This window comes from Mycolicibacterium septicum DSM 44393, assembly GCF_000455325.1.
GTDB lineage: Bacteria > Actinomycetota > Actinomycetes > Mycobacteriales > Mycobacteriaceae > Mycobacterium > Mycobacterium septicum.
In genome coordinates this window covers 614,049-669,729 of sequence record NZ_HG322952.1, presented here as the reverse complement: position 1 = coordinate 669,729, position 55,681 = coordinate 614,049, and the positions used below count along the sequence as shown (strand labels likewise).

The following is a 55,681-nucleotide window of genomic DNA, read 5'->3' as shown; positions in this document are numbered from 1 at the left end:
AGCACGTAAACCCATTCCTCGCCGCTGTGGTGGGCGTCCGGCGCCTCCGCTGTGGTGGGCACGGTCAGGTGAACGGCCTGCAGTCCCGGGAAGTCGCCGCTGAGCAGGGTGAGTCCCTTCGCTCCCGGGCGTGCGGCCCGATCGGCTGCCCGGCTGAGGTGGTAGGGCGCGGTGTACTGCTCGTCGACGAGTCGGCTGAGGGAGACGCCGAAAGCGTGAGCGATCTGGATGAGGGTGCCGACCGAGGGTTGACGGGTGCCTGACTCGATGCGGGAGAGCTGAGTGGTCGACAGTCCGACCTTCTCGGCGAGGGCGGCGAGGGTCCAATTGCGGTCTCTGCGGTACTCACCGACGCGCCTGCCGATCCAGCTGTCGTCATGGGGTTCGGGCACTGCCACGTCGCAACCCTACCGCCCTGTTCATTGCCACATGGGCAATTTTCTTGCCTGTGTGGTTGCAATGTCGTACCTGGCATGCAATCGTCGACTGACTGCACCGAGCGAGTCTCGCTCGTAGCCGTTGTGAAATCGTCAGGGGGGCTTGATGACCGATGCCGACGGCGTCGTCCGACCGAGCTTGCTGACCTGTTGCCGGGCATTCACCGGCTTGCCGCTCGGTGTCGTCCGTCCGCGCCGCCCGGACAAGCCATTGCTGGCGTCCCTGACCGATCACGGGCTACCCACCGCCGGCGCGACTGTCGAGGTCATCACGCTGCCGCAGCGCGAACGGCTGGTTCCGACCCCGGCGATCGCCGAAGGAGTGTGGCGACCGGGCCGGGCCCCCAACCTGATCAACGCATTCGTCGTCCGCCACCCCAAGGCGACCTTCCTTGTCGATCCAGGCGTCTGCGTCGACGTCGTCGATCGCGCGGTGGCCGAATTGCCGTGGATCCTCCGGGTGGCGGTGAAGCCGCGCCGTGACGTCATCGACATTCGCCAAGCCCTCGCGCTCGCCGGCATTGACGACACCAGCATCGACTTCGCCCTGCCCACGCATTTGCACTGGGACCACGTCGCCGGACTGCTCGACCTTCCCGGGCTACTCGTTCATCTTCATCGCCCCGAACATATTTGGATGATGAGCGGGCGACTCGCTCCGCAAGGCGGCGTGCGTCCCGCGCTGCGCGACAGGCCGGTGACGTTCTACGACCTGGACGGCCCGCCCATCCTGACCTTCACGCGCAGCCTCGACCTGTTCGGCGACCGATCCGTGATCCTGGTCGACCTACCCGGACACACCCCCGCCAGTATCGGGATCCTTGCCCAAACAACCTCTGGCCCAACACTGCTCGCGGGCGACGCAGTGTGGAGCCGCATCCAGATCGATCATCTGCGGCAGAAGGCGTCCTACCCCGGCATGCTCGCCGACGCCGAACGGGACACGGCCTGGGAGACGCTGCACCGCCTGCACGTGGTTCGACACCGCGTCGCCATCGTGCCCAGCCACGACCACGGTCCCGGCGGCGACCACAGATCAATCAGCCCGAGATAGCCTTTACCACAGGGCGATTGGCACCAGGTCCGCCCGCGTCGCTACTCAGAGGTGGTGAAGTGGTACACCCGGAACTGATCCCAGGATCCGGTGTGCTGATCTGATGAACCCGCCACTCCGATTTCCGAGGTTCCCCGCTGAAGTCGTGTTGCCACCTCCGTGTGACCACGGAGAACGATCTGTCGCAGGAATCGCGGTGCGGTGCGCTCGGCGGCGTAGCGTGCCCAGTCCATGTTCATCTCGATGCCACGGGCGACCTCGGCGCTGATCACCCGCTGGGAAACCAGCTGCAGCGGCGCATTCGCCAAATCTTCATCCCAGGTGCCGATCCGGTGAGAAGGCCGATGGTCGGCATAGAGGAAATGCCCACCCGGACGCAGAACCCGATTCACCTCGGTGAGAAAGCGGGGGAATCGGGGGTAAAGACAACCGGATTCAACGTTGATCAGTACGTCGAATGACCGGTCGGCGAAGGGGAGATCCTCGGCGTCGCCCGCGGTGAAGTCCAGGCCCTGCACATCATGCCTTTTCCGGCAGTAGTCGATGCCGACAGAATTCAGGTCCAGCCCGGTGTATGAGGCAGGGTTGAAGGTGCGCGTGAGGTACGAGGCTCCGCCGCCGTGGCCGCAACCGACTTCCAACACCCGCTGACCGCTGATATCGGTCTGACCAGCCGTGATGTGGTAGAGATTGATGAAATACCGGTTGGCTTCATCTGCCTCCGAGAGGTGCAGATTCAGGGGCGGATCTTCTTCGTAGCCATAGTTGATGAACACCAGATCATCGTCTTTGAGCTTTTTGGTCATGTACGGGAACGTGAACCGCTGAACGCGAACGGGGATTTGCTCGATCCGCTTCCGGATTCCCCAGTCCCGAGACACTCCCAAATTCAATTTGTTCTTGAGGGTCACCATACCGAGGGGAGTGTAGCGACGGAATGGCTCACGAAGTGATGTACGTCAGTGCCCAGCGGACCGTAAAGTATTGCGACAAAGGGGGAATCCGCCGCCGGTTCCGGCTGTGTTTTCGACTCTCGGTAACGCCTGTGACCTGCCGGGAAGCGGCGGTTTGAACACGTAGCTCCCTGGATCTCCACGAGGAGGATCCCCAATCTTGTTGCTCCTGACCTAAATTGCGATGTGTGGTACCGAGCGCTGCCCGCGGAGGAGGCAGCGAAGACGACACATAGGGGATGGTCGGATGGCCAGGGAAATTCTGTTCAACGCATTCAGCAGCTTCGGCGTCGCGAACTACGCACCGGGGCTGTGGCGACACCCAGAAGACCAGTCCGCCAACTGTACTGACATCTCCTACTGGGTCGAGCTCGCCAAAGTCCTTGAGCGGGGCGGCATCGACAGCCTCTTCCTCGCTGATGTGCTGGCCGCACCAAATCTGGACGGGAGGGAAGCGGGACTGCGCAGCGGTGTGGGCGTACCGGCCGGTGACCCGTTTGCGGCGATCTCGGCGATGGCGGCGGTGACCGACAATCTCGGCTTCGTGGTGACCGGCAACGTCGGTTATGAGCACCCATTCCTGTTCGCGCGGCGCATGTCCACCCTTGACCACCTCACAAAGGGCCGGATCGGCTGGAACATCGTCACCAGCTCGGCCTTCTTCACCGAGGACAAGGGGGTCGCCGGCGAGGCGGGCAGCGCCGACCGGTATCAGCACGCCGACGAGTACGCCGAGGTGTGTTACCGGCTGTGGGAAGGATCCTGGGCCGACGACGCCGTGGTCCGCGACCACGACTCGGGCGTCCATACCCGCACGGAACGGATTGTCGACATCAATCACGAAGGCCCGCACTACCAGCTCCAATGTCTGCACCAATGCGCGCCGTCACCGCAACGTACGCCCGTGCTGTTCCAGGCGGGCGTCTCCGAACACGGACGCGACTTCGCCTCCAAGCACGCCGAAGCGATCCTCATCGGCAGCCTCCCGCGAGAAGTTGTGGCCATGCACGTGGCCAATGTCCGGCAGAAAGCCGCCGGGTTCGGGCGCGACCCCCGGAGTGTGAAGTGCTTCGCCGCCGTACTCGTCGTCGCCGCTGCCACTGATGAACTCGCCCAGGAGAAGTACCGGGAATACTCCCGTTACGCCGATGCGGAGGGCGGCCGGTTCTTCGTATCCACCGTGATGGCGCTGGACCTCACCCAGTTCGACTGGGACATGCCCGTGGAGGAGCTGCGCGGCAAGATCGAGCTCCCGATCGAGTTCTTCATCCGGGAGAAGCCAGACGGCTCGGAGTGGACCATCCGTGACCTGTCGGTCACGGCATCGATCGGACTGGGCGCCGAAGTCATCGTCGGCTCACCGGCCACGGTCGCCGACGAACTCCAGTCCTGGGTTGATGCAACCGATTTGGACGGTTTCAATCTCATCGCGGCAACCACACCCGGAACGTACGCGGATTTCACCGAACACGTCATCCCGGAGCTGCGTAGCCGTGGCGTTTGCAAGCAGGGCTATCCCCTGGGGACCTACCGCAACAGGCTCACCGGTCGAGGAGATCGCCTGCCCGCTGAACACCCTGCGGCGCAATACCGTTTCGGCTGAAGCGGTTGTTGCGGGCCACGAGTCCGGCGGCGACCGCTGCGACCGCGGTCAGCCAGGACACGCCCTCCCAGTGCCCGAGAACATCGATCACGCCGTGCTGTGCCCGGATCGTGGAGACCAAGCTGGCCGCCGACAGCGGGACCAGAGTCAACGTGACGTAGGCGAGAGCGGAGTAGTTCTCGTGGAAGCGCAGCGAGATCGCCGCGACGATGGCGGTCAGGAGCACGAACGCCACGATGACGGCGAGTCGACCACCTGGAAATCCGACGAGGTTCACCGACTTCTCCAGCACGTGAAACGGGCCGTCGCTCAACATCAGATCGGGTTGCCACCACTGAAAGACGCCGTACATGCCGAGACTCACCCCACACGCGATCGCCGCGAGCGGGCGCGAGTATCGACCCCGCCGGCCGGCGCGCTGACCGTCGAGCGGTATCGCCGCAGGCAGGAGAACGAAGGGCAGGCGGAACTGGGCCAGAACGACAGCGCCGGCCGCAGCCACCCAGCGTTGCACCGGCCGATTCGTCGTGGCGAGCGCTGATACCGCGACGACCATCACGCCGAACGTGACGAAGTCGTTCCCGTTGGCGAACGACAACCAGAATCCGGGCGTGATCGCCAGCAGGACAATGAATTTGGCGACAGTGTCGAAGCCGTGCACGAGATGTACCGCCACGACGGCGCAGGTGAACAGGGCGGCCATGGTCGCCGGATACCCGAAGACGAGCGAAGGCGCGTGCGCCACCAGCCATCCCGGACCGCAGCTCATCGGGTTGTGACTCCACATCAGATCGCGGTCGTACGGCCACGATCCGTGAAACAGCTGTCCGGCACCCACCGTGATGCAGTCACCTTGGTCGGTACCGCGCCCCTGGCTGTGCAGATGGCTCAGCAGACGGGATTGCACCACGAGTGCGACCAGCCACACCCCCAGGACGATCGGCACTGCCAGGAACCGCGACACCCTGAGGAACTGCCGGTACAGCAGGGGCATCAGACAACTGGCAGCGCACAACAGGTAGATGACGCCGGCCGGTGCCGGAACGATCTCCCCGATCAGAGGTGCTTTGCCCAGTACCGCCAGCCCGGTGAGCATCGCTGCGACCACATACAGTCCGCCGGTTGCCGCGCTCAGCGACTCCGGTGACCGCAGAGATCTGTCGCAGCGGGAAATGAATCCTTCGCTCGCAGCGACTTTCGCAGTGTTCACCCGTATATCCCGTCTCGCCAGGTCGACCGAGGTCAGTAGGCACCCTCGCCGCGCACCACCGCGCGAACTGTCTTGGCGACGATGCTGACGTCGAGGCGTATCGAGCAGTTGTTGACGTAGGACACGTCGTGCTTGATCGACTCGGCGGGCGACAAGTTCGATCGGCCACTCACCTGCCACTGACCGGTTACGCCGGGCTTCACCAGCAGCCGGCGCCGCATGGTCGCGTCGTACGCATCGACCTCGCGCTGAACCTGTGGTCTGGGGCCGACAACGCTCATGGTGCCCCCCAGCACGTTGAAGAACTGCGGCAGTTCATCGAGGCTGTACTTGCGGATGAACGCCCCGACCGGAGTGACCCGCGGGTCCGACTTCACCTTGAAAAAGACCGGAGTGCTGTCTGTCGACGCGATCATCCCGGCGGTGTCGCGGTCAGCTCCGCTGCGCATGCTTCGGAACTTGACCATCCGGAAAGGCACGCCGTTCAAACCGATCCGCTCGGAGATGTAGAAGACCGGACCCGGACTGGTCAGCTTGATGGCCGCGGCGATCACGGCCATCGCCGGTGCGGTGGCGGCGATGGCCACCGCGGCGAAGACGATGTCGAAGACCCTTTTCGACATCGAGCGGGCGCGGCGATAGCCCGGAGCCAGGATCTCGAGGATCAGCATGCGCGCGGAAGGATCGGTTGCGTCGGGAGTCTCGATGGCGACGGCCAGGTCGACATCGGCACGTTCGAGATCTGTTGCCAGGTCACCCAACTCTTCGGGTCCGAGACGGTCGGTTGACGACGCGGCGACGAGTTGCGCCCCGGTCTTCCGTGCCGCCTCAAGGATGTAGCGCTCATCGCCGACCACCGGAACCTTCTGATCACCGATTCCGATTTCCTGCCCGACGCGCCCGGGAGCCCCTGCGGTGCAGGCGCCGACGATCTCGAACCTGTCGCGTCGGTAGTACCGGATCGCGGTGGCCATGGCCTGCACGGCTTCGTGACCGCCGGCCAACAACACCGGGGTTCTCCCGCCGGAGGCCCCCTTGACCCGTTGCAGCAGGAGGTATCGAGCGCCGACGGTGCCGACGACTCCCAGCGGGATCGCGACGGCGAGATGCCGCAGGTCCATGCCGTCGAAGTACAAGACGCCGTGCATGTGCGGGATGAAGTGCTGGACGATGTAGGCGGCGACCACGACGCCGAACAACGGCACCGTCACGCCGACGACCATCTGCAGTTCATGCACGTGGGTGCGCAGCACGTTCTCGGGCGCCACGTTCCGGATCGACAATGCAGCAAACCAGGCCAACGCGACCAAGGCCAAGGTCAGCACGTGCCGGTCGCTCAGAGTCAGTACCTCTGGCAACCACTGCCGGACCACCAGTAGGGCGGCGATCGAGCTCAAAGAGATGATGACCAGGTCGGCCATCACCGTCCATCGGCGGTACAGCGATACCAACCTGCTCACGCGTGGACCGGCGTCCTGCTCAATTCTTTTGCTGGTGTCTTCGCTGGTGACAGTTCTCACTACCATCGGTGTATTCGACCCCGTTCGATACGTCCGTAGCCATAGCGGATGATTTACCTCGATGACCTGCAAAAATCCCGGTTCAATTCGCTTTCTGGTCGTGTTCTGCGTGCAGTCATAAACCGACCGAAGTGATATGGGTCACTGCATTCAATGGCGTTCGTCCCTGACGCAATATGCAATGACCCCGGACAAGGTGCTTCTTCAAGTTATGCCATCTGCTGTGCGCGGACGCAAACCCTGCATCCGCGCCTCGAGTGCCGACCCGCCGCAGGTGTCGGCATCAAATCTGCAGCTAGAGCGCTTTCATCGAAGCCTCGAACGCTCGCTTCTCCGGGGTCGGCGATGTCAGGCGTGACCTGGCGGTATATCGGGTATGTATCGAGTTGCGGGGCGGGAATGCCGATCGGGGATCCGTTTCGGGCGAGAACTCTCTGGCAGACGTTTCAGGTAACGTGACTTTCTGATCAGGCCGACGTCAGAGGGTTGGGCAGCATAAACCCCTGAACCTGGGAGGTTCCGTACCGAACGCACCCCGGTACCGCATATAACGTTTGTATCTCGGTGATGAAATCAATTTCTCAGGAGAAACTTATTCGTTTGGCAAGACGCCCTGCGCAGGGCGGTAGCAATCGGGGCGCCGTCGTTCGCGGCGCCGTCGCGCGCTGCGGCACGCCGACACCGTTGCCCATGCCTGCCGAACGCGGGGCCTCAGCCCCGCCGCCCGCTCGCCGCATCGGCGTCACCGGCTGGGTCCGACTTCGAGTGTCAGTTTCGACGTGTCGTCCAGCCGCCACACAGCAAAGGCTCAGATAGTGGTTTCCACCAGAGTGCACATGACCGGATCGGAGTGGTTCACCGCGCTGCCGGGAGGACTGAATCGGTATTTCACCGATCTGTTCGCCGCGCTGCGCGCCGAAGACGACATCGATCTCTCGGCCGCCGCCTTCGGCGACCCTCCGATCGGTGGTCGGTCCTGGGGAGCCGTGGGTGGTTCGACGTGGTCACGCGTGGCCGCCGCGTTCAGCGACCGGTCGGGGCTGCAAGAGCCCGGCATCATCGATCGTCACTTCTGCTTGTACGGCCCGGCCGCTGTCGGTGCCGGCCATCATCGCCTGGTCGTGCATTTCCACGGCCCGTGGGCCGCGGAGAGCAGGTTCGCCGGCGCCACCGAACTGCGCGCCCGCGCCAAATTTCTGGTCGAGCGGATCCGCTACGCCGGAGCGCAACGATTCGTCGTGCTGTCGAGCCACTTTCGCGACGTGCTCGTCGATGACTACCGGATCCCCGCAGACCGCATCGAGGTCATCCCGCCCGGCGTCGATCTCGACCGGTTCAACCCGTCGGTCGAGACGGACCCGCCCGGCGACCGGCGAATCGTGCTGTGTGTGCGGCGGCTCGAGCACCGCATGGGAATTCACCGCCTCATCGAGGCCTGGCCCACCGTCGTGGCCGCCCACCCCGACGCTCGCCTCGTCATCGTGGGAACCGGCACCGCGGAGAACGAGCTTCGCCGGCAGGCGGTGTCGGCCGGGCTCGACCACAACGTCGAATTCCTCGGTTGCATCGACGATTCGGCCTTGACCCGGTGGTACTCGCTCGCCGAGCTGACGGTGGTGCCGACGATCACATTGGAGGGCTTCGGCCTGATCGCCCTCGAGTCCTTGGCGGCGGGCCGACCGGCCGTGGTGACCGACTGCGGCGGCCTACCCGACGCGGTCCGGGGACTGGACCCGTCCCTGATCGTGCCCGCGGACAACACCGAAGCGCTTGCGGCACGTCTGGTCTCGGCACTCGACGGTGCCCTGCCCAGCCCGCTGAGCTGTCGCGCGCACGCCGAATCCTTCTCCTGGGCCGCCGCGGCGCAGCGTCATCTCTCGTTGTATTCCGAGTTGGTCGCATGACCGAACAGCAGCCGATCCGGGCGGTCTTCGTCGCACACACCGCAGCCCCGTCCGGGGCGGAGCTGGCGACGTTGCGACTGCTGACGGCATTGCGGGCATCGCAGGTGCCGGCTGCGGGCGGCGATCCCGTGGTCCAGCCGTCGGCCATCTTCACCGAAGACGGGCCGATGGCCGACAGGATGCGTGCGCACGGCATCCCGACCTCAGTGCTGGCCAATGACTTTGACAGCCGCGGCATGACCATCCACGGCTCCGGGTGGTTCCGGCGTCTCACCGGCGCCGCGGCGCTGGTGCGCGTCGGGTGGTCGCTCGGGGCAACCGCGCGCGACCTTGGCGCGGACATCCTGGTGGCCGGCAGCACGAAGGCCCTGATCATGTCGGCCGTGGCCGCCACCAGGGTTCGGATTCCGCTGATCTGGCAGGTGCACGACCGCGTCTCGGCCGAGTATTTCGGCCGTGCACTGGCTTTCGTGATCAGAATGCTCGGGTGGATGGTGACGACGGGCTACATCGCCAACAGCCGGTCGACGGCAGGCACCCTGCTCAAGTGGCGTCGCCGGGCAGTGGTCGCCTATCCGGGTCTCGATTTCAGCCGGCCAACGGACGGGCAGCGGCAGCCTCAGCGACCCGGCCCGGACACCGTCATCGCCCTCGTCGGGCGGGTGACGCCGTGGAAGGGGCAGGATGTCTTCCTCCGGGCATTGTCGGGGACGACGATTCGGCCGCGCGAGGTGTACCTGGTGGGCGGCACATTCTTCGGTGAGGAGCCCTTCCAGGAGGAAGTGGCGGGCCTGGCAAGGGAACTGGACCTTCCCGTGATCTTCACGGGGCACGTCGACGACCCCACCGAAATACTGTTCGACGCAGACATTCTGGTGCACTGCTCGGTGATCGCCGAACCCTTCGGGCAGGTGGTCGTGGAGGGGCTGCATGCGGGGTGCGCGGTGATCGCCACCCGGCCCGGCGGCCCGGCGGAGACGGTCGAACCCGGCGTCAACGGCCTCCTCGTCGACGCCGGCGACACCGCCGGCCTGACCGCCGCGCTGGACCGGCTCATCGCCGATCCGCAGTTGCGAACCCGTCTGGCCGACGCCGGCCAATTGCGGGCCCAGCAGTTCGACGTCGCCGATTCCGCACGAACCGTGGCGAGCTTCCTCTCGGATGTCCTGGCCGCGAGGAACCCGGCGAGGAACCGGCGCTGTGCGTAGAGCCATTCGAGAGCGTGTCGAGCAGTACCCCCTGGCCCCGCGGCTGATGCGGCTGGCCAGGGATTTCGGCGCCGTCGTGTTCGGTAAGTACGGGCAGTACCTGACGACCTTGATCACGGTGCCGCTGCTGGCCCGAGTCCTGGGTCCGGCGGGAATGGGCCTGCTGGCTGTCGGAATGGCGGCCTACTTCTTCGGCTCGATCCTTGTCGATCTCGGCATGACACCGTTTCTGGCCGCCCGGGTGCCGGAGTTGCGCGATGCCCCAGAGAAACTCCAGCAGCTCCGTGCGGATTACCTGGCGCTGCGCCTGATCACCCTCACGGTGCTCGGGTTGGCGTACACCGCGGGCTGGGTGGCCGGGGTGCCGCCACATGTCCACATGATCCTGCTCGGGTTGTTCGCCGGCGGCCTCTGGTCCACCTCCGACGACTGGCTGCTCATCGGGCAGGGCCGCTTCGTCGCATCGGCGCTGTATCAGGGCAGCGGCCGGATCGTCTATCTGGTGCTCCTGATCGCGCTGCTGCCGCATTCCCGCCACGCGACGACGGCGATGTGGTGTCTGCTGGTCTCCTCCATCCTGACCGTCGCCGGCACGTGGTGGGACAGCCACCGGCATTTCGGTCCCGTGATCCGGCCGCAGGCACCGGGCCAGATCCTGCGCACGAGCTGGCCGATCGTGACTTCGCGGGTTTTGACCACCGGTTACGGGCAGGGCGCACCCGCGGTCTACTCGGGCCTGCTGGACGCCGTCTCTCTGGGCCTCTACTCGGCGGGCGATCGGCTGGTGCGGGCGATGCAGTCGCTGCTCGACATGATCGGCCTGGTTCTGTTGCCCCGCATGGCACGTCGCAGCGGCCACGAACAGTTCTGGCGGCACGGCGTGCGGGGGCTGTGGGCCAGTGTCGCAGTGGCAGCGTTTGCCGCGACAGTCCTGTGGGTGTGTGCGGCGCCGATCGTTCACGTCATCTTCGGCAGCGAATTCGCGCCGGCCGTGAGCCTGCTGCGGGCCGAGCTGATCATCCTGCCGGCCAGCACCATCAGCTCGTACATCAGCACCGCGCTGCTGCCCGTCCGGCAGGACACCCACGGCATTCTCATCGCCTCGATCGTGGGCACCGCCGCGTCGGCCGCAGGTCTGCTCACCGCCTCCTGGACCCACTCGGTGTGGGCCCTCATCGGCGGCACGATCGGCGCCGAATTCGGCGTCGCCTGCTGGTATCTGGCCCGGATGCGACACCTGGTCCGCCGGGAGCGACGGCCCGTCCTGACAACAGAAGGGAGTGCCTGCGATGAAGATCCTGTACATCGGCGATGACTGGGTGGGCAGCAACGCGCGCTCACTGGCCGACGGATTCCGGCAGGCCGGGCACGACGTGGTCGTCATCGACACCACGCCGGTCACCCTGCCCCCGCGGCTCTCGCCGTCATGGGTCTACTCGAAGGCGGCGGGCAACCGCGCCCCGTGGCCGCTTGCCGATGCGCATCGGCAGATCGAATCTGCGGCACAGGAATTCAAGCCCGACATGTTGTTCACCTTCAAGGGCATTCATCTGGACCAGGAGCGGCTGCTCAGTGTCCCGGCGCCGGTGCGCGTGCACTACAGCCCCGACGACGTGGGCAACCCGTACAACACCACGCCCGACTATCTGGCTCACGAGGCCGCTTGGGACCTCGTCGTCACCACCAAACGGCACAACGTGCCCGAGTTGCAGGCCAGGGGCGCGCGCCGGGTGAAGTTCGTCCGCAGTGCCTATGACCCGGCGTGGCACCGTCCGTGCGCCAAACGTGGTGCGAGGCAATACCTCGTCGGGTTCGTCGGAGCCCAACGCCCCGACCGCGCCGGGCTCATCACCCGACTCGGAAAGGAACATGGCGAGAAGCTGCTGGTTCGCGGACCGGGCTGGCGGCGTAAACCCGAACTGCGGGCCACCGGTGCCACCGTCGGCGGTGCGGTCTACGGCGATCACTTCGCCGCAGCCGTGTCGTCGATCACCGCGAACCTGGTTCTGCTCAACTCGGACAACCGCGATACCCACACCTGCCGAACCTTCGAGATACCCGCGACCGGTGGCCTTTTCGTCGGCGAACGTACTGACGAGCACGCCGAGCTCCTCACCGAGGGCGCCGAATGCCTGCTGTTCTCCGGTGAAGAGGAACTTCGCGACATAGTGCAGCGCTGTGCCAGGGACCCCGAGCAGGCCAAACGGATCGCCGTGGCCGGACACCGGCGGGTGACCGGGGAAGCGCATCGGTACGTGGACCGGGCAAGGGAGATCGTCGATGATCTCTGAACCTGAAGTGACAGCTGACAAGCCGCGCGGGCGAACACGGGCCTGGATGGCGATGGTGGTGGTCTGCGCGATGCTCGCCGGCCTGATCGGCCTCGGCTGGAAGGTGTACCAGCATCCGCAAACCGACCCGTTGCGCCACGCCGATGCCATCGTGGTTCTGGGCGGCACCCCTTATGAGCGTTTCGACCTCGGGTTGGACCTGGCCCAGCAGGGATACGCCCCGTACCTGTTGATCTCGCGGTCGACCGGTGCCGACGACCGCAAGATGGACAAGTACTGCCAGGGACACTTCGACTTCACCGTGAAGTGCTTCATCCCCGACCCGTGGACCACCGAGGGCGAGGCGTACGAGATCCGCGCCGAAGCAGAAAAACACGGCTGGCGGCACATCATCGTCATCACCTACACCCCCCATGTTTCGCGCGCTCGCTACATCGTCGGTAAGTGCTTCGACGGGGACATCACCATGGTCGCCAGCCCGACGGCTTCCGGGCCCGCCTTCTGGTCGTGGATGTACATCCGCCAGTCGGCCGGCTACGCGAAGGCCCTCCTGACCCCTGGATGCTAGGAGAAATACCCATGTCGTCACCGCGCGTGGCCATCGTCCACGAGCGCTTCACCGAGTTCGGCGGCTCCGAGCTCGTGGTCGCCGAGTTCATGAAGACCTGGTCCGATGCAAGGTTTTCGTGCCGATCACCGAACCCGCATGCCGGCAGAAGGTGATGCACGCGGCAGGCCGGAGCGAGGCCGACACCGACACACCCATTTCCGGGACGTGGCTCGACCGGATCTACTCCGCGACCGGACGAGCATCGCACGCTCCGCTGCTTCCTTTGATGCCGCAGGCTTTTCGCGGCTTGCCGCTGCGCGATGACGTCGATGTCGTCCTGGTCAGTCATCACGCCTTTGCGACCCAGGCGGCGCTGGCCACCGACGCGCCCGTCGTCGCCTACGTGCACAGCCCGGCCAGGTGGGCCTGGGACCGGACGTTCCGTGACCATGAAATGGCCAGCCGGGCCGGGCGGTTGGCCCTGTCGGCCCTCGGTGGTCTGGCGCGACGAGGTGAACTTCGGGCCGCCCCGCGTTTGTCGCACGTGATCGCCAACTCGCAGGCCGTCGCGGCGCGGATCCGGGACTGGTGGGGCCTGCCGGCGAGCGTCGTCCATCCGCCGGTGCGCACCGACCGCTTCACCCCTGAGCCTTCGGCCCCCCGCGAGGACTTCTACCTGTTCGCCGGCCGGCTCGTGCCCTACAAGCGGCCGGACCTCGCCATCCGCGCTGCCCAACGCTCCGGAGATCGGCTGGTCATCTTGGGAGAAGGGCGATTTCGGGAGGAACTCGAGGCCATCGCCGGGCCGGAGACCACCTTTCTGGGCGCCGCCTCCGATGAAGTCCTGAAAGATATGTACCGCCGATGCCGGGCACTGTTGATGCCGGGCGTGGAAGACTTCGGGATCGTCCCGGTCGAGGCGATGGCCTGCGGCACACCGGTGCTGGCCCTCGGTACGGGAGGGGCGCTCGACACCGTGCTGCCCGGCGTGACCGGTGAACACATACCGCCGGGCCCCGATGCCGACGTCATCGACCGCTTTGCTTCGGTGATGCGCGATTTCGATCCTGCCGACTACCCACCACGCGTCATCGCCGACCACGCCGCGGCGTTCTCGCCGGAGGCCTTCCGGGCCAGGATCGCCGACGCGGTGCTGGGTGTCACAGCCCGTTCCTGATCGGCGTGCGACAGTCCCTCACGTGCGGTGGCTACTGCTCTTCGGTCTCCACCACGGCCTTGATCCGTTCCAGCGTCTTGCGCATGTCGCGGACATTGCGGCGCCGACGGAGCTGGCCGCCGATCAGCGAGAACACGGCGGTGAAAGCTCCCGGGGGCATCCGGAAGGATTCGGTGACGTCGGTCTCGGTTCCCACCGGTGTCAATCGGTAGTGCCAGGTGTTGACGGCTCGGTCGCCGGCCAGGACGGCGAAGCCGAACTCACGCCCGGGCTCGCAGGCCGTCACCTTGCAGGTGGTCCAGTAGACGGGACCGATCTCGTTGCGCTTCACGTGCCCGCGGAACCGGGCGCCCAGTGCGGGACCGGTCGCACCGCGGAGCCACTCGGCTTCCATCACCTCCGGCGAGAACTTTCCGGTGTTGCGTACATCGGAGATGAGATCCCAGATGCGGTCCGCCGGCGCGGACATCCGCACCGTGACCGACCCTTCCATGCCCATTACGTCTGCCTCCTCGATTGGATGACCGAATCCGCCACCACGTCGTCGCCTGAACTCTTTGGCTCAAGTGCAACGCATGCGCCGCCGTCACCGCAATACCGTCATCGCGGGTGCGGTGATGTGGGGTTCAGGCTCGAAGCGGGCCGCCGGTGTTCAGCACATCGGAATTGAAGAACACTTTGGTCCCTTTGACCGGGGCTGCTCGGGCGCCTGACGTGGGCCCTGATCAGATCGCGGGGCCTGGCGTTCGGGCGGTGCCTGCCGTTCGGGCGGCGCTTGTCGCTCGGGCTTCTGCCGAGCAGGCGCCTCCTGTGCCGGAGGTGCCTCTCGGACAGGCGCTTGCTGGACGGGCGCCTGTCGCACCGGGGCCTCGGGAGCTGGAGCCTGTGCCGGTGGTTCCGGTGCGGAACGCTGTCGCGGCGGATCTTCCCGTGTCGGGGCCTCCTGGACCGGCGCATCCGGTGCAGGCGCTGCTGGTGTCGGCGCCTCACGAACGGGATTGTCCCGGTGGGGTTCCGAGCCTTCGCGGGGCGGCGCCACCGCGGGGTCGGATGGGCGCTCCGTTTTCGGTTCGGGTTTCGGTTCGGCCGATGGCGCGACCTCAGGGTCGGACGGGGCCTCCGGTCTCCGCTCGGCCGGCGGGGCCCCATCACGGTCTGGCGCGTCCGCTTTCGGGGGAGTCGGCATCTGCCCGGCAGAACGATCCGGGTCCGTTTTCGGCGCCGTGTTGTCCGGTACGGACTCTGGCTTCTCCCGCGGTTTGTCGGTCACCGGCGGTGTGTAGGCGGGCGCCGGTGGAACTTTGGGAGCGGAAAACTCGGGTGACACCTTCGACGGCACCGTCGCCGGCGCGGGCGCCGTCAATGCCGGTGGTGCAAACGATTTTTCGTGGTTTGCCGTGGGTGGTTCGGGGCGGTCCTTCAGGGCCGATGCCGACGGTGGCCCGGTGAGGATCGTGGGCCGAGGGTCGAGCTCCTTGGTGAAGTCGCGGGTGGATTTGTCCGCGAGATTCTTCATCAGCTCCCTGGAGCTGCGCGTCGCCTTGTCGTTGGAGATGAACTGCGCCAGTGAGGCATTCAGGTTCACCACCGGAGACGAGATGTGGATGTTCACCTTCACGACCGGATCGGGGGTGGCAGGCCGTGCCCAGTCGCGGTTGCGCGGATTGTGCCAATCCCGGTTCATGTTCCAGTTCTGGTACCTGTCCGGGTTGAACCCGTGGGCCCGGTTCCATTGAGCGCGGCGGTACACCGGATCGTGGTTCTGGAACTTCCACTGGTAGTACTGCTTGTACGGGTGGTGGTGGTCGTACCAGTCCTGCCTGCGCGGGTCACCGGGGTAGCCGCGGCGCTGGCCCCATTCGTTGCAGCCGTTGCGGTCCCAGCCGTCGCGGTCGTAACCGGCCCAGTTGTAGCCGCCCCAGTTGTAGCCCCAGTGGTCGTACCCCCACCGGTCGTACCCCCACCGGTCGTAGCCCCACCGGTCGTAGCCGACGAAATCGTAGCCGTACTGGTTGTAACCGCCGAGGTCGTAGTTGTACCAGCCAGTGGGGTTGTAGCCGTACAACTGTCCCCAGGACGGGTCGTAGTAACCCAGGTACCCGAGGTTCGGAGTCAACGGCGGATCCGCGGGCTGGGGCCAGCCTGCGGCGGGCTCGACCGGAACATCGGGCGGCGGTGGGATGAAGTCGTCACCCGTGCCCGCGTACCCCCAGGTCGGTGCGGACGCGCTCATCAGCGTCGCGTCGGGCACCTGCGGTGGCGCAGCCGGTGCGGGCAGTGCCGCCAGTTGTTGCACCGAATCGGGTGTGTACTGCAGAAGTTGTTGTGTCAGTTGCAGATAGAGGTTCTGCAGGCTGGTGCGCTGCTGCGATGGTGATACGTAGTCCAGGCCCTGCTTGGCCTGATTCAGTGCTGTGCGGGCGTCCGTCAGCTGATCGGCTGTGGGCTGCTGTCCGCCGCCCAGGATGTCCTGCGCCCGTTTCAGGTCGTCGACGACGGCGGTCAGCGCGACGTCTTGCGCGTGCTCGGGGAAGATCGCCTTCTGCACGCCCCACAAGGTGCCTCCCGGCGAGGTCGTGTAAGACGCGCCGAGCAATCCGGCGACGAGTAGCACGGCCAATCCGCCGGCGACGGCCGTTTTGCCTCGGCGCGACCGGGGGATGAACCTGCGTCGCCGGGGCGCAGGCTCGGCGGGCCGCAAGGACCTCAAGTCGACGGGCGGGGGGCTGAGGGCAGTCATGCCGATCTCCTCGATGATGACCGGGTCTGGTCACATCACTCCCGACCGCGTGATGCCAGATGTTCAGGTGCTGGTGCGCGTGGACTCGATTGTATGCCTACGCAATATTAAGCATAACTAAATGTCGTGCGGTGCCGCCACACGGATCGGCTTCCTCGCGGAATTCTCATCAACACACAGCTTGCGCAAAGGTCAGCACAGGAAGCGTTCGTCAGGCCGCCCCGAGCCCTCCACCGCGGTCGGTCCGTCCCGGTGTCTTGCGCGATGGCAGCATCACAGACCATGACGTCGATGCAGCGGCCGATACCGCCGATGAATGCCGATGAGCGCACGACGCTGGAGAGCTGGCTGGACTTCTATCGCGCCACGTTGGCGATCAAATGTGAAGGACTGGACGGCGAACAGCTGCGCTCGGCATCGGTGCCGCCGTCCGGGCTGAGCCTGCAGGGTCTGGTGCAGCACGCGGCGGAGGTGGAGCGGAACTGGTTCCGCAGAGTGCTCACCGGTGAGGCCGCACCGGCGATCTTCGGGCAGCGGGATCCCGACGGACACGATGGTGGTTTCGAGGTGTCCGCCGAGTGGTCATTCGCCGTCGCCACGCAAATCTGGCAGGGCGAGGTCGAGCAGGCGCGTATCAACGCCGCGGCGCGCGGCCTCGATGACACCGCGCCCTTCATGGGCGGCGAGGTCAGCTTGCGCTGGATCTATACGCACATGATCGCCGAGTACGCCCGCCACTGCGGGCATGCGGATCTGATCCGGGAACGCATCGACGGGCAGGCAGGGGTCTGAGGCCGCCGCGGATCAGGGCTGTCGCTCCAACCCGAGCGCATCGAGCAGGCAGTTGACGGCCAGCTTGCCCAGCGCGTCGGACGCCAGCGGGCTGTCGCCCGTGAGCAGCCTGCGGTCTTGATGCACGGTGCCGGCCATCTTGTCGTTGACGATGGTGAGTCCCTGCTTGGCCAGCAGGTCGGCGACGAGCCACTGCATGCGGCCGGGCAGATAGCCGATGTCGATGTTCGGCCCCTCGTCGAGCGAGTCGGGGAACACGCACACCGAATATCCGGCCAAAGGTGACTGCGCCCTGCCGAGGCCGGCGGCCAGCAGCGCCGCCGGACCGTGACAGAGGGTGACGATGAACCGGCCGTGGTCCAGGGCCCAGTTCAGTGTCTGGCCCACCGCTTCACTGCCGGGCAGCCCGACGACGGCGCCGTGGCCGCCGGGAATGAAGACCGCGAGGTAATCGGAGCCCGGCTTGAGTTCCGCGACCACGTCGGACAGCTTGTGCGGTTGCTTGAGCTTGGGTTTGAGGGCCTCATAGGTCGAGGCCACGGCCTGGTCCTCGTGGGGCATGGCCCACAACTCCAGCTTGGCCGGGTACCCGGAGATGGTCGCGACGTCGACGTCGAACCCGGTCTCCATCAGATGATGCAGCGGCAGCAGCATCTCCACCGGATGGTTGCCGGTGGAGAACATCTTTCCGTTCTGGCAGAGCAGGTATCGCTCTTCGGCGGCGATCATCAGCACCTTCCACCGGCCCTCGGTGTAGGCGCCCTTACGTTCGACGCCGGCGAAAGTCGGTCTTGGGGGAGGTGTACTGACTCAACGAGTAGGGCGACGGGAAGAAGGCGTTGTCCTCGGCCTGATCGGGGGTGGGCGCCTTGCTGAGCTTGTCCGCGTTCTGTGACATCTCGTGTCACCTACTTCCGTATGGCCAATTCTCGCGGTCGTCTCAGCAGTACCCCGGTTTCGCCCACCCCATGCACGTCACGTCACTGCAGCGGCAGCTCGGCGAAGATCGGCGTGGTAGGTGCCGTCGAACCACCGCCCGGCTCCACGGTGAAAGCCAATGCCGAAGCGTCACCCAGGTTCGGTAGCACTGCCGTGGTCGACGGAGCGACGGCCGCCGAGTCCATGGTGCCCGCCGATTCCGGCCCGCCCTCGCGCAGCAGCCACATCTGATAGACCGTGCCGGCTTCCGGCGGCGTGACCCCGTTCATCACCAGCACGCCGGCGCCGCGTTCGCGGGAGAACACCACGGTCGCGGTGCCGCCGGTGGGAATCGCGCCGGACACGGTCCGCACGTCAGGGGCGGCGAAGATCTGTTCGGCGGCCGACGGTGTCGGGGCCGGCCGCATCGCGATGCCGATACCGATGCCCGCGACGGCGACCACGATGGCAGCCGCGGCCGCCAGTGCAGCGGTGCGCCACCGGTGCCGGGTGGGGCGCAGTACACCCGCCGACACCGCTGCGAGCAACCGGTCCCGCAGTTCTGCGGGCGGCTCCAGTGCGGTGCCCGCCGCCACGGTGGCCATGGTCTCGCGCACGTCCCGTACCTCGTTCGCGAACTGCGCGGCGACCTCCGGCGGTGCCGCCACGAGGCGCTGTTCGATTTCGGTGCGCTCGGCGTCCGATACCGCGTGCAGTGCGTACGGGGTGGCCAGCGTCGTCAGCTCGGGGTCCGTCGGCTCGGTCATGCCGCCCCCAGGCAGTTGCGGAGGCCGCGGATCGCGTCACGCATCCGGGATTTGATGGTGGCGAGATTGGCTGTCAGCCGTTGGGACACCTGGCTGTAGGTCAGCCCGTCGTAGTAGGCGAGGTGGATGCACTCGCGCTGGTCCTCGGTCAGCGAGGACAGGCAGTCGGCCACCCTGCGCTGCTCGTCTCGGGTGATCACCGAGTCGGCGACGTGGTCGACGGGCGGCTCCACGTTGCTCGCGCCGTAGCGGGACTCACGCCGGCTGGCGGCCTGTTCGGCGCGCACCCGGTCCACCGCGCGCCGGTGTGCCAGCGTCATCAGCCACGCCATCGGGGAACCGGCGGCAGGGTTGTAGGTGCCCGCGGCATGCCACACCTGAAGGTAGATGTCCTGGGTCGTTTCCTCGCTGTATCCCGGATCCCGAAGAACCCGCGTGACCAGGCCGAACACCCTGGACCTCGTCTGGTCGTACAGCGCGGCGAAGGCGTCGACGTCCTGTCGGGCCACGCGGTGTAGCAACGCGTCGAGTTCGGCGGTCACCCGCATCAGCCTAGCCACCGGGGCCGGCATCGTCCTGCTTATCCGGATCTCGGCGGGGCGGGAATGAAAAATGAAGTGCGCGAACAGTACTCAGCGAATCCAGGTCGTCCGGCCATGTGTTTCTCGGCGAGGCGCGCACCGGTCGCATACACGAGGAAGTACGTCATCAGCACCGGGGACAGCACTGTCACCAGCGATATCCAGCCGCAGATGCTCACCAGCCACAGCCCCCACCACACGCAGCTGTCCCCGAAATAGTTGGGATGGCGCGTCCAGGCCCACAGGCCGCGGTCCATGATCGCGCCCTTGTTGGCCGGATCGGATTTGAACCGGCGCAGCTGGTGGTCGCCGATGGCCTCGAAGGCCAGCCCGACGGCCCAGATCGTCACGCCGGCAATCAGAACCGGCCACAGGGCCGTGGGCGTCGGTCCGAGGGTGGCCGACAGCTGCACCGGCAGCGACACGAACCACGTTGCGGCCGCCTGGATCACGAAGATCTTGCGCAGCACGTGGCCGGCCGAGAAGTCGCCGCCGAGCAGCTGCCGGTAGCGCGGATCCTCACCTTTTCCTGCTGATTTGAGCACCATGTGCCAGGACAACCGGCCCGCCCAGAGCCCGACCAGGCCCAGGATCAGGATGCGTCGGAAGGGATCGCCGGTGCCCAGGACAGCGCTGATCGCGGCGACCACGATGAAACCGACACCCCAGGCCACGTCGACCACGTTGTACCGAGCGAGTTTTCGGCCGATCAGAAAGGCGGATCCGTGCACGACGGCCAGCGCGGCCAGCGAAACCGTGGCGATCACGAGCAGGTTCACCGGTGTCCTCCCGTCGGTGCGAAGGTCCACTGGTAGACGTCGAGATAGCCGGCGGCGAATCCCGCCTCGGAGTAGGCCAGGTACAGCTCCCACATCCGCTGGAACACATCGTCGAATCCTTGTGATGTAAGCGCGTCGCGGCGCGCGAGGAAGCTCTCCCGCCACAGCCGGAGGGTCTCGGCGTAGTGCGGACGCAGCGACATCATGTCGACCGTCCGCAGCCGGGTGCCGCGTTCGGTCAGGCCGATGATCGCCTCGGTCGAGGGCAGCAGCCCGCCCGGGAAGATGTACTTCTGTATCCAGGTGTAGGTGTCGCGGGTGGCCAGCATGCGGTCGTGCGGCATCGTGATCGCCTGGATCGCGATCCGGCCGCCCGGGAGAACCAGGCGGTCGAGGGCTTGAAAGTATTTGGGCCAGAATCGATATCCGACCGCCTCGATCATCTCGACGGACAGCACGGCGTCGTAGCAGCCGTCGACATCGCGGTAGTCGCGCAGGTCGATGTCGACGCGGTCGGTCAGGCCCGCGGCCGCCACCCGGTGCCGGGCCAGCCGCTGCTGCTCGGACGACAGGGTGATCGACCGGACCTGCGCGCCGCGTGCGGCGGCACGGATACAGAGCTCGCCCCAGCCGGTCCCGATCTCCAATATCCGGCTGCCCGGCCCGACACCCGCCGCGTCCAGCAGTCGGTCGATCTTGCGGCGCTGGGCATCTGCCAGTACGGCCGGAGTGGCAGGCAGGTGCTCGAACAGTGCACTGGAGTATGTCATCGTCTCGTCGAGGAACTCCGCGAAGAGCTCGTTCGACAGGTCGTAGTGGGCCGAGACGTTCCGCCGGGCCTGTGCGGGCTCGTTGTGCTGGGAACGTGGTGACCGCGGCAGGGTGACGCTCCGGAATCGTTGTAGTGCAGCCGGAATCAGATCACCCATCGATCTTCCGAACTCGGTGAGCAATCCGACTAGATCGGTCGAATGCCACTCACCGGCCATGTACGACTCACCGAACCCGATCAGGCCGTACCGCCCGATCCTGCGGGTGAGAGCGTCCGGCCGGTCGATGACCATGGTGGGCAACGTCGGGTCGGCCGCCCCGATGACGGTTCCGCCGGGCAGTGCCAGCCGCACCGGCAACGTGGAAGCGGCCCGCTTCAGCAGCCGTCCGGCCGCGGCGCCGGCGATGACGGCGGCCGGTCCGCCCGGCGGCCGCGCCACGTCGGGCCAGCGGGTCGGGTCGATGCCGGAGCGCGTCTCGGTCTCGATGCTCACAGGGTCCTTCCTCGGTCGGTGGTGGTGGATTCGTCGGCGGGCCGGGGTATCACGGGAACCCGGCGCAGCCACAACTTGATCCCCTCGAAGCGGATGGCGAGGGCCCCTGCCAGCGGGGCCAGCGGCGCGGCCAGTTGAAGGCGCATGATCTCCGCTGTGCTCGCCACCCTGCGGTCACCCCGCAACGTGGCGACAAAGGCCGGGTGGCCTTGGCGGTGAAGGGAAATCGTCACGTCCACGTGCTCGGCGGGTTCGGGAGCACGGACCCGGTAGTGCCCTTCGACGGCATTGAACGGTGAGACGTACATCCGCTTGGTCACCCGGGGGCAACCGTCGGCGGGCAGCAGATAGGCGTGACGCCGGCCGTAGGTGTTGTGCACCTCGGCCACCACGAAGCGCAACGTGCCGCCGGCATCGTGGCACCAGTACAGGCTCAACGGGTTGAACACATATCCCAGCACCCTTGCCTGCAGGAGTGCGGTCACGCTGCCGCCCTCGAGGTCCACATCGTGCGACCGCAGAAACGCGTCAACGCGTTGACGCAGTGAGTCTTTCGGTGTTCCGTCGAAGTGGTCGCCGACCTCGAACCGGGCGAACGGACCCAGCCAGCGGGGTAGGCGCGGCATCCGGTCCAGATCGATGTACCAGCTGTACCCGCGGTAGGTGAAACGATGACGTACCGGGGCCTGGCGGACATGGGTTATCCGGGTCCGGTAGATGGCGGGAGTCAGCATGCCAGCGGCTCCGGTGCCGAGAGGCCGGCCCATCGGGCTCCCAGCCGCTGGGCGGCCCGCCACCCTGACAAGGCGCCGTCCTCGTGAAATCCCCAGCCGTGATAGGCGCCGGCGAACACCACCCGGTCATCGTTGAGAGAGGGCAGGAGCTGTTGAGCGGCAACAGATTCAGCTGTGTAGGCCGGATGGCTGTAGAGCATCTCGGACAGCACGGCCGAGGGGTCGACCCGGTCGGCCCCGCCGAGCGTGACCAGGTAGCGGCGGGGGCCGCTCAACCGCATCAGCCGGGTGATGTCGTAGGTGACGGTGACTGCGCGATTGAAGGGGTCGATCAAATAGTTCCAAGATGCTCGCGCCCGCGGTAGGCGTGGCAGCAGGGACTCGTCGGTGTGCAGCTGCGCCTGGTTGAGGTGGTAGGGGATGGCGCCGAGGACGGACCGTTCGGCAACGGTGGGTTCGGCCAGCATCAGCAGCGCCTCGCCGGGGTGCGCGGCGATGACGACGGCGTCGAACTGCCGGGGCTCGCGGCCGTCCACGGTGACCGAAACGCCATCGGGGCATCGCCGCACGGATCGCACGTGGGCGCCGGTGACCGCCTCGTGCAATCGGGACACGATTGCGTCGACGTAGGTGGCCGACCCGCCCTGCACCGTGCGCCATGTCGGGGAGCCGAAGACCGACAGCATGCCGTGGTGCTGAAGGAAGGTGAACAGGTAGCGGGCCGGATAGTCGAGCGCCTCACCCGGCGGGCACGACCAGACCGCCCCTACCAGTGGGCTCATGAACCGGTCGACGAAGTACGGGGAGAACCCGTGGCGCCGGACGAACGCGCCCAGGCTCTCCTCGTCGCTGCCGGCCGGCCGGTTCAGCAGCCGGGTTGCCAGGCGGTGGAATCGGGTGATCTCGCCCAGCATCAGCAGATAACGCGGCCGCGTGAGGTTTGACCAGGCCGGGAACAAGCCGCCGAGGCCGCGCGCACCGGCGTACTCCAGCCCGATGGCGTCGTCGCGCACCGACATCGACATGTCGGTGTTCTGCGTGCGGATTCCCAACTCGTCGAACAATCGACATAGCGTCGGGTAGGTGCGGTCGTTGTGCACCAGGAAGGCGGTGTCGAGGGCGACGGTACGGCCGTCCTCGACGACATGCTGGGTATGAGCATGTCCGCCGAAGCGGTCGTCACACTCCAGGAGAGTGACCCGGTCGCGCGCCGACAGGACGTGCGCAGCGGTCAGGCCGGCGACGCCGCTGCCGATGACGGCGACTGATCGTCCGCCAGGATGAATCTGCTCCACACCTGGGATTCGGTGCCGGCACCGCCCCGGATGGGACGAATTTCTAAGAGAGTTCGGCGATCACCTTTCCGAATGCCTCGGCGTGGGCGATCTGCACGATGATGTAGGTGATCCCGTACTTCTCGCGCAGGCCCCGAATGCGGTCGGCGATGGCGCTGACCGACCCCGACAGCACTCCGGGATGCCGCAGCAGCTCTTCGTCACTGAGCCCCGGCAGGAAATGGCGGGGCACGTTGAGAATCGGCATCTCGCTGCCGGGCGCAGGCATCGCGGTCACGGCGATGTTGAGTTCCAGCTCGTCGAACCGGTCACCGGCAGCGTTGCGCAGGAAAGAGATTCGGTCGGCCAATGGGTCACTGGTGCCGTCATGGACCCCGTCGCCACCGGTGAGGCCGATGATGTCGGCGGTCTGGGCGGCCAGGGTCAGCAGCCGGTCCCCGTTGCCCGCGATGAGGATCGGGATGTCGGGTGCATGCTCGCGCAGGTACTCGGTGGTGTGGCGCAGATAGTCGATGCGTTCGCGTGCGCTGGGGAAGGGCAGTTCCGCGGCGTCGAACTCTTCGCGCACATAGCCCGCACCGAGCCCGAGGTCGAACCGGCCGCCGGACAGATCCCGCAGGGCGGTGGCATCGCGCGCCAGCAGCGCCGGTTTGTAGAAGCCGGCATTGAGCACGAACGTCCCGACGCGCAGCGTGCTGGTCGCCGCGGCGACGGCGGTCAGGGTCGGGAACGGGGCGGGCGCGCCGAGATGGTCGGGCACGTTGAGTACGTGGAAGCCGAGGTCTTCGGCACGCCGGGCGGCGTCGGCAATCTGCGACTGGGATTCGGCGGTTCGCAGGCTGACGCCAAAGCGGAAATCGTTGGGCATCACCCGATCTTAGGCACGGCCGGCGCAGGTTTGGAGGCGTCTGCGGTGGGCAATTCAGAGCCGTGACGAGTCATCCGACGATGGGCGTGGAGGAGGAGTTCCTGCTCATCGACCCACAGCACGGCGAACCGATCGCCCGCAACAGGCAGGTCGCCGCGAGTGCCGCCGCGCACGGGGTGGACCTGCAACTGGAGCTGACCAGCTGCCAGGTCGAGACCACCACGGCCGTGATGGACAGCAGCAGCGCGCTGCGCTCCGAGCTGACGAGGTTGCGCGGGATTGCCACCGAGGCCGCCGCCGCCAGCGGGGCGCAGCTGCTGGCCGCCGCGCTGCCGCCGACCGTGCCGCACAAGTTCCCGGTGACGCCCACCGCGCGATACCGCAGGATCGCCCACCGCTTCGGCATGATCGCCCACGAACAGGGCATCTGCGGTTGCCACGTCCATGTCGCGGTGCCCGACCGCGAGGCTGCGATCCACGTCAGCAACTGGCTGCGGCCGTGGCTGCACGTGTTGTTGGCGCTGACCGCCAATTCGGCGATCTATCGCAACACCGACAGCGGCTATGCCAGCTTCCGCAGCGTGCTGTGGTCGCGGTGGCCGAGCTCAGGGCCTCCGCCGTATTTCGATTCGGCCGCGCAGTATGACGCCGCCGTCGCCATGCTCGAGCGGGCCGGCGCCGCGCTGGACGACGGCATGATCTATTGGGATGTCCGGCCGTCGGCGAACTTTCCGACGGTGGAGGTGCGGGTGTCCGATGTGCCCGCGACGGTGGCCGAGACGGTGCTGCTGGCCACGTTGATCCGGGCCGGGGTGATGACGGCGATGACCGCCCATGACGATGGCGAATCGGCTCCGCGTCTGGCGGATTGCCAGATCCGCGCGGCCCATTGGAAGGCCGCTCGCGATGGCCTCGACGGGGACGGCATCGATCTGTTGGGGGACCAGTCGACGGTCCCGGTGCGGGAACTGCTCGACCGATTCGTCGATACGGTGCGGCCGGCGCTGGTGGCATTGGGCGACTACGAGATGGCGCGTGGCGAGCTCGGCCGCGTCGTCGCCGAGGGTAACGGCGCGATACGCCAGCGCCGAGCCTGGCGTCGCAGGGGCGAGATCGCTGATGTGATAAGCGAATTGGCGGCCACCGTGGTCGGTGACTAGCCCGCCCAGCGCCGCAGGAACTCGACCCAGGTGTGTGGCAGTTCGTGGTGCGCTGCGCCGGCCAGGATCCGTTCCAGATAGCCAGGCCGCGGCGGCCCGGGTTGCACGCGATGGTCGATGTAGACCCAGGCCGGCTCGGGCCCGCCGGAGGTGTGCACGGTCAGCCGGTCCCGGCGGTAGCGCACCGGCACTCCCTCGGCGCGGTCCAGCGCGGCCAGGTCGTGGTCGGTGACCCGCCATAAGACGCCGTGCACATGTGCGGCGCCGAGCGGTTCGATGGTGGCCACACCGCGCTGGTTGATCAGCCAGCTGTGGCCGTCGAGGCGGGCGGGCCTGGGGTCGATCGCGCCCGGACAGCGCCGGCCCATCTGCGTCACGCACAGATTCGAGCCGTAGGCGAAGTACGGGTGAAGCATTCAGCCCGTGACGGTCAGATAGATGAGCACCACGTTGAGCACACTAATCAATCCGGCCACGGCCCAGCCGAGTGCCGTGGTGACGCGGTGGTTGACGTCGTCGCCCATCAGGGTGGTGTTGCTGGTCAGCCGCACCAGCGGGATCAGTGCCAGCGGTATGCCGAACGACAGCACGACCTGGGAGAGCACGAGGGCGCGGCTGGGGTCGACGCCGATGGCCAGGATGACCAGGGCCGGGATCAGCGTGACCATCCGGCGCAGCAGCAACGGGTAGGAGCGACGCAGCAATCCCTGCATGATCATCGCGCCCGCGTACGCGCCGACCGAGGTCGACGCCAGGCCGGAGGCAAGCAGTCCGATGGCGAACAGCAGGGCCACCGTCGGACCCAGGGTGTCGCTGACCGCGGCGTGCGCGCCCTCGATGGAATCGGTGTTGTCGCGTCCCTGCAGGTTGGTCGCCGCGACCAGCAGCATTGCCAGGTTCACCGCACCCGCCAGCAGCATCGCGAGGCCGACGTCGTAGCGCGTCACCCGCAGCAGACGTCGCCGCGGGGCGCCCGGTTCGGGGTGGCCGTGACGATCGCGGGCCAGGCCTGAGTGCAGGTAGACGGCGTGCGGCATCACGGTGGCGCCGAGCATCGCGGTGGCCAGCAGCAGGCTTTCGGTGCCCTGGAACCGGGGGATCAGCCCGGCCGCGACGTCGGCCGCCGGGGGAGTCTCGACGAACAGACTGGTCAGGAAGCCGATGGCGATGATCATCAGCAGTCCGGTGATCACCCGCTCGAACACCCGCTGGCCCCGGCGGTTCTGCACGCTCAGCAGCAGTAGCGATACCACCCCGGTGATGATTCCGCCGAGTAGCAGCGGCAGGTCGAACAGCAGGTACAGGGCGATCGCTCCACCCACCACCTCGGCGAGATCGGTTGCGACGGCGACCAATTCGGCCTGTATCCAGTACGCGATCCGGGTCGGGGTGCGGGTGTGGTCGGCGACCACCTCGGGCAGGGACCGGCCGGTGACCAGGCCCAGCTTGGCCGAGAGGTACTGCACCAGTCCGGCCATGGCGTTGGCCACCACGATCACCCAGACCAGCAGGTAGCCGAACTGTGCTCCCGCGCTGACATTCGCCGCGACGTTCCCGGGGTCGACGTAGGCGATCGCGGCAACGAATGCCGGCCCGAGCAGCATCCAGCTCGGCGTCGTGCGCGCCTTGGTGTCCTCTAACAACAGCCCTACCTTCTATCCGGGTATGCGAATAGAAAAGTTAGGGTAGCCGAAACTTTCTGGTCAAGCCAGGTCGGGGAGGGTCACAAGGGCTGTCACCAACCGATGCCAATGCCTCCGAAGCCGAACACCGGGCCGTACCAGGGGCCGTAATTCCTCATGGCGGGCGGTGACGTGATGATCTGCGTGCTGCCGTTGGTCTGGCATTGCGTGGTGTTCGGTGAGACGTTGGTGCACTTCGGTGCGGCCGAGCCGGCCGGGGCCGTGAGAATCGCCAAACACGGCACCGCCAGCAATGCAGCCAGATACCGAACGATGTTCGTCATGACCTACTCCGATCCTGGAGCAAGTCTACGTCTGAATAGCGCTGTCAGCGCTGGTCAGAGTACGAAAAAATCGTCATCCCAGGGGAACATCCCGTAGCCGGGCTGCGGCGGTGTCGAGTCGATCTGCACATTGCCCTCGGATGCGCATTCGGTGGTCTGTCCACCCTCGACCGAGCTGCCGCCGGTCACCTCGCACTGCGGCAGCAGGCGAGGCTCGCTCGGGGCGCTGGGTTCGGCCGACGCCAGCGGGGCCAGGGCGATCGCCGCGGAAGCACCGCCAACCATCAGACAACCGGTAAGCGTGGTGAGGCGAATTCTCATCGCGGCGCTCCTTCCAGCGGGGTTCTATCCGGCAGCGTACAGACCACGGCCGGTGATCAACGGCAGATCGAGAGTGGTCCGGATGCCCGGCTTGGCGTCCACCACCGCCGGGATCGCGTTCACCACCCGCGCTGCCGTGGCGACCAGACCCGCGTGGTTGTGATCGCCGTTGGGGCTGCTCAGGCGCAGGTCCAGGTGGTAGGACGGCTCACCGGTCACAACGACGCGGTATGAGCCGCCCTCCTGCGCGGGCTGCGGCCACTCGGGGCACAGGTCGTCGCGCAGGCGCGTCACGTGCTCCAGCACCACGGCCGCCTTGCCGTCGCGCATACCGCGCACCTCGAAACGCAATGCGGCGGTGGTGCCCGCGGGGATGTGGCCGGCCGAGATCTCGAAGTCCTCCGGCGCAGGCACCCGGGTGTGCTCCTCGGTGACCTCGTCGAGTTCGATGCCGAGGCCGGCGGCCAGCTGGCGGACCACCGAACCCCAGGCCAGGGTCAGGACGCCGGGTTGCAGCAGCATCGGAGTTTCGTCGATCGGCTTGCCGAAGCCCATCACGTCGAACATCACCGCGGCGCTGTCGTAGGTCGCATAGTCGACGATCTCCATGCACCGGATCTGCTCGATCTGCTGGCAGGTGCCGGCAAGGGCAAGGGGCAGAAGGTCATTCGCGAAACCGGGGTCGATGCCATTTACGAAGATGCTGGCCCCGCCTGCCTCGGCCGCAGTCTCGATGGGCTCGATCAGCTCGGCCGGCAGCACCTGCCACGGGTACTGCAGGAACACCGCGGAGCTGGCCACCACGTTGACGCCGGCCGCCAGGATGCGCCGGTAGTCCTCGAGGGCCTCGGGCAGCCGGTTGTCGGCAAGGGCGGTGTAGACCACGCAGTCCGGCTTGGCGGCCAGGATTGCGTCGAGGTCGTCGGTGGCCAGGACGCCCGTCGAAACATCAAGGCCGGCAAGCTCTCCGGCGTCCTTGCCGGCCTTGGCCGACGAGGACACCCACACGCCGGTGAGTTCGTAGTCCGGATTGATGACGAGCTGCTTGAGCGCATGCTTGCCGACGTTTCCGGTACCGACCGCCGCTACGCGAATGGTCATTCTTCTCCTCAGAGGTCAGGGATGGGCAGGTCGAGATTGGGCATGTTCAGGCCGCCGTCGACCTCGAGCACCTTGCCGGTCAGGTAGCTGCCCGCGGGGGAGGACAGGTACACGGCGGCGGCGGCGATGTCGGCCGGATCGCCGAGGCGGCGCAGCGGGGTGGCCTTCTCCATCGGGTCCCGCAGGGCGTCGTTGGAGGCGACGATGTCGAGGGCCGAGGTGAGGATCGAGCCGGGCGCGATGGCGTTGACGCGGATGCGGGGGCTCAAGTCCAGTGCGGACAGTCGGGTGTAGTGCGCGAGGGCGGCTTTCGCCGTGCCGTAGGCGGCGAATCCGCGACCGGCCAGGCGTCCCACCGTGGAGGTGATGTTGATGATGCTGCCGCCGCCGGAGTGTTCGAGCATCAGCGGCACGGCCGCACACGTGAGCGCGTGCGCGGTCGATACGTTGAACGTGAACGCGTTGCGCAGATCCTGGGTGGACGTGTTCAACAGCGGCGCGGGCATGGTGCCGCCGACGTTGTTGACGACGATGTCTAGTTTCCCGAACGCCTCGACCGCGGCGGCTGCGAGTTCCGCGGTGGCCTCGGGGTGGGCGAGGTCGGCGACGACGACGTGCGCCTTGCGTCCCGTCTCGGCGATCTGGTCTGCCACCTCGTCGAGCTGGGCCTTGGTGCGTGCCGCGATGAGCACGTCCGCACCGGCTTCGGCGAACGCGAGCGCCGTTGCCGCGCCCAGTCCACGTCCTGCCCCGGTGACGATGGCGACCTTGTCGTCGAGTCGGAATCTGTCCAGAATCACGTGCGCTCCGTTCCCTTGTCCGGCGCCACGCTAGCAGGGTGAGTGGGCGGTCGTGGCGCGTTTCTGAAACACGTTCTAGTCGCCTTGTCGCGCTTGTCGGCGCGGATCGGAATCGCCCTGGAAGCCGGGGAACGCTAGTACAAGTTGTTCGGGCAGGTGACATCGACATAGACGGTGTCACCGGGCATCGGCTCGGGATTCGACGAGGGGTTGTTGACCCGGACCACGGTGCAATCCGCCAGCTGCTGCGTGTTGAACCCGCTCAGCCAGTTGATGGTGACGGTGTATCCCTCCGCCTCCAGATCCCTGATGACGGCATCCGCTCCGTCGGCGCCGGCGGGCGGAGCGGTGGCGCCGAAATACGCGGTGCCGGTCAAGGCGAGTAGCACCGCGACGGCCTTGGCCCTCGGTGACATGGCCCAATTATGGGGGGGCGGACTGCGAGAGCGGGGCGGATCGGGCGCAGGACGTCGCGGCATCTGACCCAACGCGACAAAGGCCCTCCGCCGCGGCGGCGGTGGGCGCACACTGGAGGGGTCAGTTCAAGGTGGGGAGCCGCGATGACCCAGCAGCGACACGACTTCTTCGGCGATGTTTTCGCGCGGTATTTCAAACCCGCGATCGATCAGTACCCGTCGACTACGGGCACGCTCATCCACCGCCTGCTCGCGTGTACCGACGACCTGCAGGACCGGTTGGCCCAGGCTCGTCTGGCGGCCGAGGTGTGGGGCGAGGAGGAGTTGGGTCACCCCGGCCATCACGTGCACCCGGCGTCGGAGTTGTTCGTCATCACCCAGTGCGGACTGATGTACGGCGCGCGCTTCGCCGACGCCCGTCACGGCCTCTACTACCTGGCGACACCGCACACGATGTTCGACGCGTTCGTCGATCAGGTCGAGCACACGCCGCTGAGCCCGGGCACGGTGGTCGCGGTCGATCGTCGGTGCAGTCACGACCTCGAATCCGCCCATCCCATGGATGCGGCACTGCGCCGGATTCTGGACGAACACGAGGTCTTGCGCGTCGACGTGCCTGCCTGACGGCGGCCCGGGAGCGCTCATGTTAACGCCGTATTTCGGCGGAGTTCGCTGTGTGTTAACCGGTGTGGATTCGGTATGAGATTGTCCGACAACGGAATTCGGCGTTTTAGGTTTAGCCCACTTCACCGAAACCGAGAGGACGGGCTGAACCCAGTGAAACGGAACTTGAGAAGCGTGTGTGTCGCCGGTGCCGGGCTGTGCGGGCTTGGGCTGGCGCTTGCCGCGCCCGCTGCCGCCGCGCCCACCGAGTCGACGGCGAGCCAAACCATCAGTGACCTCGAAGGTCAGGGCTACCGGGTGATCTTGAGCAAGGTGGGCACCAAGGCCATCGACGACTGCACGGTGAGCGCCGTCCGACAGGGGCGCTCGGTCACCGGACCGCAGATACCGACCGGTGCGGCAAGCATCACGTCGTTCAACCCGGGGCAGAATCTGCAGTACACGACGGTGTACGTGGATCTGGACTGCCGCCGCTGAGCTACTTCTTGGCGGGAGCCTTCTTGGCCGCTGCTTTCTTGGCGGGAGCCTTTTTGGCCGGGGCCTTCTTCGCGGGGGCTTTCTTCTCCGGTTCTTTCGCCGCGCCGCCGCGCGCCTTCACGCTGGCCTCGAGTTTGGCCAGCAGGTCGGACACGTCCTCGGTCTCGTCGAGCTCGGTCGGTTGTTCCTCGACCGAGAAAGCTTCTCCGCCTTCAAGTTTGGCCTGGACCAGCTCATGCAGCTGTTCCTGGTAGTCGTCGCGGAACTGGTCCGGTTTGAAGTCGTCGGTCATCGACTCCACAACCTGACCGGCCATCTTCAACTCGGCCGGCTTGATCTCGACTTCCTTGTCCAGTACCGGGAAGTCGGGATCGCGGATCTCGTCGGGCCACAACAGGGTGTGGATCACCATGACGTTGCGCTTGCTGAAGTCCTTGACCCGCAACGCGGCCAGCCGCGTCTTGTTGCGTAGCGAGAAGTGCACGATGGCTACCCGCTCGGTCTCGGCGAGCGTCTTGGCCAGCAGCACATAGGACTTCGACGACTTGGAGTCGGGCTCCAGGAAGTAGCTCTTGTCATACATCAACGGGTCGAGTTGGTCGGCCGGGATGAACTCGACGACTTCGATCTCGCGGCTGCGTTCCTCGGGCAGGGTGGCGATGTCCTCGTCGGTGATCACCACCATCTGCCCGTCGTCGGATTCGAACGCCTTGTTGATGTCGCGGAACTCGACCACCTCGCCACACACTTCGCAGACGCGCTTGTAGCGGATGCGCCCGTTGTCCTTGGCGTGGACCTGATGGAACTTGATGTCATGGTCCTCGGTGGCGCTGTAGACCTTCACCGGCACGTTCACCAGGCCGAAGGCGATCGAACCCTTCCAGATGGATCGCATTTGCCCAGTATGGCTTGATATCGGCGACGGTGCGAAGAACCACCGGATCGGTGCGTCGGGTCAGGTGCCGTTGACCAGGCGATGCACGGACTCGGGCGCGTCGACGTCCGCACCCACCCACGGCGCCGGAATCGGGTCGCCGGCCACGGTCCGTAGGGGCACCACGCCGGCCCATCCGCCGGAGTCGGCGGCGTCGTCCGGCGGCGCCGGCGGTGCGTCGCGCACCTTGACCGTCCAGCCGTCGGGCGTGATCGGCAGCGCGATGGCGAGTGTCGCGGCGAGCTCTCTCTTCGTGCTGGACCGCACCTCAGAACTGCGGCCGGGGATCAGTGAGTCGCTCATCAGATCCAGTGCATACGCCGCGTCAGCCGGATCCATGACGGTCAGGTGCCCGCGTACGACGGCCGACCGGTAGTTGGCTGTGGAGTCGAAAAGCGTGTCCGCCACGACGATTCCGTCGAGAAGCGTGACGCAGAACGCGGCGGGCGACCCGGCCGCAACATGCCGCAGCGCACCCGCGCCCGTCGACCCGTGCAGGATGACCCGGTCGCCGTCGCGGGCATACAGCATGGGCACCACCCACGGTTGTCCGTCCACCACTGTCGCGAGCGTGCCCACGGCGGCGGCGTCGAGCACCGAGTCGAGGTCGGGACGGTCGGTGCGGGCGAGCTCGCGTTCTCTCCTGATCTGCGTCACGGAATGAATTCTGCGGACATTCCGGCATGCTTGAAAGATCCAGAACTGGATAAGAAGACCAGACCACTATTGTGGTGGCATGGCGCGTCATGCACCCGAGTTGCACCTGGCGTTGCAGCTCCCCGCCGACGAGTCGCCGCTGCGGCAGCGCATCGCGGCGGCCGTCATCGAACAGATCCGGCTGGGCCGGCTCGGTCCCGGTGACGCGCTGCCATCGACCCGCAGCATGGCCGCCGAGCTCGGGGTGGCCCGCTCGTCCGTGGTCGACGCCTACGACGAGCTCGCCGCGGCCGGCTACACCACCGCTCGGCTCGGATCGGGTACGCGGATCGCCGCAGGTGCCGACGCCGCGGCCCACGCAGGTGCCGCCTCACACGTCACCGCGGGTGGCGCCACGACGGTGGCCCCGCCCGCTCCCCGTCAACAGCCGCCCGCGTGGGATCTCACCCCCGGGCACCCTGATCCCGGACTGATCTCGACCACCGACTGGCGCCGTGCCTGGCGCGCCGCCGCGGCCGCACCCGTGCCCGCCACCGCGGCGGGGCCCGGTGGGCATGCTGAGCTCCGTCGCGCCCTGGCCGGTCACCTGCGTCGCACCCGTGGCATCGTCGCCGACCCGGGAGAACTGGTCATCGTCCCCGGCGTCGCGTCGGCACTGCGCACCGTCACCGCGGCGGCCGGACTGACCGGGCGGGATATCGCGTTCGAGGAACCGGGCTACGACGAGGCGCGACGGGCGTTCCAGATGTCCGGAGCCCGAACGCGCGCGGTGGCGGTGGACGGCGACGGACTCGATCCGGGCTCGCTGCGCGATTCCGATTCGGCCGTGTATTGCACTCCGGCGCATCAGTATCCGCTCGGGGCCCGGCTTTCCGTGCCTCGTCGTGCCCGCCTGGTGCAGTGGGCGATCCGGACCGGCGGACTGCTCATCGAGGACGACTACGACGGCGAATTCCGGTACGACGTGTCTGCGTTGCCGGCGTTGCGCGGTATCGACGGCGGGCGCGACTGCGTCGTCTACATCGGGACTGCCTCGAAGGTCCTCACCCCCGCGCTGCGGGTGGCCTGGCTGCTGCCGCCGCCCGGGCTGCGGGCGGCCGTCGCCGACGCACTGGAACGCAGTGGTGAATCAGTCTGTGGAGTGACCACTTTCGCGTTGGCCCGGTTCATCGAGTCGGGGGCGCTGACCCGGCACCTCGCGAGGACGGCACGTACGTACTCGGCGCGGCGGTCGGCGCTGGTCGGTGCGCTCGGTCGCCGGTGCGGGGGCATCCGGCTGGAGGGTGTCGAGGCGGGTCTGCACGTGGTGTTGCGGCTCGACGACGGGATCGACGACACCGCGATCGCGGCCACGCTCGGTGACCGGGGTGTCATTGTCGAGCCGCTGTCCGCGTATTTCGCGGGTCCGCCCGGCGCCCGGGGTCTGGTGTGCGGATACGCACGCCTGCCCGAAACTCAGGCCGACCCGGTGGCCGCGCTCATCGCGGGCGTGATCGGGCGGCAGTGACGACGCTCAGGGCTGCGCCGCGGCATCTCGTGCCGCACGATCGGGCAGGTCGGCGCCGGGTCGGGCGACCGTCATCGCCGCGGAAAGCGCGGCTGACTTCAGGATGTCTTCGAGGGCCTCGGTGCCGATCCGGGACAGGTCACGACGGCGGTCGGCGCCGAGCAGTCCCAGCGACCACAAAGCGTCGAGCAGGCCCGTCATGAAGGCGTCGCCGGCCCCGACGGTGTCCACCACCTGCACCGCCCGTGCGGGAACCGACACCGATCCGGCCCGGCACACCGCGAACGCCCCGCGCTCACCCGAGGTGACGGTGACGATCGACGGGCCGACTTCCAGCCAGGCCCGGGCGATCTGCTCGGGGGAGTGCCGGGGGTCCAGCCAGCGCAGATCGTCCTCGGAGGCCTTGACGATGTCGGCGCGTTCGATGAGCCGGTCGACGCGCCCGCGGGCGATGTCGTCGTCCTGGATCACGTCCGGCCGGACATTCGGATCGAAGCTGATCGTCGCCGACATGCGGTAGGCATCGAGCAGCGCCGCGGTGGCACGGCACCCCGGTTCCAGCACGGTGGCGATGGAGCCGGTGTGGACCAGCAGCGGGGTCGCGACCTCGGGGGTTCCGGCCAGCTGCCAGTCGATGTCGAAGCGATAGTGGGCCGATCCGGCGGCGTCCAGGGCGGCGAAGGCAGTCGGGGTCCGGCTGGCGCTGGTGCTGCCCGAAACCAGTTGTACCCCAGAATGTTCCACGTACTCGACGATGCGCTTGCCGCGGTCGTCATTGGCGATGTGGGTGAGAAAATCGACGCCGCGGCCCAATCGGCTCAGCCCCACGGCGACGTTGAGTGGGCTGCCGCCGACGTATTCGCCGCTGATCCTGCCGTCGCTCTCGACGACGTCGATCAACGCCTCGCCGATGACCAGGGCTCGGCTCATGGCTCCATGGTAGGTGGTTGCGCTAGAGCCGTCCGGCGATGAAGCCCGCGGCCTGATCGGGATACGGCGGAAGCTCGTATGCGCTGTGCGCCGCGCGGACACGTCCGCCCTCGACGCAGATCGGATCGCCGGGGCTGCACAGATCGATGGCCCGCCCGGCGAATTGTCCGGTGCTCGACAGCGGTGTGCCGAATCTGTTGCCGGGATTGCCGAACACCGCGACCGCGGCCACCCGGTCGGCGCTGTAGGGCGGCAATGCGGGAGCCGAACCGATCGTGCCGATCCGGTCACCGATAGGCGGTACGCCCGCCAGCATCGACATCGCCGCCGCACCTTGCGAGAACCCGCCCAACACCACCCGGGTGTCCGGGCATTGGTCGGCCAGCCAGGCGATGTGTCCGGCCGCGTCGTTCGCGGCGTCCGCGGTCGTCAGGAAGTTGAGCCCGGCCGGATAGTTGACCGCGTACACGCCGACGCTGCGTGGTGCGAGCTGGGGTACCAGCCGGTCGACCATCGCCTGGCCCACCCGGCCGATCCCGGGCGGTTCGCCGGTGCCGCGGGCGAACACCACTTCGACGTCCGAGCAGGGGTCGGCCGACGCCGCAGGAGCCGGGCCGCTGAAAACGGCCGCCGCGGGCATCAATACGGCCACGGCCAATCGCGGGAGCAAACTGTGCACACGGTTCAGCGCCATCTGCACATGCTCACATGTCGACGGGGCCCGTGTCTTCGATGTGGGTATACGTTTGCCTCATGGAGGGGCGTCATGGAGCGCTATGAGCGGGTTCGGCTGACGAATCCGGACAAGGTGCTCTATCCCGCCACCGGCACCACCAAAGCCGAGGTGTTCGACTATTACCTGAGCATCGCCGAGGTGATGCTTCCGCACATCGCCGGGCGCCCGGTGACCCGAAAGCGTTGGCCCAACGGGGTCGCGGAGGCGTCGTTCTTCGAAAAGCAGCTGGCGTCTTCGGCTCCGGGCTGGCTCGAGCGCGGGACCATCGCGCACAAGTCGGGCACCACCACCTACCCGATCATCAACACCCGCGAGGGTTTGGCCTGGATTGCGCAGCAGGCAGCACTCGAAGTGCATGTGCCGCAATGGCGGTTCGGCTCCGACGGGAGTCAGGGCCCGGCCACCCGCATCGTGTTCGACCTCGATCCGGGTGAGGGGGTCACCATGCCGCAGTTGTGTGAGGTGGCCCAGGCGGTGCGCGACCTGATGGGTGACATCGGGCTGACGACGTACCCGCTGACCAGCGGTAGCAAGGGCCTGCACCTGTATGTGCCGCTGGCCGAGCCGATCAGCTCCCGCGGTGCATCGGTGCTGGCCAAGCGGGTGGCCCAACAACTCGAACAGTCGATGCCCACACTGGTCACCGCCACCATGACCCGCAGCGTCCGTGCCCAGAAGATCTTCCTGGACTGGAGTCAGAACAGCGGGGCCAAGACCACGATCGCTCCGTACTCACTGCGCGGGCGGGAGTACCCGACCGTCGCCGCACCCCGCACATGGGACGAGATCGGCGACCCCGATCTGCGTCATCTGCGATTCGACGAAGTGCTGCAACGGGTTTCCGATGACGGCGACCTGCTGGCCGGTTTGGACGAGGATGCACCCCGGACCGACAAGCTCACCACCTATCGCAGCATGCGCGACGCGGCCAAGACTCCGGAGCCGGTGCCTCAGGACGTTCCGGCGACCGGCAACAACGACCGGTTCGTGATCCAGGAGCATCACGCCCGACGGTTGCACTACGACCTGCGACTGGAACGCGATGGTGTGCTGGTCAGCTGGGCGGTTCCCAAGAACCTGCCCGAGACCACCGCGGTGAATCACCTCGCCGTGCACACCGAGGACCACCCGATCGAATACCTGACCTTTCACGGTGGGATTCCCAAGGGGGAGTACGGCGCCGGGCACATGGAGATCTGGGACACCGGCACCTACGAGGCCGAGAAGTTCCGCGTCACAGACGATCCGGAGGCCCGCAACGGCGAGGTGATCTTCACCCTGAGCGGCAACCGCATCGACGGCCGCTATGCCCTGATCCAGACCGAGGGCAAGAACTGGCTGGCGCACCGGATGAAGGACCAGAAGTCGGCCACGCCGGAACCCAAGGACTTCGCGCCGATGCTCGCCACCGAGGGGTCCGTCGCGAAACTCAAGGCCACGCAATGGGCGTTCGAGGGCAAATGGGACGGATACCGGCTGCTGGTCGAGGCCGATCATGGTCGCCTGCAACTGCGTTCACGCCGCGGACGGGATGTCACCGCCGAGTACCCGCAATTGCAGGCGGTGGCCGCCGATCTCGCCGACCACCACGTGGTGCTCGACGGCGAGGTGGTGGCCCTCGACGACTCCGGGGTGCCCAGCTTCGGCGAGATGCAGAACCGGGCCCGCTCCACCCGGGTCGAGTTCTGGGCCTTCGACATCTTGTGGCTCGACGGCCGGTCCTTGCTGCGCGCCAAGTACACCGACCGGCGAAAGCTGTTGGAGGCGTTGGCCGCCGGCGGCGGACTGATCGTTCCCGAGCCGCTGCCCGGCGACGGCCCGGAGGCCATGGACCACGCCCGTGAGCACCGGTTCGAAGGCGTGGTGGCCAAGAAGCGGGACTCGACGTATCAGCCGGGCCGGCGGTCGGCCTCCTGGGTCAAGGACAAGATCTGGAACACGCAGGAAGCGGTGATCGGCGGGTGGCGTCAGGGCGAGGGCGGGCGCAGCAGCGGCATCGGCGCGCTGCTGCTCGGCGTGCCCGGCCCCGACGGCCTGCAGTTCGCCGGCCGCGTCGGCACCGGGTTCACCGAGAAGGAGCTGACCAAGCTCAAAGGCATGCTGGCCCCGCTGCACACCGACGACTCACCGTTCGACGAACCGTTGCCGAAGCTCGACGCGAAAGGGGTCACGTTCGTGCGGCCCGAGCTGGTGGGAGAGGTCCGCTACAGCGAGCGCACCAGTGACCACCGGCTGCGTCAGCCGAGCTGGCGCGGTCTGCGGCCGGACAAGTCGCCGGACGAGGTGGTGTGGGAGTCCTAGGAGCAGACGCAACGCGGACTCTCGTTGCGTTATCGAGCCAGCGATTCAAACGCATCGGCAGTCGCGCGATCGGCGGGAAAGAGTAACTCGATGGCCAGTTCGGAGATCGTGACTTCGAACGGCATGTCGAAGGTGCCGAACATGCCGAAGAACGACCACTCGCCGCCGCCGGGTGCCCGGACCCTGACCGGACCGAGATTCTGCGTGAAGGCGGATTCGCTTGCCGCACCCTCGTCTTCGTCGGGCAGGTAGTTCTCGAACTCCTCCAGGAGCTGCGCGAGCCGGTGGTCGGCGGTGGCGGCGTGCTGGCGCTGAATCCGATCACGAAAGTAGGACATGACCTCGTGGGCGTTGATGATCTGCGGCATCAATTCCAGGCCGACGCGGAGGACGTTGACAGGCGGGTTCAGCAGAGCAGGGTCGATGGTCGCGATCAGCGGCTGTATGGCGGCGTTCGCGGCGACCAGGTTCCAATTGCGGTCGAAGACCACCGCCGGATACGGCTCGTGACTTTTCAGAATCCGCTCCAGCGCTTCGCGGATCGGAGCGAGTTCCGGTGCGCCGAAAGGATGTTCGGGGAATGCGGGAGCATGCCCGGCGGCGAGCAGTAGCCGGTTGCGTTCGCGGAACGGGATTTCGAGCCGTTCTCCGAGGCGCAGCAGCATGTCTCGCCCGGGCTTGGAGCGGCCGGTCTCGACGAAGCTCAGATGGCGGGCCGACACGCCTGCGTCGAGTGCAAGCTCGAGCTGGGTCAGTCGACGCCGTTGCCGCCACTCCCGCAGCAGCGGCCCGACCTGAGGAGCGGAGCTGGTGGTCGCCATTCGCACCGACTGTAGCTGCGTCGGGTTCGCTGCTCCATTACCTCGGGGTAATCGACAGCACGACCTCTGACCTCAACCATCACTGGTATGACGGTCAGGAGGACGAAATGACTAACTTGCTTCGACGGCTGGTCTGCGGCGCAGCCGGCGCCTTGATGGTGGTCGCATTGTGTCTGCCGTGGGACCAGGTTCAGGACGCCGATCGCACCGCGTGGGGGTTATGGAAGCTCACTTTTCCGCTCTGCCTGGCCTTGGCCGCGTGTGCGTTGACCACCGCGATCACGGGCGGACGCATCGGCCTGAACAGGCCGGATGTTTCGATTGCCGGCGCGACTGATGGTCTGGGGGTCATCACCACGCTGACGCTGGCCTGGCTGCTGTTTGGCGATTTCCCCACTCAGGCCGGCCACCAGCCGGCCCTCATCCTGGCGTTGATGTCGGCGGCCGCAGCAGCCTTTGCAGCCGCTGACTACCGCCCGCTGCGGGGAGCGCCTCTCTTTCCGCGGATGGACGAGGAGCGCGGCGGTGATCACTGTTCCAGGAGTTTTTCTGAATCTCGTGGATGACGGCGTACCTGCATCTCCGCCGGTGGTCTGGGAGTCAGGAAACCAGACCGCGGGAACCGTCGACCGCTTCCTGAAGTCCCCGGGTCGCGAGCTCGTCGGCCAGTTCGTTGTCGGCGACACCCGAATGGCCTTTCACCCAGAACCACTCGACCTCGTGCTGCGCGCAGGCGGCCTGCAGCCGCTGCCAGAGGTCGACGTTCTTCACCGGCTGCTTGGCGGCGGTCAGCCAGCCGTTGCGTTCCCAGCCGAGCACCCACTTGGTGATGCCGTTGCGGACGTAGGTGCTGTCGGTGTGCAGGTGCACCACCACACGCCTGGTGAGCGCCTCGAGCGCCATGATGGGCGCCATCAGCTCCATCCGGTTGTTGCTCGTGGTCCCGGGCTCCCCGCCGTACATCTCGCGCACGTTCTCACGGTGGCGCAGCACCGCGCCCCAGCCGCCCGGGCCGGGGTTCGGCCGGCACCCGCCGTCCGTGTGGACGACGACGACGTCGTTGCTCAGGTGTCCGGCGTCGGTCATGCGCTGAGGATAGGCAACGGCGCGCGATGGTCGGCGGCCCGACACACGTCAACGATCACGAGTAGCCGAGATCACCGCCGTCCGGACCGACATTCCGAAATCCTTGTGCCGGACCGTGGTGATCCGGCGGCCCGGCTGTACGGCGTCCTTGACGGGAGTGGTGTGGTCGCCGAAGAACTCGGCGCTCGCGTCGATGTCGTCCACGACGTAGGTGATTCCCCAGAGCCTTGAGGGACCGTCGCCCGCCGTGTCCGGCGAACCGACGACCTCGAGGATCACCTCGCCGAACCGGAAGAAGATCTGGCGCACCCGTCGCCCGCCGAGTTCGGCGTCACGTTCCCGGCGCGGGGCCACGCCGATGGCGGCCAGCGATGAGACCGTGCGCCCGAGGTCGGGGGACAGCAGCACGACGTGGTCGATCGAGGTGGCGCCGTTCGGATGGGTGGCGGGCTCTGCGGTGGCGGTGGTGGACCGCACGGTGGGGATGCCGTCGAGGTCATCGACCGGCCCCTGCGGCGGCAGGCCGCGCAACGACCACCCGATGATGCCTTTGCCGCGGTCGTCGCCGACCAGCCGAATGCGAACGCCACCGATCCGGCAGACCGGGCCGGCATCTCCGCCGGGATCATCAACACTGAATCCCGCTCGCGTCCAGGCGTCCGGTGGGTCAGCGACTTCGATCTCGTCGACGGTGACGGTCATGGACGTGGAATCTATCGGGCCCGCGTTCACCTGCGGGGCGGCCGTAAGGCCTTCATCGCCAGGCGCATGAGGGGTTCGGGTACGTGGTCCTTGGCGGACAGTGCGGCACCGGCCGCCCGGGTGCGCAGCGGCGTGCCACGACCGAACCACCGGTTCAACGGCCCGCCCGACGGTTCCAGATCGACATGCAGCGGAGGCTTTCCGTCGGCGGCGCCGAGGGCGTGTGCGATGACGATGCGCTGGATCTCGCTGGTGCCCTCGAAGATCGTGTAGAGCTTGGCGTCCCGGTACCACTTCTCGACAGGGTGATCGGTCACGTAGCCCCAGCCGCCCATCGTCTGGATGGCCCGTTCGGTGGTTCGGACCGCAGCCTCGCTGGCGGCCAGCTTCGACATCGAGCCCTCGCCGCGCTCGAACGGCACGCCGGTGGCGGCCATCCAGGACGCCCGCCAGGTGAGCAGCCGGGCGGCATCGATCTGGGTGGCCAGGTCGGCGAGCGGAAACGCGACGCCTTGATTGTCGATTATCGGACCGCCGAAGGCGATGCGGCGGTTCGCGTACTCGGTAGCGTATTCCAATGCGGCCCTGGCGATTCCGAGTGCCTGGGCGGCCACCATCGGACGAGTCTGTTCAAAGGTTCCCAGGGTGGCCGAACCCGAGTGCGCCGCGCCCGCGACGGCCTCGCGAGCCCGGGCCAGCTTGTGTTCGAGCTTCTCGTGACCGCCGAGCAGATTGCCGGCAGGCACCCGGACGCCGTTGAACTTGAGCTCGGCGGTGTGCGAGGCGCGGCAACCGAGCTTGTCGAGTTTTCGCACCATTTCCAGCCCCGGGGTGCCGCCTTCCACCACGAACAGGGCCTGTCCCCGGTGGCCGAGGTCCTGGTCGACGACCGCGTTGACGACGTGCACATTCGCGATGCCGCCGTTGCCGATCCACATCTTGTGGCCGTCGATGATCCAGTCCGCGTCCACGCCGGGCCCGCTGCGGACGGCATATGTGCGGAGGTTGCGTACGTCGCTGCCGCCCTCGGGTTCGGAGATCGCCAGCGCGGCGAGCTTGAGATCGCCGGGGGTGCCGAAGCACTCGGGCGCCCACCGCAGCATCTGTTCCGGCGAGGCCGCCTGACCGATCGCCGACAGTGCCAGTGCCGGCATGACGATGGCCAAGCCGATCCCGGCGCAGCCCCAGAACAGCTCCTCCATGAACATCGGAAGGGACAATCCGGTGGGGTCACCGATCAGGTCGCGGTAGAACAGCGGGCTGTAGAAGCCCTGGTTGGCCGCTTCTTCGAGCACCGGCCACGGAAACTCCTGGCGCTGGTCGTACTCGGCGGCGACCGGCCGGACGATCTCTTCGGCGAACTCGTGCGTCCGTCGCGCGAGGTCATGCTGTGCCGCGGTGGGAGTGAGGTCGAATGCCACGGCATGTGGAGTACCCGCTGCAACAGTTGCCGAACTTCCGGATGGACCTCAGTCGGACGTCTGGCCGGCGTCCGCGATCCGTTTCCTCGCTTCGGCCGGCGAAATCCGCAGCCTCCTCGCCAGCACGGCGGCCGGGTCGAATCGAGGTGGTGACGCGGTCTGGGTGGCCACCATCCGTCCGAGCAGCCGTTGTTGCGCGGTCGCCAATCGTCTCTCCCCGGCATCGAGCCGGCACAACACCTCGTGGAGTTCCGAGCGTGTCAGAGCGTGCACCGACAGCGCGTCGATTTCTTTGCATGCGGCGTTGAGGTGATCGAGGGCTTCACCGACGATCGTCCGCTCGAGATCCCTATCGGATGCCAATATCGAACTCATGTTCGGTACCGTACGCCGACCCACCGACAGGCTGCGCTCTCTCGTGACCTCGGCGGAAAAACAATCGGCCGCACAAAGTGTGCGGCCGATTGTGGGCACTCGGTATTCACCAAACCGCTATTTCCGGTTTGGCGTCTCCAACAATTGCATGCCCTGTTTTATTCCCAACTCAGCAGGCGACGTCGACATATGCCGTCTTTGAAATGACGGTGGTATTGATCGAACTTCCGCCCCTGGAGTCGTTGGTGGCGATCGTCTGCCCCTGGCGCACCCCGAGCACGGTGCAGTTGGCCAGTGGTGCGGCTCCGGTGCGATTCACGATGACGTGATATCCGCTGGTCTGAAGGCTTTTCACGGTTTGTTCCGCTGACTGCCCGGTCGGGGCGGCGGCGGCGACGCCCCCGAGGAATGTTCCCGCGGCCAGCGCACCCGCGGCTAATGTGGCGATGGTATATGACTTCATTTCCCAACCCTCCGTTGCAGGCCGCACCGGGAGTCCCACTACTTCCGGTTGCCGCCTACAACGTTTAATTGGGAATCGGGTTCGAAAATTCCAGAATTCTCAGCTGAAAATGCGGAATTTCTCAGGAAGCAGTTTCAGCTCTCCTCGACGGTGATCCGCAGGCGCGGCTTGCGCTCGGCATCGGAGCTGTCCATGGGATCCCACACCAGACGCACCTGTGTCATCGTTGAAAGATGAGTAGTGACGGGTACAGCGTCGATGAAGACGACCAGTTGACTCAGGAGGATGCCCTCATCGACCGGGGCGTCGACGACCTGCTCGACGAGGGTTACTCGCCGCCTGACCGGTGGCGGGAACCGCGTGACCACGAGACCCTCGATGAGCTGCTGGCCGAGGAAGAACCCGACCCCGCGATGCAGCTCGACGATCCCGACTATCTCGACGAGCAGGGCGGCGATGACGAGGTCGGAGACCGGCGGTCGGGTCGGTTGGTGGCCCCCAATGCGGGCTTCGGTGCGGACGAAGAGGCGGAGCTGCTCGGGACCGACGTCGGCATCGACGGTGGTGCGGCCTCCGCGGAGGAAGCCGCAGTCCACATCATCCCGCCGTCATCGCCGGATGGCGGTCCGTCGTTCTAAGGCCACCGACACGGTGAAGACCAGCAGCCCGCCGACGGCCAGCACGGCGCCGGCCGCGGCAGGCGCGGTGTAGCCGAGACCGGCCGCGATCACCAGGCCGCCCACCCAGGCGCCCGTGGCATTGCCGATGTTGAGGGCGGAGTGGTTGAGCGCGGCGGCCAGGGTCTGCGCATCGTGGGCGACATCCATCAGCCGGGTCTGCAACGCCGGGCCGACGGCCGAGCCGGCCACGCCGATGCCGAACAGCAGCGGCAGCGCGGTCCACGGGTTGTGCGACCCCAGCGAGAACGCGGCCAGCAGCACCGCCAGCGACCCAAGGGACAGGTACAGCGCACGGATCACCGAGGTGTCCGCCAACCGGCCGCCGATCAGGTTGCCGCTCACCATGCCGAGGCCGAACACCATGAGCGCGACGGGAACCATCGACCGGGGCAGGCCGGTCACATCGGTCATCGTGGTGCTGATGTAGGTGTACACCGCGAACATGCCGCCGAAGCCGATCATGCCGACCAGCACCGCCAGCCACACCTGAGGTCGGCGCAGCGCACCGAGTTCCGTCAGCGGGCTGGTGACGTGCATGGACCGCAGCTGCTTGGGCAGCCACCGCCACTGGGCGGCCAACGTGATCAGGCCGACGCCAACCACCAGACCGAACGCGCTCCGCCAACCGAAGGCCTGACCGAGCCAGGAGGCCACCGGAACGCCCAGCACGGTCGCGACGGTCAGGCCGCACAGCACATAGGCCACCGCCTTGGCCCGGTTCTGCGGACCCATCAGATGGGCAGCGGCCAGCGCGGCGATCCCGAAGAACGCGCCGTGCGGCAGGCCGGCGACGAACCGGGCGATGACCAGGGTCGGGTAGGTCGGTGCCAGCATGCTGGCCACGTTGCCGAGGGTGAAGACCGCCATCAGCGTGAGCAGCAGGGCCTTGCGGGGCCAGCGCGCGGTGAGCGCGGCGATGACGGGCGCGCCGATCACGACGCCCAGCGCGTAGGCGGAGATGACGTGACCCGCGGTGGGCTCGCTGATGCCGAAGCCCGTCGCGATGTCGGGCAGCAGCCCCATCGCGACGAATTCGGTGGTGCCGATACCGAAGCCACCGAGGGCCAGGGCGAACACCGCGAGGGAGCGCACCGTGGGATCGGGCGCTACAACGGCGCGCGGTCGTTCGATCGAGGTCGTCATGTGAAGCAAGCTTTCCGAGGGTTCGCGAATTGGAGCTCTCGGACGGCATTGGCGAGAACGGCGGGTGCAACGCTAACGGGGTGCGGCGTGTTCCCTCAAACCGTATTTCGGGATCGCCGTTTTCCATGCCTGGGTCGTCGGATGGCGCCGGGCACGACCCAGGCGTAGAAATCGGCGCAGGAGACCTAGACCTTGGCGATGACGTTCTCGGCGAACTTCTCCAGGTGGCGGATCTTGCTGTCCAGCGGCTCGGGGTCGTCGCCCTTGATGTAGGGCAGGCGGAAGCCCACGATCACATCGGTGACGCCCTTGTCCTCGAGTCGTTTGATGCCGTCCGGGGTGTAGGCGTCGGCCGAGATCACGTGGATCTCAAACGGCCCGGTCTGGCCCTCTTCAGCCCGGATCTCGTTGAGCCGTTTGAGGAGGACATCGAGGTCGTCGGTGCCGCCGCCGTGCATCCACCCGTCGTTGCGGGCCGCGCGGCGCAGCGCCGCTTCGGCATGCCCGCCGACGAGGATCGAGACCGGCTTCGACGGTGCCGGGGTCATCTTGGTCTTGGGGACGTCGTAGAACTCGCCGTGGTATTCGAAGTAGTCACCGCTGGTCAGGCCGCGGATGATGTCGATGCACTCGTCCATCCGTTTGCCGCGCCGCGCGAACGGCACACCCATCAACTCGTAGTCCTCCGGCCACGGGCTGGTGCCGACCCCGAGCCCCAGCCGGTTGTCGAAGAGCGCGTTGAGCGAGCCGACCTGCTTGGCCACCAGGGCGGGCGGCCGGATCGGCAGCTTGAGCACGAAGAAGTTGAAGTGGAGCGTGGTGGTGACCGCGCACAGGGCCGAGGCCATCACGAAGGCCTCGACGAATGCCTTGCCGTCCAGGAACTCACGGTTGCCGTCAGGGGTGTAGGGGTACTTCGAGTCGGACTCGAAGGGGTAGGCGACGCTGTCGGCGATCGTCATGGCGTGGTAGCCGGCCGCTTCGGCCGCCTGGGCCAGCGGGATGTAGTAGGTGGGATCGGTCATGGCTTCGGCATAGGTGAACCGCATGCCGTACACACTAGAACGTGTTCTAGTTCTGTGTGGCTGATCGGGCAGGCATGATGACCGCATGCCCACCTGGCTGACGCGCAACGTCCGGGTGCTGTCGGCGGTGTCCTTCTTGCAGGACGCCGCGAGCGAACTTCTCTATCCGCTGCTGCCGATCTATCTGACCGCCGTGCTGGGCGCGCCGCCCGCGGTGGTCGGCGCGGTCGAGGGCGCCGCCGAGGGCGCGGCGGCGATGACCAAGCTGGCCGCGGGCCCGCTGGGCGACCGGTTCTCCAAGCGACCCTTGATCGCCACGGGCTACGGCATGGCGGCCCTGGGCAAGGTCATGGTCGCAGCCGCCGGGGCGTGGTCGGGCGTGCTCGCGGGCCGCGTGGTCGACCGGCTCGGCAAGGGCATCCGCGGTGCGCCTCGCGATGCCCTGCTGGTCGCCGACGTCGATGAGGTCGCCCGCGGCCGGGTCTTCGGATTCCACCGTGCCATGGACACTTTGGGTGCGGTCGTCGGCCCGTTGCTGGGTTTGGCCGGCTATGAACTGCTCGACCATCAGATCGCGCCGCTGTTGTGGATTGCGGTGGTGCCCGCGGTGCTCAGCGTCGCGTTGGTGTTCCTGGTTGCCGAGCAGCGCCGTACCCGGCCGGTCACAGAGCGTCAGCCGGTGTTCGCCCGGGTGCGCGACCTGCCCGGGCGGTACTGGCGGGTGACGGCCGTGCTGGTGGCATTCGGCTTGGTGAATTTCCCCGATGCACTGTTGTTGTTGCGGCTCAACGAGATCGGGTTCTCGGTCGTCGAGGTGATCCTGGCCTACGTCACCTACAACGCGGTGTACGCGATCTCCAGCTTCCCGGCCGGGTTGCTGGCCGATCGGATCGGCCGGCTGCCGGTGTTCGGTATCGGCCTGGTGTTCTTCGCGATCGGCTACGCGGGGCTGGGGCTGACCACCGATCCGCTGCTCTCCTGGCTGCTGATCGGGTCCTACGGCCTGTTCACGGGTTGCACCGATGGGGTCAGCAAGGCCTGGCTGTCGTCACTGGTCGGTTCCGACCTGCAAGGCAGTGCGCAGGGAGTCTTCCAGGGGCTCAGTGGATTCGCCGTGCTGGGCGCCGGGATATGGGCCGGGCTGCTCTGGACTGCTGTTCCAGGTCAGCCCGGCCAACTTCCGCTGTTGATCTCCGGGATCGGTGGGGCGGTCTTCGCGGCCGGGTTGCTCGGCCGCTCGCTGGTTACCCGGCGGCGCTGACCTCGGGCGCGTCGGCGGAGTCCAACTCGAAGGGCGGTTCACCGATCCCGGAGACCGAGTATGTGCCTTGTGAGGTGCGTTCGTTGATGCGGGCGTCGACGGTGCGGGTGCCGATGCTCAGCCGCACCGGCCCGGCCGCGATGGTGCTCGGCGCGTCGAGAATGGTTCCGCGCCAGTGGTACTTGCCGTCGATCGGATCCAGGTGACCGGCCAGCCGCACGTGGACCCGGCGGTCGCCGTCACCGGTGTCGAGAACGGCGAAGCCGTCGTACACCTCTTCGGTGATGCCGGCATCGGTACCCGGGGTGGAATCGGCCGCCGCGGTGAGGCGCAATGGGGTCTTGGCCGGCAGGAAACCGGAGCGGCGCCACATGCGGCGCGCGATCCGGCCCATCAGGCCGACCTCTTCGAGGAAGGCGGCCAACGGGGCGAATCCGGAGATCTGTACCTCGCGGCGGTGGGCGCTGGCCCGGGCGATCCGGCGCGCGGCGCGGGCATCCAGGCCGACGCGCGCGTACTGGATCTTGTTGGAGAACAGGTAGCGGAAGAAGAACCCGCCGACACCGTTGAGGTTGGCCACCCACACCCGCTTGTACCAGCGCATCGACGGAGTGCGCTGGCGCAGGCCGTCACGGGCGAACTGGATGTGGCGGGCCTCCTCGGTGACGTGAATGCGCATGAGGCGCTGCACCATCGGCTGCAACTCGGGATCGTCCATCATCTGCCGCTGCAGCGAATCGAAGATCTCCTCGCCGACCAACGCGGCCACCCACAGCACCGAGCCGCGGAAGAAGAACGGCAACGAGTTGATGATCATGCGCTGGTACAGCCGCGGCCGCACCGGCTTGGCGCCGATCTTGTCGATGGCCTTCCCGAACATCACCATGTGGCGGGTCTCGTCGCCGAGTTCGGTGAGTTCGTAGTGCGTGGAATTCGCGGTGGGGTCCTGGTGCATCATCTTGCGCAGCAGCGCCTGGTTGAGGATGTTCTCGAACCAGATGCCCGCCGAGAGGGTGTTGGCCAGCTCCTGGCGCGACAGCTCGATCTGCTCCTCGCGGGACATGCTGTCCCACAACGGGGTTCCGTACAGCGACACGATCTTCGGCGGAAGGAAGAACTTGTCCGGATCCAGCGGCGCGTGCCAGTCGATGTCGACCACTGGTGCGTAGGACTTGCGAACCGAACCCTTGAGCAGGCGTTCGGAAAACGCGTCCCGCCGCCCCGCGTTGGTCGAGCCTCCGCCGGGTCTGACCGAAGTTGTCACCGTTGACGTTCCCTTCGTTTGTGGTCCCCCTCACTCCGACGTTAAGTACTGACATTGCGCGATGTCAATACCCCGGGTACCGGATACTTGGGGTACCTGGTTTCGGTTCGGTTAACCTTCGACGGTGCGTCGCATCCATGTCATCGGGATCGGGGCCGGTGATCCGGACTTCGTCACGGCCCAGGCTGTTTCCGCGCTGAACGACACGCAGGTGTTCTTCGCGATGGACAAGGGTCCTCGTCGCGGCGCGGCAGACGATCTGGTCGCGGTGCGCAAGCTGATCTGCGATCGCTTCATCACCGAGCCCCGCTACCGCTTCGTCGAATTGGTCGACCCGCCGCGCGCCGCGGCCGGCGACGCACCCGGCTACCGCCAGGTGGTCGCGGACTGGCACGCCGAACGGGCCCGGATCTGGGCGGCGGCCATCGAGACCGAACTCGGCCCTGACGGCGTCGGGGCCTTTCTGGCCTGGGGAGATCCGTCGCTGTACGACAGCACCCTGCGGATCCTGGACAAAGTGGGCGAGCACGTCGACTTCGAGTACGACGTCATCCCCGGCATCACAGCGATCCAGGTCCTGACGGCACGGCATCGCATCCCGCTCAACGACGTCGGCGAACCGGTGCTGATCACCACCGGGCGCCAGTTGCGCGAGCACGGGCTGACCGGAAGCGCCGTGGTGATGCTCGACGCCGACTGCTCATTCCAGCAGTGCCCGCCGCAGACCCGGATCTGGTGGGGCGCCTACCTGGGCACGCCCGACGAGCTGCTCTACGCGGGCACAGTCGGTGAGATCGGCGACGAAATCGTTGCCGCGCGGGCCGAAGCGAGAACGCGCCACGGCTGGATCATGGACACATACCTGCTGCGCTCGGCAGACTAGACCGCCATGGGCTCATTTGTGCTGCGCGCGGCGATAACCGGATTCGCGCTCTGGGTGGTCACTCTCATCGTGCCGGGGATCTACTTCATCGGTGGTGACACGACCATCGCCAGGGTCGGCATCATCTTCGTCGTCGCGGTGATCTTCGGTCTGGTCAACGCGTTCATCAAGCCGATCGTTCAGATCCTGTCGATCCCGCTGTACATCCTCACGCTCGGCCTGATCCACATCGTGATCAACGCGCTGATGCTGTGGATCACGTCGTGGATCACCGACCACACCACCCACTGGGGCCTGCACATCGACCAGTTCTGGTGGACCGCCATCTGGGCGGCCATCGTGCTGTCGCTGGTGAGCTGGCTACTGTCGTTCGTCAAGGCCCTCGCGTAGCGCGGACGCCTGTTCGGCCAGCGCGGCCGCGGTGTCCGCGGCCGCCTCGGCGCCGGCGTCGGTATCACCGTCACGCTCGGCGCCCCAGCATGCCGCCAGCGTGCGGTACGCGAGTTGTTCGGTGGCCACCACCGTCGGCCACATACGTTCGGCCCCAACGCGTTGCGTGGCCGATCCGCCGACGCTCCCGTCGTAGGCCGGCAGCAATTCCATGGCCCGCAACTGCAGATCGCGACGATTGGTGCGGGCGGCCGGGGAGGTGGCGTCGTCCGCGGCCAGGTGGGGCAGGGTGTTGGTGATCGCATCGAGCGTTGCGGCGATCGCGGTGCGCAGGCCGGTCGGGTGGCGCAGACGCTGGGTCGCCCAGTAGACGGCCAGGGCCACCGCGCAGCCGATCAGGGTGTCGCTGCCGCGGGTGAGCAGCAGTTCACCGAGGTTGTCGACGGGTTGGCCGCCGGAGGCGATGGTGAGTGCGGCGGGCGTGATGAATACGACGGCCAGCGTGTAGTTGCGCACCACGTACATCTCGATGACGAATTGCAGCGCCCCGATCACCAGGGCCAGCCACACGCCCTGCGGGTGCAGCGCCAGGATCGCACCGGCCACGCCGAGCCCGAGCCAGGTGCCCAGCGTCCGTTCGACGCCGCGGGCCACCGTGCGCTGCCAGTCGAATCCCTGATGCAGCATCAGCACCGCGGCGGCCATCGCCCAGTACGCGTGGGTCATCGTCAGGGCCTGCGAGATCAGCACGGCGATCACGCCCGAGATCGCGACCGCGATGGCGACTCGCACCGTCAGTTGCAGTGACACCGAGCCCGGCGTCAGCGCCCGGCGCAGCAGTTGCACGATGCTGGGCCTGCCGAGTGGAACTCCTTCGGCGCCATGCTCATCGGTGATCGCGTCGGCGGGAATGGTGGCCAGGTGACGGGCCAGTGCCGCGCCGTCATAGGTCAGCGGCTCACCGGCTTCGGCGGCCCGCATGGCTTCGGCGAACAGCACGTGCAGTCGGCGGTTGACGACCCGCAGCCGGTACAGCGTCTGGTCCGGTTTGGGTTGTACCGGTTGATAGGTGACCAGGTTGACCCACGCGGTGTGCAACAGCAGCGCCGCACGGTGTCGGGTGTCCGCCGAGGGGGCCTCGATGTAGGCCGCGACGGCGGCGGCAGCCGCGGCCACCGCCGCCTTCTCCGGACCGCGGGGCCGGAACAGCGCGCCGGACATGTGCACCAGCCAGGCGAACGCGCCACCGGCGAGGACCAGCACGGCGTGATGGACCGGGCTGAGGTGCAGTGTCGCCGGCGTTCCGGTGCCGGCCGCGCAGGCCAGTACCACCATGTAGGCGCCGGGCGGCCCGACGCTCAGGGCATGGCAGACCAGGGTGGCCACCGCGGCGATCATCGTCACGGTCAGCACGCCCAGCCACGGCGCCGACGACGCCCAGTCGCCGAGGGCCACCGCGACGGCGAAGCACACTGCGACCACGCCGAGGTACGCGCCGCGATTCAGGTACGGGCGGCCGCTGCCGTACAGCGAGGTGAATCCGCCGATGGTGGCGATCAATCCGGCCGTGGTGTCGCCGGCCAGCCAACCCACCAGAACGGGTACGGCCATGCAGATTCCGGCGCGCAGCGCGAACGGCCACCGGCGCGGCACGCTGTTGATCACGAAGATGTTCCGCAACGGGTTGGTCGCCGTGGGAGCAGGCCGGTCGGACATGTCTACAGCATGCTCGGCGTTTCGCTGACACACTGGAGCCATGCCTGAACTGCCCGAAGTCGAGGCGCTGGCCGATCATCTGCGCCGGAATGCGACCGGCCGGGTGGTCACCCGGATCGACGTGGCCGCGTTGTCGGTGCTCAAGACGTTCGATCCGCCGACGACGGCATTGCACGGCCAGACCGTGACCGGCGCGAACCGCTGGGGCAAGTACCTCGGGTTGGAAGTCGGCCAGTGGCACCTGATCACGCATCTGTCGAGGGCGGGTTGGTTGCGTTGGTCGGACAAGTTGGCGACGACGCCGCTTAAGCCGGGCAAGGGGCCGATCGCGCTGCGCGTGCATCTCGGGGACGGAGCCGCCCCGGCGGCGACATCCAGTCCTGCGGTCGGTTTCGACCTGACCGAGGCCGGAACCCAGAAGCGGTTGGCGGTGTGGGTGGTCGCCGATCCTCTCGACGTCCCGCAGATCGCGGCCCTGGGACCCGATGCGCTGTCGCTGGATTCGGCCGGGCTGGCGGGTGTGCTGGCCGGGCAGGGCGGTCGGATCAAGACGGTGATCACCGATCAGAAGGTGATCGCCGGGATCGGCAATGCCTACAGCGACGAGATCCTGCACGTGGCCAAACTCTCGCCGTTCGCCACCGCGGGGAAGCTGACCGATGCGCAGCTCGGTGCGCTGCACGACGCCATGGTCTCGGTGCTCACCGATGCGGTGTCGCGCTCGGTGGGGCAGCAGGCCGCGACGCTCAAGGGGGAGAAGCGGTCAGGTCTTCGCGTGCACGCCCGCACCGGACTGCCGTGCCCGGTGTGCGGGGACACCGTGCGGGAGGTGTCTTTCGCCGACAAGTCGTTCCAGTACTGCCCGACGTGCCAGACCGGCGGCAAGGTGCTCGCCGACCGGCGGATGTCCCGGTTGCTCAAGTAGCGGTCCGCATTTTTGACAGTTGTCTAACTCGGTTATCCTGCAGCGATGACCCGTCAGAAGATCCTCATCACCGGTGCCAGCTCCGGACTGGGCGCGGGCATGGCCCGGCAGTTCGCGGCGAAGGGCCGTGACCTGGCGCTGTGTGCCCGCCGCACCGAGCGGCTCGATGAGCTCAAGGCCGAGCTGGCCGACCGGCACCCCTACGTCAAGGTCGCGGTCGCTGCGCTGGACGTCAACGACCACGAGGCCGTGCCGCGGGTATTCGGCGAGCTGTCCGAGGAACTCGGCGGCATCGATCGCGTGATCGTCAACGCCGGCATCGGCAAGGGCTGGCCGCTCGGCGAGGGCAAGCCGTGGGCCAACAAGGCGACCATCGAAACCAACCTGATCGCCGGTCTGGTGCAGATCGAGACGGCGCTGGAGATGTTCAAGAAGTCCGGCAGCGGTCACCTGGTGCTGATCTCGTCGGTGCTGGGCAACACCGGTGTGCCCGGCGGTAAGGCCGCCTACTGCGCCTCCAAGGCCGGGATGACCTCGCTGGGCGAGTCGTTGCGCGCCGAGTACGACAAGGGCCCCATCCGGGTGACCGTGATCGAGCCGGGCTACATCGAGTCGGAGATGACGGCCAAGTCGGCGACCACCATGCTGATGGTCGACAACGAGACCGGTGTCCGCGCGATGGTCGAGGCCATCGAGAAGGAGAAGGGCCGGGCCGTGGTGCCGCGCTGGCCGTGGGCCCCGCTGACTCAGGTGATGCGGCTGCTACCGCCGAAGTACACCAAGCGCTTCGCCTGAGCTGTTCGCCCGGCGTCAGGGCACGTGCACGCAGCCGACGCCGGGAACACAGCCGCCGCCACCGCCGGGGCCGCCACCGCCGCTCGGGCCACCGGGAATCGAGCCGCTGCCACCGCCGGGACCGCCGCTACCGGTCGGGCCACCGGGAATCGAGCCGCCGCCACCGCCGGGGCCGCCACCGCCGGTCGGACCACCCGGAATCGAGCCGCCACCACCTTCTGGGCCGCCGCCGCCGGTCGGGCCGCCGGGCATCGAGCCTTCGCCGCCAGGGGCCGGAGCCGGACTGGTGGTGACCTCCGTGGTCGTCACTGTCGTGGTCACGACAGACGATGTCTCCGACGGCGACGTCGACGGGGCGGTGTCATCACTGGAACCACACCCTGCGAGCAGGGGCGCCGCGGTGAGCGCCATGCCCATCCCGACTGTGATCGACCATTTCCGGATGGATGGCCAGGTACCGCTGTTGCAGGTGGTCAAGGTCAGCCGGTTTGTTGACATCGTTGGAACTCCAGTTCGGTCGGGCCACGTTTTTGGTGGAGCAGAACCACGGGGTTCCCGCTGACGACGGGTTTGAATCATCCGCATGATCCGGGCCACTGTCCGTCGAGATGAGGTTTGAGCCCGAAACGAACGTGGGTAGCCCTGACGCATGTCCACAAAGTTGATTACCTCGATGTTGTTCGCAGGCGCTGCGGCAGGTGCCGTGGCCTTCGCCCCGGTTGCTTTCGCTGAGCCCGGACCGCCGCCGCCGGCCCCGCCGGCCCCGGGGTGCTACAACCCGGACGGCACCCCGTGCACTCCGTCGGCAGGCCCGCAGGGTGCGGGCGCGGAGGTTCCCGGTGGTCCCGGGGCGCAGGCCGGGTCTGACGGCCACGTGTCTGCGGGTGTCCCGGGCGGTCCTTGGGCCGAGGCCGGCCCCGGTGGCGGCGTCGCCTGTGTTCCGGGCGGGCCGTGCCGAACCATTGATCTGCCCGGCTGAGCCCGGTAGCGAACGGTCCTAGGCTGAGCGCCCGCGCTCGACGCGGTAACGCCGCACCAGCGCATCGGTCGACGAATCCGACTGCTTGCCCGGTGATTCCGATTCGGTGATCACCGGCAGCAGTGCCTTTGCCTGGGTCTTGCCCAGTTCAACGCCCCACTGATCGAAGGAGTCGATCCCCCACACCACTCCTTCGGTGAACACCTGGTGTTCGTAGAGGGCGATGAGCTGGCCCACGACCGACGGCGTCAACCTGGTTGCCAGGATTGACGTCGTCGGTCGGTTTCCGGGCATGACCTTGTGTGGCACCACTGCGGCCGGAGTGCCTTCCGCCGCAATGGCTTCAGCGGTCTTTCCGAACGCCAGCACCTGGGTCTGGGCGAAGAAGTTGCTCATCAGCAGGTCGTGCATGCTGCCGGTGCCGTCGGCGGTGGGCAGATCGTCGGTGGGCTGGGAGAAGCCGATGAAGTCGGCAGGCACCAGCCGGGTGCCCTGGTGCAGCAGCTGATAGAACGCGTGCTGGCCGTTGGTCCCCGGTTCGCCCCAGAAGATCTCGCCGGTGTCGGTTGTGACGGCGGTGCCGTCCGCTTGCACCGACTTGCCGTTGGACTCCATCGTCAGCTGCTGCAGGTAGGCCGCGAACCGGGACAGGTCGTTCGAGTAGGGCAGCACCGCACGCGACTGCGCGCCAAAGAAATTCGAGTACCAGAGACCGATCAGGCCGAGCAGTGCCGGAGCGTTCTCGGCGAGCGGCGCGGTGCGGAAGTGCTCGTCGACAAGGTGGAAACCGGACAGGAATTCGGCGAACCGCTCGCGGCCGATCACGGCCATCACCGACAGCCCGATCGCCGAGTCCACCGAGTACCGGCCACCCACCCAATCCCAGAACCCGAACATGTTGTCGGTGTCGATGCCGAACTCCTGCACCAGCTTGGCGTTGGTGGACACCGCCACGAAATGCTTGGCCACCGCATCCTCGCCGAGCGCGTCCACCAGCCAGCGACGCGCCGCCGTCGCGTTGGTCAGCGTCTCAAGAGTGGAGAACGTCTTGGACGCGACGATGAAAAGTGTTGTGGCCGGGTCCAGATCGGCCAGCGTCGCCACCAGGTCGGCCGGGTCGACGTTGGATACGAAGCGGGCGCTGATGCCGGCGTCGGCGTAGTGGCGCAACGCGTC

56 protein-coding genes and 3 pseudogenes (2 of these 59 only partly in view) are annotated in these 55,681 nt (G+C 67.1%); 22 read left to right on the top strand and 37 right to left on the bottom strand.

From position 1 onward, the window contains the following. Positions 1–398: the 5' portion of a helix-turn-helix domain-containing protein gene (locus TX88_RS23190; protein ID WP_044520200.1), read on the bottom strand. 154 nt of this gene lie to the left of the window's left edge; 398 of the gene's 552 nt are visible here — the first part of the coding sequence; it begins with the start codon at positions 396–398; its stop codon lies beyond the left edge, outside the window. A gap of 145 nt (positions 399–543) precedes the next feature. Here TX88_RS23190 and TX88_RS23185 point away from each other — a divergent pair, with 145 nt between their 5' ends. Then, on the top strand, positions 544–1,491 hold the full coding sequence (locus TX88_RS23185; RefSeq protein WP_044520199.1) for an MBL fold metallo-hydrolase: 948 nt from the start codon (positions 544–546) through the stop codon (positions 1,489–1,491). Positions 1,492–1,532: 41 nt separating this feature from the next. On the opposite strand, the gene TX88_RS35755 is transcribed toward TX88_RS23185, so the two are convergent. Next, entirely contained in the window at positions 1,533–2,405 is an 873-nt protein-coding gene (locus tag TX88_RS35755) for a phthiotriol/phenolphthiotriol dimycocerosates methyltransferase (protein ID WP_084622084.1), read from the bottom strand. A gap of 286 nt (positions 2,406–2,691) precedes the next feature. Here TX88_RS35755 and TX88_RS23175 point away from each other — a divergent pair, with 286 nt between their 5' ends. Beyond that, the gene (locus TX88_RS23175; RefSeq protein WP_044520198.1) at positions 2,692–4,047 is read left to right on the top strand and encodes an NtaA/DmoA family FMN-dependent monooxygenase; all 1,356 of its coding nucleotides are present in this window, start codon (positions 2,692–2,694) and stop codon (positions 4,045–4,047) included. Here the strand turns inward: TX88_RS23175 and TX88_RS23170 are convergent. Together TX88_RS23170 and TX88_RS23165 are read right to left on the bottom strand one after the other, a co-directional pair. Then, positions 3,986–5,155, bottom strand: coding sequence for a hypothetical protein (locus TX88_RS23170; protein WP_162563205.1), 1,170 nt, complete (start codon positions 5,153–5,155; stop codon positions 3,986–3,988). The two genes, TX88_RS23175 and TX88_RS23170, sit on opposite strands and share 62 nt — an antisense overlap. 134 nt (positions 5,156–5,289) lie before the next feature. Next, complete coding sequence (locus TX88_RS23165; RefSeq protein ID WP_044520196.1) at positions 5,290–6,783, bottom strand: exopolysaccharide biosynthesis polyprenyl glycosylphosphotransferase; 1,494 nt, start codon at positions 6,781–6,783, stop codon at positions 5,290–5,292. Between the two features lie 830 nt (positions 6,784–7,613). Here TX88_RS23165 and TX88_RS23160 point away from each other — a divergent pair. The 6 genes and pseudogenes from TX88_RS23160 to TX88_RS23135 all read left to right on the top strand — a co-directional run bounded on the left by TX88_RS23160 (position 7,614) and on the right by TX88_RS23135 (position 13,907). Further along, a complete protein-coding gene (locus TX88_RS23160) occupies positions 7,614–8,681 on the top strand; it encodes a glycosyltransferase family 4 protein (RefSeq protein ID WP_044521774.1) in 1,068 nt (355 codons plus the stop codon). Next, positions 8,678–9,889 (top strand): glycosyltransferase family 4 protein, encoded by a 1,212-nt coding sequence (locus TX88_RS23155; protein ID WP_044520195.1) that lies wholly within the window; start codon positions 8,678–8,680, stop codon positions 9,887–9,889. Before TX88_RS23160 ends, TX88_RS23155 begins: the two co-directional genes overlap by 4 nt. A 46-nt stretch (positions 9,890–9,935) precedes the next feature. Next, entirely contained in the window at positions 9,936–11,204 is a 1,269-nt protein-coding gene (locus tag TX88_RS23150) for a lipopolysaccharide biosynthesis protein (protein ID WP_044520194.1), read from the top strand. Next, positions 11,179–12,180: a CgeB family protein gene (locus tag TX88_RS23145; RefSeq protein ID WP_044520193.1), complete on the top strand. Its 1,002-nt coding sequence runs from the start codon at positions 11,179–11,181 to the stop codon at positions 12,178–12,180. Before TX88_RS23150 ends, TX88_RS23145 begins: the two co-directional genes overlap by 26 nt. Beyond that, a complete protein-coding gene (locus tag TX88_RS23140) occupies positions 12,170–12,748 on the top strand; it encodes a YdcF family protein (protein ID WP_044520192.1) in 579 nt (192 codons plus the stop codon). The genes TX88_RS23145 and TX88_RS23140 overlap by 11 nt, the downstream gene beginning before the upstream one ends. Before the next feature lie 11 nt (positions 12,749–12,759). Continuing rightward, a pseudogene (locus TX88_RS23135) lies at positions 12,760–13,907 on the top strand (glycosyltransferase). Positions 13,908–13,938: 31 nt separating this feature from the next. Here TX88_RS23135 and TX88_RS23130 read toward each other — a convergent pair. Together TX88_RS23130 and TX88_RS34365 are read right to left on the bottom strand one after the other, a co-directional pair. Next, positions 13,939–14,400: an SRPBCC family protein gene (locus TX88_RS23130; protein WP_044521769.1), complete on the bottom strand. Its 462-nt coding sequence runs from the start codon at positions 14,398–14,400 to the stop codon at positions 13,939–13,941. Between the two features lie 159 nt (positions 14,401–14,559). Further along, entirely contained in the window at positions 14,560–16,647 is a 2,088-nt protein-coding gene (locus TX88_RS34365; protein WP_044520191.1) for a hypothetical protein, read from the bottom strand. 282 nt (positions 16,648–16,929) lie between these two features. On the opposite strand from TX88_RS34365, the gene TX88_RS23120 reads away from it, so the two are divergent. Continuing rightward, positions 16,930–17,439, top strand: a complete 510-nt coding sequence (locus TX88_RS23120; protein ID WP_044521767.1) for a DinB family protein — start codon at positions 16,930–16,932, stop codon at positions 17,437–17,439. Positions 17,440–17,451: 12 nt separating this feature from the next. On the opposite strand, the pseudogene hchA reads toward TX88_RS23120, so the two are convergent. From hchA to TX88_RS23080, 8 genes and pseudogenes are all read right to left on the bottom strand, one after another. Beyond that, positions 17,452–18,337, bottom strand: a pseudogene (gene hchA, locus TX88_RS23115) (glyoxalase III HchA). Positions 18,338–18,419: 82 nt separating this feature from the next. Next, a complete protein-coding gene (locus TX88_RS23110; RefSeq protein WP_044520190.1) occupies positions 18,420–19,124 on the bottom strand; it encodes an anti-sigma factor in 705 nt (234 codons plus the stop codon). Then, the gene (locus tag TX88_RS23105) at positions 19,121–19,696 is read right to left on the bottom strand and encodes a sigma-70 family RNA polymerase sigma factor (protein ID WP_044520189.1); all 576 of its coding nucleotides are present in this window, start codon (positions 19,694–19,696) and stop codon (positions 19,121–19,123) included. The genes TX88_RS23110 and TX88_RS23105 overlap by 4 nt, the downstream gene beginning before the upstream one ends. Positions 19,697–19,704: 8 nt before the next feature. Continuing rightward, positions 19,705–20,484, bottom strand: coding sequence for a DUF1295 domain-containing protein (locus TX88_RS23100; RefSeq protein WP_409365891.1), 780 nt, complete (start codon positions 20,482–20,484; stop codon positions 19,705–19,707). After that, on the bottom strand, positions 20,481–21,749 hold the full coding sequence (locus TX88_RS23095; protein WP_044520188.1) for a class I SAM-dependent methyltransferase: 1,269 nt from the start codon (positions 21,747–21,749) through the stop codon (positions 20,481–20,483). Before TX88_RS23095 ends, TX88_RS23100 begins: the two co-directional genes overlap by 4 nt. Then, positions 21,746–22,483 (bottom strand): DUF1365 domain-containing protein, encoded by a 738-nt coding sequence (locus TX88_RS23090; protein ID WP_044521763.1) that lies wholly within the window; start codon positions 22,481–22,483, stop codon positions 21,746–21,748. Before TX88_RS23090 ends, TX88_RS23095 begins: the two co-directional genes overlap by 4 nt. Beyond that, complete coding sequence (locus TX88_RS23085) at positions 22,477–23,778, bottom strand: NAD(P)/FAD-dependent oxidoreductase (RefSeq protein ID WP_044520187.1); 1,302 nt, start codon at positions 23,776–23,778, stop codon at positions 22,477–22,479. Before TX88_RS23085 ends, TX88_RS23090 begins: the two co-directional genes overlap by 7 nt. A 43-nt stretch (positions 23,779–23,821) precedes the next feature. Continuing rightward, positions 23,822–24,646 (bottom strand): LLM class F420-dependent oxidoreductase, encoded by an 825-nt coding sequence (locus tag TX88_RS23080; protein WP_044520186.1) that lies wholly within the window; start codon positions 24,644–24,646, stop codon positions 23,822–23,824. A 62-nt stretch (positions 24,647–24,708) separates the two neighbouring features. Between TX88_RS23080 and TX88_RS23075 the strand changes: the two genes are divergently transcribed. Next, positions 24,709–25,806 carry a glutamate--cysteine ligase 2 gene (locus tag TX88_RS23075; RefSeq protein WP_110918130.1) on the top strand — a complete coding sequence of 366 codons (1,098 nt, stop codon included), beginning with the start codon at positions 24,709–24,711 and terminating at the stop codon, positions 25,804–25,806. Between the two features lie 5 nt (positions 25,807–25,811). Here TX88_RS23075 and TX88_RS23070 read toward each other — a convergent pair. From TX88_RS23070 to TX88_RS23040, 7 genes and pseudogenes are all read right to left on the bottom strand, one after another. After that, positions 25,812–26,222: pseudogene (locus TX88_RS23070) on the bottom strand (gamma-glutamylcyclotransferase family protein); the annotation flags it as partial. Then, entirely contained in the window at positions 26,223–27,449 is a 1,227-nt protein-coding gene (locus tag TX88_RS23065) for an Nramp family divalent metal transporter (RefSeq protein WP_044520183.1), read from the bottom strand. 92 nt (positions 27,450–27,541) lie between these two features. Then, positions 27,542–27,772: a hypothetical protein gene (locus tag TX88_RS23060; protein WP_044520182.1), complete on the bottom strand. Its 231-nt coding sequence runs from the start codon at positions 27,770–27,772 to the stop codon at positions 27,542–27,544. A gap of 54 nt (positions 27,773–27,826) precedes the next feature. After that, positions 27,827–28,093: a hypothetical protein gene (locus TX88_RS23055; RefSeq protein WP_044520181.1), complete on the bottom strand. Its 267-nt coding sequence runs from the start codon at positions 28,091–28,093 to the stop codon at positions 27,827–27,829. Positions 28,094–28,117: 24 nt separating this feature from the next. Beyond that, the gene (locus TX88_RS23050) at positions 28,118–29,194 is read right to left on the bottom strand and encodes an NAD(P)H-dependent amine dehydrogenase family protein (RefSeq protein ID WP_044520180.1); all 1,077 of its coding nucleotides are present in this window, start codon (positions 29,192–29,194) and stop codon (positions 28,118–28,120) included. A gap of 8 nt (positions 29,195–29,202) precedes the next feature. After that, positions 29,203–29,994 carry an SDR family oxidoreductase gene (locus tag TX88_RS23045; protein ID WP_044520179.1) on the bottom strand — a complete coding sequence of 264 codons (792 nt, stop codon included), beginning with the start codon at positions 29,992–29,994 and terminating at the stop codon, positions 29,203–29,205. Between the two features lie 134 nt (positions 29,995–30,128). Then, positions 30,129–30,410, bottom strand: a complete 282-nt coding sequence (locus tag TX88_RS23040; RefSeq protein WP_044520178.1) for a hypothetical protein — start codon at positions 30,408–30,410, stop codon at positions 30,129–30,131. 144 nt (positions 30,411–30,554) lie between these two features. Here TX88_RS23040 and TX88_RS23035 point away from each other — a divergent pair, with 144 nt between their 5' ends. Together TX88_RS23035 and TX88_RS23030 are read left to right on the top strand one after the other, a co-directional pair. Further along, positions 30,555–31,034, top strand: coding sequence for a glucose-6-phosphate dehydrogenase (locus TX88_RS23035; protein WP_044520177.1), 480 nt, complete (start codon positions 30,555–30,557; stop codon positions 31,032–31,034). Between the two features lie 174 nt (positions 31,035–31,208). Continuing rightward, positions 31,209–31,511, top strand: a complete 303-nt coding sequence (locus TX88_RS23030; RefSeq protein ID WP_322786870.1) for a hypothetical protein — start codon at positions 31,209–31,211, stop codon at positions 31,509–31,511. Position 31,512: 1 nt separating this feature from the next. Here TX88_RS23030 and ku read toward each other — a convergent pair whose 3' ends face one another. Then, the gene (gene ku, locus TX88_RS23025) at positions 31,513–32,406 is read right to left on the bottom strand and encodes a non-homologous end joining protein Ku (protein ID WP_044520176.1); all 894 of its coding nucleotides are present in this window, start codon (positions 32,404–32,406) and stop codon (positions 31,513–31,515) included. Between the two features lie 60 nt (positions 32,407–32,466). Further along, positions 32,467–33,102: a pyridoxamine 5'-phosphate oxidase family protein gene (locus TX88_RS23020; RefSeq protein WP_044520175.1), complete on the bottom strand. Its 636-nt coding sequence runs from the start codon at positions 33,100–33,102 to the stop codon at positions 32,467–32,469. Between the two features lie 79 nt (positions 33,103–33,181). On the opposite strand from TX88_RS23020, the gene pdxR reads away from it, so the two are divergent. Continuing rightward, positions 33,182–34,609 carry a MocR-like pyridoxine biosynthesis transcription factor PdxR gene (gene pdxR / locus TX88_RS23015; protein ID WP_044520174.1) on the top strand — a complete coding sequence of 476 codons (1,428 nt, stop codon included), beginning with the start codon at positions 33,182–33,184 and terminating at the stop codon, positions 34,607–34,609. 6 nt (positions 34,610–34,615) lie between these two features. Here pdxR and TX88_RS23010 read toward each other — a convergent pair whose 3' ends face one another. Together TX88_RS23010 and TX88_RS23005 are read right to left on the bottom strand one after the other, a co-directional pair. Beyond that, positions 34,616–35,539, bottom strand: coding sequence for a carbohydrate kinase family protein (locus tag TX88_RS23010; RefSeq protein ID WP_044520173.1), 924 nt, complete (start codon positions 35,537–35,539; stop codon positions 34,616–34,618). 22 nt (positions 35,540–35,561) lie between these two features. Beyond that, positions 35,562–36,179, bottom strand: a complete 618-nt coding sequence (locus TX88_RS23005; RefSeq protein WP_044521755.1) for a cutinase family protein — start codon at positions 36,177–36,179, stop codon at positions 35,562–35,564. Positions 36,180–36,305: 126 nt separating this feature from the next. On the opposite strand from TX88_RS23005, the gene TX88_RS23000 reads away from it, so the two are divergent. Next, positions 36,306–38,576: an ATP-dependent DNA ligase gene (locus TX88_RS23000; protein ID WP_044520172.1), complete on the top strand. Its 2,271-nt coding sequence runs from the start codon at positions 36,306–36,308 to the stop codon at positions 38,574–38,576. A gap of 29 nt (positions 38,577–38,605) precedes the next feature. Here TX88_RS23000 and TX88_RS22995 read toward each other — a convergent pair whose 3' ends face one another. Then, positions 38,606–39,397 carry a helix-turn-helix domain-containing protein gene (locus tag TX88_RS22995; RefSeq protein ID WP_044520171.1) on the bottom strand — a complete coding sequence of 264 codons (792 nt, stop codon included), beginning with the start codon at positions 39,395–39,397 and terminating at the stop codon, positions 38,606–38,608. Between the two features lie 107 nt (positions 39,398–39,504). On the opposite strand from TX88_RS22995, the gene TX88_RS22990 reads away from it, so the two are divergent. After that, positions 39,505–39,963 carry a hypothetical protein gene (locus TX88_RS22990; protein WP_162563204.1) on the top strand — a complete coding sequence of 153 codons (459 nt, stop codon included), beginning with the start codon at positions 39,505–39,507 and terminating at the stop codon, positions 39,961–39,963. Between the two features lie 34 nt (positions 39,964–39,997). Here the strand turns inward: TX88_RS22990 and rnhA are convergent, their stop codons facing one another. The 5 genes from rnhA to TX88_RS22965 form a co-directional block, all read right to left on the bottom strand. Then, positions 39,998–40,465, bottom strand: a complete 468-nt coding sequence (rnhA, locus tag TX88_RS22985; protein WP_110918182.1) for a ribonuclease HI — start codon at positions 40,463–40,465, stop codon at positions 39,998–40,000. 66 nt (positions 40,466–40,531) lie between these two features. Next, on the bottom strand, positions 40,532–41,185 hold the full coding sequence (locus TX88_RS22980) for a VOC family protein (protein WP_044520168.1): 654 nt from the start codon (positions 41,183–41,185) through the stop codon (positions 40,532–40,534). A 26-nt stretch (positions 41,186–41,211) separates the two neighbouring features. Beyond that, the gene (locus TX88_RS22975) at positions 41,212–42,606 is read right to left on the bottom strand and encodes an acyl-CoA dehydrogenase family protein (protein WP_044520167.1); all 1,395 of its coding nucleotides are present in this window, start codon (positions 42,604–42,606) and stop codon (positions 41,212–41,214) included. A 48-nt stretch (positions 42,607–42,654) separates the two neighbouring features. Then, positions 42,655–42,981: a hypothetical protein gene (locus TX88_RS22970; RefSeq protein WP_044520166.1), complete on the bottom strand. Its 327-nt coding sequence runs from the start codon at positions 42,979–42,981 to the stop codon at positions 42,655–42,657. A 169-nt stretch (positions 42,982–43,150) separates the two neighbouring features. Next, on the bottom strand, positions 43,151–43,444 hold the full coding sequence (locus TX88_RS22965; RefSeq protein WP_044520165.1) for a hypothetical protein: 294 nt from the start codon (positions 43,442–43,444) through the stop codon (positions 43,151–43,153). Positions 43,445–43,677: 233 nt separating this feature from the next. Between TX88_RS22965 and TX88_RS22960 the strand changes: the two genes are divergently transcribed. Further along, positions 43,678–44,082, top strand: coding sequence for a DUF5709 domain-containing protein (locus TX88_RS22960; protein WP_044520164.1), 405 nt, complete (start codon positions 43,678–43,680; stop codon positions 44,080–44,082). Here TX88_RS22960 and TX88_RS22955 read toward each other — a convergent pair. Both TX88_RS22955 and TX88_RS22950 read right to left on the bottom strand, forming a co-directional pair. Then, entirely contained in the window at positions 44,053–45,267 is a 1,215-nt protein-coding gene (locus TX88_RS22955) for an MFS transporter (RefSeq protein WP_044520163.1), read from the bottom strand. The two genes, TX88_RS22960 and TX88_RS22955, sit on opposite strands and share 30 nt — an antisense overlap. A gap of 185 nt (positions 45,268–45,452) precedes the next feature. Further along, positions 45,453–46,316, bottom strand: a complete 864-nt coding sequence (locus tag TX88_RS22950; RefSeq protein WP_044521746.1) for an LLM class flavin-dependent oxidoreductase — start codon at positions 46,314–46,316, stop codon at positions 45,453–45,455. 61 nt (positions 46,317–46,377) lie between these two features. On the opposite strand from TX88_RS22950, the gene TX88_RS22945 reads away from it, so the two are divergent. Continuing rightward, positions 46,378–47,553, top strand: coding sequence for an MFS transporter (locus TX88_RS22945; protein WP_044520162.1), 1,176 nt, complete (start codon positions 46,378–46,380; stop codon positions 47,551–47,553). Here TX88_RS22945 and TX88_RS22940 read toward each other — a convergent pair. Next, positions 47,537–48,817 (bottom strand): diiron oxygenase, encoded by a 1,281-nt coding sequence (locus TX88_RS22940; protein WP_044520161.1) that lies wholly within the window; start codon positions 48,815–48,817, stop codon positions 47,537–47,539. The genes TX88_RS22945 and TX88_RS22940 overlap by 17 nt on opposite strands. A 124-nt stretch (positions 48,818–48,941) precedes the next feature. Between TX88_RS22940 and cobF the strand changes: the two genes are divergently transcribed. After that, entirely contained in the window at positions 48,942–49,700 is a 759-nt protein-coding gene (cobF, locus tag TX88_RS22935) for a precorrin-6A synthase (deacetylating) (protein WP_044520160.1), read from the top strand. Between the two features lie 6 nt (positions 49,701–49,706). Beyond that, positions 49,707–50,090: a phage holin family protein gene (locus TX88_RS22930; protein WP_044520159.1), complete on the top strand. Its 384-nt coding sequence runs from the start codon at positions 49,707–49,709 to the stop codon at positions 50,088–50,090. On the opposite strand, the gene TX88_RS22925 is transcribed toward TX88_RS22930, so the two are convergent. Continuing rightward, positions 50,061–51,806, bottom strand: coding sequence for an FUSC family protein (locus tag TX88_RS22925; protein ID WP_084622078.1), 1,746 nt, complete (start codon positions 51,804–51,806; stop codon positions 50,061–50,063). The genes TX88_RS22930 and TX88_RS22925 overlap by 30 nt on opposite strands. Positions 51,807–51,846: 40 nt before the next feature. Here TX88_RS22925 and TX88_RS22920 point away from each other — a divergent pair, with 40 nt between their 5' ends. Then, positions 51,847–52,731: an Fpg/Nei family DNA glycosylase gene (locus TX88_RS22920; protein WP_044520157.1), complete on the top strand. Its 885-nt coding sequence runs from the start codon at positions 51,847–51,849 to the stop codon at positions 52,729–52,731. A gap of 45 nt (positions 52,732–52,776) precedes the next feature. Continuing rightward, the gene (locus TX88_RS22915; RefSeq protein ID WP_044520156.1) at positions 52,777–53,526 is read left to right on the top strand and encodes an SDR family oxidoreductase; all 750 of its coding nucleotides are present in this window, start codon (positions 52,777–52,779) and stop codon (positions 53,524–53,526) included. 15 nt (positions 53,527–53,541) lie between these two features. Here TX88_RS22915 and TX88_RS34360 read toward each other — a convergent pair whose 3' ends face one another. Next, the gene (locus TX88_RS34360; protein WP_407939461.1) at positions 53,542–53,955 is read right to left on the bottom strand and encodes a hypothetical protein; all 414 of its coding nucleotides are present in this window, start codon (positions 53,953–53,955) and stop codon (positions 53,542–53,544) included. Between the two features lie 220 nt (positions 53,956–54,175). On the opposite strand from TX88_RS34360, the gene TX88_RS33485 reads away from it, so the two are divergent. Next, positions 54,176–54,505 (top strand): hypothetical protein, encoded by a 330-nt coding sequence (locus TX88_RS33485; RefSeq protein WP_090427219.1) that lies wholly within the window; start codon positions 54,176–54,178, stop codon positions 54,503–54,505. Between the two features lie 18 nt (positions 54,506–54,523). Here TX88_RS33485 and pgi read toward each other — a convergent pair whose 3' ends face one another. Then, on the bottom strand, positions 54,524–55,681 hold the 3' portion of the coding sequence (gene pgi / locus TX88_RS22905; protein WP_044520155.1) for a glucose-6-phosphate isomerase. It continues 492 nt past the right edge of the window; the window shows 1,158 of its 1,650 coding nt (coding positions 493–1,650); its start codon lies beyond the right edge, outside the window; it ends in the stop codon at positions 54,524–54,526.

Bases quoted from the DNA above. Each gene is read 5' to 3' on its own strand.
- TX88_RS22955 (WP_044520163.1), bottom strand. From the start codon at position 45,267: ATGACGACCTCGATCGAACGACCGCGCGCCGTTGTAGCGCCCGATCCC.
- TX88_RS23165 (WP_044520196.1), bottom strand. From the start codon at position 6,783: ATGGTAGTGAGAACTGTCACCAGCGAAGACACCAGCAAAAGAATTGAG.
- TX88_RS22945 (WP_044520162.1), top strand. From the start codon at position 46,378: ATGCCCACCTGGCTGACGCGCAACGTCCGGGTGCTGTCGGCGGTGTCC.
- TX88_RS23000 (WP_044520172.1), top strand. From the start codon at position 36,306: ATGGAGCGCTATGAGCGGGTTCGGCTGACGAATCCGGACAAGGTGCTC.
- TX88_RS23055 (WP_044520181.1), bottom strand. From the start codon at position 28,093: ATGAGAATTCGCCTCACCACGCTTACCGGTTGTCTGATGGTTGGCGGT.
- TX88_RS23140 (WP_044520192.1), top strand. From the start codon at position 12,170: ATGATCTCTGAACCTGAAGTGACAGCTGACAAGCCGCGCGGGCGAACA.
- TX88_RS23105 (WP_044520189.1), bottom strand. From the start codon at position 19,696: ATGCCGGCCCCGGTGGCTAGGCTGATGCGGGTGACCGCCGAACTCGAC.
- TX88_RS23010 (WP_044520173.1), bottom strand. From the start codon at position 35,539: ATGAGCCGAGCCCTGGTCATCGGCGAGGCGTTGATCGACGTCGTCGAG.
- TX88_RS22995 (WP_044520171.1), bottom strand. From the start codon at position 39,397: ATGGCGACCACCAGCTCCGCTCCTCAGGTCGGGCCGCTGCTGCGGGAG.
- TX88_RS23150 (WP_044520194.1), top strand. From the start codon at position 9,936: ATGCGGCTGGCCAGGGATTTCGGCGCCGTCGTGTTCGGTAAGTACGGG.
- TX88_RS22970 (WP_044520166.1), bottom strand. From the start codon at position 42,981: ATGAGTTCGATATTGGCATCCGATAGGGATCTCGAGCGGACGATCGTC.
- TX88_RS22930 (WP_044520159.1), top strand. From the start codon at position 49,707: ATGGGCTCATTTGTGCTGCGCGCGGCGATAACCGGATTCGCGCTCTGG.
- TX88_RS22915 (WP_044520156.1), top strand. From the start codon at position 52,777: ATGACCCGTCAGAAGATCCTCATCACCGGTGCCAGCTCCGGACTGGGC.
- TX88_RS23155 (WP_044520195.1), top strand. From the start codon at position 8,678: ATGACCGAACAGCAGCCGATCCGGGCGGTCTTCGTCGCACACACCGCA.
- TX88_RS23175 (WP_044520198.1), top strand. From the start codon at position 2,692: ATGGCCAGGGAAATTCTGTTCAACGCATTCAGCAGCTTCGGCGTCGCG.
- TX88_RS23145 (WP_044520193.1), top strand. From the start codon at position 11,179: ATGAAGATCCTGTACATCGGCGATGACTGGGTGGGCAGCAACGCGCGC.
- TX88_RS23040 (WP_044520178.1), bottom strand. From the start codon at position 30,410: ATGTCACCGAGGGCCAAGGCCGTCGCGGTGCTACTCGCCTTGACCGGC.
- TX88_RS22990 (WP_162563204.1), top strand. From the start codon at position 39,505: ATGACTAACTTGCTTCGACGGCTGGTCTGCGGCGCAGCCGGCGCCTTG.
- TX88_RS34365 (WP_044520191.1), bottom strand. From the start codon at position 16,647: ATGACTGCCCTCAGCCCCCCGCCCGTCGACTTGAGGTCCTTGCGGCCC.
- TX88_RS22980 (WP_044520168.1), bottom strand. From the start codon at position 41,185: ATGACCGTCACCGTCGACGAGATCGAAGTCGCTGACCCACCGGACGCC.
- TX88_RS23050 (WP_044520180.1), bottom strand. From the start codon at position 29,194: ATGACCATTCGCGTAGCGGCGGTCGGTACCGGAAACGTCGGCAAGCAT.
- TX88_RS23060 (WP_044520182.1), bottom strand. From the start codon at position 27,772: ATGACGAACATCGTTCGGTATCTGGCTGCATTGCTGGCGGTGCCGTGT.
- TX88_RS23185 (WP_044520199.1), top strand. From the start codon at position 544: ATGACCGATGCCGACGGCGTCGTCCGACCGAGCTTGCTGACCTGTTGC.
- TX88_RS23035 (WP_044520177.1), top strand. From the start codon at position 30,555: ATGACCCAGCAGCGACACGACTTCTTCGGCGATGTTTTCGCGCGGTAT.
- TX88_RS23080 (WP_044520186.1), bottom strand. From the start codon at position 24,646: ATGCCCAACGATTTCCGCTTTGGCGTCAGCCTGCGAACCGCCGAATCC.
- TX88_RS22960 (WP_044520164.1), top strand. From the start codon at position 43,678: ATGAGTAGTGACGGGTACAGCGTCGATGAAGACGACCAGTTGACTCAG.
- TX88_RS23090 (WP_044521763.1), bottom strand. From the start codon at position 22,483: ATGCTGACTCCCGCCATCTACCGGACCCGGATAACCCATGTCCGCCAG.
- TX88_RS22950 (WP_044521746.1), bottom strand. From the start codon at position 46,316: ATGCGGTTCACCTATGCCGAAGCCATGACCGATCCCACCTACTACATC.
- ku (WP_044520176.1), bottom strand. From the start codon at position 32,406: ATGCGATCCATCTGGAAGGGTTCGATCGCCTTCGGCCTGGTGAACGTG.
- TX88_RS23120 (WP_044521767.1), top strand. From the start codon at position 16,930: ATGACGTCGATGCAGCGGCCGATACCGCCGATGAATGCCGATGAGCGC.
- TX88_RS23130 (WP_044521769.1), bottom strand. From the start codon at position 14,400: ATGGAAGGGTCGGTCACGGTGCGGATGTCCGCGCCGGCGGACCGCATC.
- TX88_RS23160 (WP_044521774.1), top strand. From the start codon at position 7,614: ATGACCGGATCGGAGTGGTTCACCGCGCTGCCGGGAGGACTGAATCGG.
- pdxR (WP_044520174.1), top strand. From the start codon at position 33,182: ATGGCGCGTCATGCACCCGAGTTGCACCTGGCGTTGCAGCTCCCCGCC.
- TX88_RS23110 (WP_044520190.1), bottom strand. From the start codon at position 19,124: ATGACCGAGCCGACGGACCCCGAGCTGACGACGCTGGCCACCCCGTAC.
- TX88_RS22925 (WP_084622078.1), bottom strand. From the start codon at position 51,806: ATGTCCGACCGGCCTGCTCCCACGGCGACCAACCCGTTGCGGAACATC.
- TX88_RS22920 (WP_044520157.1), top strand. From the start codon at position 51,847: ATGCCTGAACTGCCCGAAGTCGAGGCGCTGGCCGATCATCTGCGCCGG.
- TX88_RS22965 (WP_044520165.1), bottom strand. From the start codon at position 43,444: ATGAAGTCATATACCATCGCCACATTAGCCGCGGGTGCGCTGGCCGCG.
- TX88_RS23005 (WP_044521755.1), bottom strand. From the start codon at position 36,179: ATGCCCGCGGCGGCCGTTTTCAGCGGCCCGGCTCCTGCGGCGTCGGCC.
- TX88_RS33485 (WP_090427219.1), top strand. From the start codon at position 54,176: ATGTCCACAAAGTTGATTACCTCGATGTTGTTCGCAGGCGCTGCGGCA.
- TX88_RS35755 (WP_084622084.1), bottom strand. From the start codon at position 2,405: ATGGTGACCCTCAAGAACAAATTGAATTTGGGAGTGTCTCGGGACTGG.